The sequence below is a fragment of the Streptomyces sp. NBC_01275 genome, assembly GCF_026340655.1.
Lineage (GTDB): Bacteria > Actinomycetota > Actinomycetes > Streptomycetales > Streptomycetaceae > Streptomyces.
The window spans coordinates 7,841,706-7,899,376 of the sequence record NZ_JAPEOZ010000001.1 but is presented as its reverse complement, the minus strand read 5'-3'; the positions used below and the strand labels follow the sequence as shown (position 1 = coordinate 7,899,376).

The 57,671-nt window shown below is 66.7% G+C and carries 38 protein-coding genes and 3 pseudogenes (1 of these 41 only partly in view); 24 read left to right on the top strand and 17 right to left on the bottom strand.

What is annotated here, in order from left to right:
* Window positions 1–47: 47 nt before the first annotated feature.
* Window positions 48–1,418 carry a DUF317 domain-containing protein gene (locus OG562_RS34575; RefSeq protein WP_266405110.1) on the top strand — a complete coding sequence of 457 codons (1,371 nt, stop codon included), beginning with the start codon at window positions 48–50 and terminating at the stop codon, window positions 1,416–1,418.
* 154 nt (window positions 1,419–1,572) lie between these two features.
* On the opposite strand, the gene OG562_RS34570 is transcribed toward OG562_RS34575, so the two are convergent.
* Together OG562_RS34570 and OG562_RS34565 are read right to left on the bottom strand one after the other, a co-directional pair.
* Window positions 1,573–2,469: a DUF5655 domain-containing protein gene (locus OG562_RS34570; protein ID WP_266405107.1), complete on the bottom strand. Its 897-nt coding sequence runs from the start codon at window positions 2,467–2,469 to the stop codon at window positions 1,573–1,575.
* Between the two features lie 425 nt (window positions 2,470–2,894).
* On the bottom strand, window positions 2,895–3,395 hold the full coding sequence (locus OG562_RS34565) for an NUDIX domain-containing protein (protein ID WP_266405105.1): 501 nt from the start codon (window positions 3,393–3,395) through the stop codon (window positions 2,895–2,897).
* Between the two features lie 655 nt (window positions 3,396–4,050).
* Between OG562_RS34565 and OG562_RS34560 the strand changes: the two genes are divergently transcribed.
* The 5 genes from OG562_RS34560 to OG562_RS34540 are packed head-to-tail and all read left to right on the top strand — an operon-like array spanning window position 4,051 to window position 11,961.
* Window positions 4,051–5,607 carry a hypothetical protein gene (locus tag OG562_RS34560; protein WP_266405103.1) on the top strand — a complete coding sequence of 519 codons (1,557 nt, stop codon included), beginning with the start codon at window positions 4,051–4,053 and terminating at the stop codon, window positions 5,605–5,607.
* Entirely contained in the window at window positions 5,604–6,419 is an 816-nt protein-coding gene (locus OG562_RS34555; protein WP_266405101.1) for a hypothetical protein, read from the top strand. The genes OG562_RS34560 and OG562_RS34555 overlap by 4 nt, the downstream gene beginning before the upstream one ends.
* A 25-nt stretch (window positions 6,420–6,444) precedes the next feature.
* Window positions 6,445–9,468 carry a hypothetical protein gene (locus tag OG562_RS34550; protein ID WP_266405097.1) on the top strand — a complete coding sequence of 1,008 codons (3,024 nt, stop codon included), beginning with the start codon at window positions 6,445–6,447 and terminating at the stop codon, window positions 9,466–9,468.
* 58 nt (window positions 9,469–9,526) lie between these two features.
* The gene (locus OG562_RS34545) at window positions 9,527–10,903 is read left to right on the top strand and encodes a hypothetical protein (RefSeq protein WP_266405094.1); all 1,377 of its coding nucleotides are present in this window, start codon (window positions 9,527–9,529) and stop codon (window positions 10,901–10,903) included.
* A 23-nt stretch (window positions 10,904–10,926) separates the two neighbouring features.
* Window positions 10,927–11,961: a Wadjet anti-phage system protein JetD domain-containing protein gene (locus OG562_RS34540; RefSeq protein ID WP_266405091.1), complete on the top strand. Its 1,035-nt coding sequence runs from the start codon at window positions 10,927–10,929 to the stop codon at window positions 11,959–11,961.
* A gap of 102 nt (window positions 11,962–12,063) precedes the next feature.
* On the opposite strand, the gene OG562_RS34535 is transcribed toward OG562_RS34540, so the two are convergent.
* Together OG562_RS34535 and OG562_RS34530 are read right to left on the bottom strand one after the other, a co-directional pair.
* A complete protein-coding gene (locus OG562_RS34535) occupies window positions 12,064–12,669 on the bottom strand; it encodes a hypothetical protein (protein ID WP_266405088.1) in 606 nt (201 codons plus the stop codon).
* Window positions 12,666–13,772 (bottom strand): ImmA/IrrE family metallo-endopeptidase, encoded by a 1,107-nt coding sequence (locus OG562_RS34530; protein WP_266405086.1) that lies wholly within the window; start codon window positions 13,770–13,772, stop codon window positions 12,666–12,668. The genes OG562_RS34535 and OG562_RS34530 overlap by 4 nt, the downstream gene beginning before the upstream one ends.
* Window positions 13,773–14,113: 341 nt before the next feature.
* On the opposite strand from OG562_RS34530, the gene drmD reads away from it, so the two are divergent.
* The 6 genes from drmD to OG562_RS34500 all read left to right on the top strand — a co-directional run bounded on the left by drmD (window position 14,114) and on the right by OG562_RS34500 (window position 29,016).
* A complete protein-coding gene (drmD, locus tag OG562_RS34525) occupies window positions 14,114–17,347 on the top strand; it encodes a DISARM system SNF2-like helicase DrmD (RefSeq protein ID WP_266405084.1) in 3,234 nt (1,077 codons plus the stop codon).
* Window positions 17,344–21,372 (top strand): DNA methyltransferase, encoded by a 4,029-nt coding sequence (locus tag OG562_RS34520; protein WP_266405082.1) that lies wholly within the window; start codon window positions 17,344–17,346, stop codon window positions 21,370–21,372. Before drmD ends, OG562_RS34520 begins: the two co-directional genes overlap by 4 nt.
* Window positions 21,369–25,118 carry a DISARM system helicase DrmA gene (drmA, locus tag OG562_RS34515; RefSeq protein ID WP_266405080.1) on the top strand — a complete coding sequence of 1,250 codons (3,750 nt, stop codon included), beginning with the start codon at window positions 21,369–21,371 and terminating at the stop codon, window positions 25,116–25,118. The genes OG562_RS34520 and drmA overlap by 4 nt, the downstream gene beginning before the upstream one ends.
* Entirely contained in the window at window positions 25,115–27,148 is a 2,034-nt protein-coding gene (gene drmB, locus OG562_RS34510) for a DUF1998 domain-containing protein (RefSeq protein WP_266405077.1), read from the top strand. The genes drmA and drmB overlap by 4 nt, the downstream gene beginning before the upstream one ends.
* The gene (drmC, locus tag OG562_RS34505) at window positions 27,141–27,875 is read left to right on the top strand and encodes a DISARM system phospholipase D-like protein DrmC (RefSeq protein WP_266405074.1); all 735 of its coding nucleotides are present in this window, start codon (window positions 27,141–27,143) and stop codon (window positions 27,873–27,875) included. The genes drmB and drmC overlap by 8 nt, the downstream gene beginning before the upstream one ends.
* A gap of 886 nt (window positions 27,876–28,761) precedes the next feature.
* Window positions 28,762–29,016 carry a helix-turn-helix domain-containing protein gene (locus OG562_RS34500; RefSeq protein WP_107105032.1) on the top strand — a complete coding sequence of 85 codons (255 nt, stop codon included), beginning with the start codon at window positions 28,762–28,764 and terminating at the stop codon, window positions 29,014–29,016.
* A 139-nt stretch (window positions 29,017–29,155) separates the two neighbouring features.
* Here OG562_RS34500 and OG562_RS34495 read toward each other — a convergent pair whose 3' ends face one another.
* The 8 genes and pseudogenes from OG562_RS34495 to OG562_RS34460 form a co-directional block, all read right to left on the bottom strand.
* Entirely contained in the window at window positions 29,156–29,773 is a 618-nt protein-coding gene (locus OG562_RS34495; RefSeq protein ID WP_266405071.1) for a hypothetical protein, read from the bottom strand.
* Window positions 29,774–30,362: 589 nt separating this feature from the next.
* The gene (locus tag OG562_RS34490) at window positions 30,363–31,373 is read right to left on the bottom strand and encodes a hypothetical protein (protein ID WP_266405068.1); all 1,011 of its coding nucleotides are present in this window, start codon (window positions 31,371–31,373) and stop codon (window positions 30,363–30,365) included.
* 95 nt (window positions 31,374–31,468) lie between these two features.
* A pseudogene (locus OG562_RS34485) lies at window positions 31,469–32,020 on the bottom strand (transposase).
* Window positions 32,021–32,047: 27 nt separating this feature from the next.
* Complete coding sequence (locus tag OG562_RS34480; RefSeq protein ID WP_266405065.1) at window positions 32,048–33,502, bottom strand: hypothetical protein; 1,455 nt, start codon at window positions 33,500–33,502, stop codon at window positions 32,048–32,050.
* Window positions 33,499–34,989 carry a DUF4365 domain-containing protein gene (locus tag OG562_RS34475; protein WP_266405062.1) on the bottom strand — a complete coding sequence of 497 codons (1,491 nt, stop codon included), beginning with the start codon at window positions 34,987–34,989 and terminating at the stop codon, window positions 33,499–33,501. Before OG562_RS34475 ends, OG562_RS34480 begins: the two co-directional genes overlap by 4 nt.
* 241 nt (window positions 34,990–35,230) lie before the next feature.
* Entirely contained in the window at window positions 35,231–35,701 is a 471-nt protein-coding gene (locus tag OG562_RS34470; RefSeq protein WP_266405059.1) for a hypothetical protein, read from the bottom strand.
* A 367-nt stretch (window positions 35,702–36,068) separates the two neighbouring features.
* Window positions 36,069–36,593, bottom strand: a complete 525-nt coding sequence (locus OG562_RS34465; protein ID WP_266405056.1) for a peptidylprolyl isomerase — start codon at window positions 36,591–36,593, stop codon at window positions 36,069–36,071.
* 509 nt (window positions 36,594–37,102) lie between these two features.
* Window positions 37,103–38,275 (bottom strand): hypothetical protein, encoded by a 1,173-nt coding sequence (locus OG562_RS34460; protein ID WP_266405053.1) that lies wholly within the window; start codon window positions 38,273–38,275, stop codon window positions 37,103–37,105.
* 452 nt (window positions 38,276–38,727) lie between these two features.
* Here OG562_RS34460 and OG562_RS34455 point away from each other — a divergent pair, with 452 nt between their 5' ends.
* From OG562_RS34455 to OG562_RS34440, 4 genes are all read left to right on the top strand, one after another.
* Window positions 38,728–40,995 carry an ATP-dependent endonuclease gene (locus tag OG562_RS34455; protein WP_266405050.1) on the top strand — a complete coding sequence of 756 codons (2,268 nt, stop codon included), beginning with the start codon at window positions 38,728–38,730 and terminating at the stop codon, window positions 40,993–40,995.
* Window positions 40,988–42,469 carry a UvrD-helicase domain-containing protein gene (locus OG562_RS34450; RefSeq protein ID WP_266405048.1) on the top strand — a complete coding sequence of 494 codons (1,482 nt, stop codon included), beginning with the start codon at window positions 40,988–40,990 and terminating at the stop codon, window positions 42,467–42,469. Before OG562_RS34455 ends, OG562_RS34450 begins: the two co-directional genes overlap by 8 nt.
* Window positions 42,470–42,664 carry a hypothetical protein gene (locus tag OG562_RS34445; RefSeq protein WP_266405045.1) on the top strand — a complete coding sequence of 65 codons (195 nt, stop codon included), beginning with the start codon at window positions 42,470–42,472 and terminating at the stop codon, window positions 42,662–42,664.
* 331 nt (window positions 42,665–42,995) lie between these two features.
* Window positions 42,996–48,374: a sacsin N-terminal ATP-binding-like domain-containing protein gene (locus OG562_RS34440; RefSeq protein WP_266405042.1), complete on the top strand. Its 5,379-nt coding sequence runs from the start codon at window positions 42,996–42,998 to the stop codon at window positions 48,372–48,374.
* 250 nt (window positions 48,375–48,624) lie between these two features.
* Here the strand turns inward: OG562_RS34440 and OG562_RS34435 are convergent.
* Both OG562_RS34435 and OG562_RS34430 read right to left on the bottom strand, forming a co-directional pair.
* Window positions 48,625–48,747: pseudogene (locus OG562_RS34435) on the bottom strand (3-oxoadipate enol-lactone hydrolase); the annotation flags it as partial.
* The gene (locus tag OG562_RS34430; protein WP_266405039.1) at window positions 48,726–49,892 is read right to left on the bottom strand and encodes a site-specific integrase; all 1,167 of its coding nucleotides are present in this window, start codon (window positions 49,890–49,892) and stop codon (window positions 48,726–48,728) included. The pseudogene OG562_RS34435 and the gene OG562_RS34430, both read right to left, overlap by 22 nt.
* Window positions 49,893–50,659: 767 nt before the next feature.
* Here OG562_RS34430 and OG562_RS34425 point away from each other — a divergent pair.
* From OG562_RS34425 to OG562_RS34415, 3 genes are all read left to right on the top strand, one after another.
* A complete protein-coding gene (locus OG562_RS34425; RefSeq protein WP_266405038.1) occupies window positions 50,660–51,337 on the top strand; it encodes an SDR family oxidoreductase in 678 nt (225 codons plus the stop codon).
* A 237-nt stretch (window positions 51,338–51,574) separates the two neighbouring features.
* Window positions 51,575–52,462, top strand: a complete 888-nt coding sequence (locus OG562_RS34420; RefSeq protein ID WP_266405037.1) for a hypothetical protein — start codon at window positions 51,575–51,577, stop codon at window positions 52,460–52,462.
* Window positions 52,459–52,740 carry a nuclear transport factor 2 family protein gene (locus OG562_RS34415; protein ID WP_266405035.1) on the top strand — a complete coding sequence of 94 codons (282 nt, stop codon included), beginning with the start codon at window positions 52,459–52,461 and terminating at the stop codon, window positions 52,738–52,740. Before OG562_RS34420 ends, OG562_RS34415 begins: the two co-directional genes overlap by 4 nt.
* A 464-nt stretch (window positions 52,741–53,204) precedes the next feature.
* Here OG562_RS34415 and OG562_RS34410 read toward each other — a convergent pair whose 3' ends face one another.
* Window positions 53,205–53,900 carry a TetR/AcrR family transcriptional regulator gene (locus OG562_RS34410; RefSeq protein ID WP_266405032.1) on the bottom strand — a complete coding sequence of 232 codons (696 nt, stop codon included), beginning with the start codon at window positions 53,898–53,900 and terminating at the stop codon, window positions 53,205–53,207.
* A 41-nt stretch (window positions 53,901–53,941) separates the two neighbouring features.
* Here OG562_RS34410 and OG562_RS34405 point away from each other — a divergent pair, with 41 nt between their 5' ends.
* Entirely contained in the window at window positions 53,942–54,091 is a 150-nt protein-coding gene (locus OG562_RS34405; protein WP_266405029.1) for a hypothetical protein, read from the top strand.
* A gap of 464 nt (window positions 54,092–54,555) precedes the next feature.
* Window positions 54,556–54,705 carry a hypothetical protein gene (locus OG562_RS34400; RefSeq protein ID WP_006379254.1) on the top strand — a complete coding sequence of 50 codons (150 nt, stop codon included), beginning with the start codon at window positions 54,556–54,558 and terminating at the stop codon, window positions 54,703–54,705.
* Window positions 54,706–54,725: 20 nt separating this feature from the next.
* Here OG562_RS34400 and OG562_RS34395 read toward each other — a convergent pair whose 3' ends face one another.
* Window positions 54,726–55,418 (bottom strand): TetR/AcrR family transcriptional regulator, encoded by a 693-nt coding sequence (locus tag OG562_RS34395; protein WP_266405027.1) that lies wholly within the window; start codon window positions 55,416–55,418, stop codon window positions 54,726–54,728.
* Window positions 55,419–55,567: 149 nt separating this feature from the next.
* Between OG562_RS34395 and OG562_RS34390 the strand changes: the two genes are divergently transcribed.
* From OG562_RS34390 to OG562_RS34380, 3 genes are read left to right on the top strand one after another with little or no spacing between them, the layout of a single operon-like run.
* The gene (locus OG562_RS34390; RefSeq protein WP_266405025.1) at window positions 55,568–56,239 is read left to right on the top strand and encodes an SDR family oxidoreductase; all 672 of its coding nucleotides are present in this window, start codon (window positions 55,568–55,570) and stop codon (window positions 56,237–56,239) included.
* A 44-nt stretch (window positions 56,240–56,283) separates the two neighbouring features.
* On the top strand, window positions 56,284–56,739 hold the full coding sequence (locus tag OG562_RS34385) for a hypothetical protein (RefSeq protein ID WP_242433066.1): 456 nt from the start codon (window positions 56,284–56,286) through the stop codon (window positions 56,737–56,739).
* A gap of 14 nt (window positions 56,740–56,753) precedes the next feature.
* Entirely contained in the window at window positions 56,754–57,005 is a 252-nt protein-coding gene (locus OG562_RS34380; RefSeq protein WP_057577254.1) for a hypothetical protein, read from the top strand.
* A gap of 61 nt (window positions 57,006–57,066) precedes the next feature.
* On the opposite strand, the pseudogene OG562_RS34375 reads toward OG562_RS34380, so the two are convergent.
* A pseudogene (locus tag OG562_RS34375) lies at window positions 57,067–57,671 on the bottom strand (IS5 family transposase); it runs 393 nt beyond the window's last position.

The following is a 57,671-nucleotide window of genomic DNA, read 5'->3' as shown; positions in this document are numbered from 1 at the left end:
GCCGGACCCGAAGGCCCGGCCACCGGCAGAAGAGACGACACCCCAACGTGACTCCCACCATCGACGCCCACGTTCGCCTCGACACCCACCCCACCCATCCAAGCGCCGTGACTGCCGTCCTGACCGGCACCCGGGCCCACGTTGCCCACCTGAGCCTGGAGGCAGCCGACTGGACCGTCGTCGCCGACAACCTCCTGGTCCTGGTCCGCATCGACCACGAGGAGCCCTACTGGGCCAAGGACGCAGCCAAGCACCTGTCCGCCGACGGCATCACCGTGGAGGTCACCCCTCGGCTCCAGGAGGCCATGGACGAGGAATGGACCTGGGCGAACTATCCGATGCCGTGGTGCACCCGCAGCGAAATCCGCGAGGTCTCCAATCAGGCGCAGAAGATCCACGACGACATCCGCCACGGCCAGCTCCTCATCCACGCCCACGCCCACGACGGCCACACCACCGTCGCGGTCGGCACCTACCTCCACCGCAACGGCAAGTCCGTCTACCTCCACGGCGAGGACCACCTGCGCCAGGTCACCGACACCTTCGACTCACCCGCTGGGGCCCTGCTCGCCTTCGAGAAGGTCCACGGCGCCGAGATGCGCCCCGGCCCGGCACCCCTGACCGACACCGAACGCGCCGCTGCCGAGGCCCGCGCCCCGCTCTCCCTCACCGCAGTCAAGGCCGAACCGGCCCGTCCGGAGCCGGAGACCGTCCCGGCCTACCTGGCCGATGCCGGTGACCACGACGCGCTCCTCGACGCGTTCATCGACTCCCACAGCGAATGGGAGAAGTGGCGGACTTGGTCGGACGAGACGACCCACGCCATCCACGAGTCCCAGACCCTGCGCATCGAGCGCGTCCACGAAACGCCCGCTCACGAAACAGCGTGGACCGTGGCCGCCTACGAGACACCCGTATCCGACCGCATGTGGGTCCTCACCGCGACCGGCGCCACCCCCGCCCCGATGTTGGAGGAGCTGCTGAATCACCTCGCCGAAGGCGACGGCTGGGACGCGGCCATCAGCGCCCCGGTGGACGAGAAGATGGTCACCGTGGCCATGCAGCCCCTCTCCGACGCCGGATGGAAGCACACCGTGGACGGGCGATGGATCCGCTGGAAGTCCCCCACCGGGGACGCGGGCGTCCAGTTCGACGCCTTCACCGCCCAGCACCCGAGCCACAACCTGGCCACCTGGACCGTCTGGGCCGGTCCTGGCCCTGACCGGCCCACCTGGGCCGTCACCGCGTCCCCACACACCCCGAGTTCGCTGCTGGCCGATCTCTCCGAGGCCCTCGCCCACAAAACCGGCACTCGCCACCCACAGACCGGAACCCCCGAACGCAGAACGAGCCTCGTCACCAGCCCGCCGGTCCCCCCTGCGGTCGCGGCCACCCCCGCTGCCAGCCGTACACGCTGATCGTCAGCACGCAAGAGCGGGACAACATAGCGCGGGATCGCCGGTTAGCCCAACCGGCGATCCCCTACATCATTGGTAGTCCACCGCCACGCCCTACTCGCACGTCGAAAAGGGCCACCCCACGGCCACAGAGCAGCCATAGGCCGGCAGACGATCACGCCGCCGCGTAGCTGGCCCGGAACAGATCCTGCGCCCGCTCCACGTCTCGCGGCGTACGCAGCTGCACCTCCAGATCACCCGTCCCGTGGTGACCGAGACCGGACACGTCACGGGTGAAACCCGGAACGAGGTCGACGTCCTGCGGATCGACCTTCAGGTAGACCAGCAGCTTGCTGCGCTGCGGCGGGCAGAGGCAGGCGAAGTTCCGCAGCCGCTGATAGGCCCGGTAGGTCTTGCGCTCGACGCGGTTCACACCGTCCCCGAGCCCGAGCAGTACCTCGTCGACAGCGTTCGCCAGCTCCACCATCGACGCGCCCTGGACGTCGGCCGCCGCCCGGGCAACCGCCTGGCGGCGCGGCCGGCGTGCTACCTGCATGCCGCCGCTCACGGACGCCACGGTCTCAAGGCCGAGCAGGTCGCTGCCGAAGAGTCGGTAGCGGACCAGGTCGATCGACCGCCGGTGCTCGCGAACGGCATGCGCGTCGTAGCGCGTGAAGTCGCCGGCGATACAGATCAGGCGCGGTCCGCTCCACAGGACCTGGGACGCGGCCGTCACCCCGAGCCGGTCGCGGACCAGCTGCTCGAATTCGGCGCGATGGTCCATCAGCCATGCCAGGTAAAACAGGCCCTGGTTGATGACGCCGGCATCGACGCCGCGCTTGTACTCGACGATGACCGGCGATCCGTTCTCGTCCAGACCGAGCGAATCGATGCGGCCCCCGTGAACCGGCCCCGTGCGGTATTCGCTCGCCAGGAACCGGACACCCAGCAACGTCTCCATGTGTGCCTCGACGAGACCTTGCACATCTGCCTCGGCCTCAGCAAGACGCGGCGTGACCTCGGTCATTCCGCTATTCGTCGTGTCCGTGCGGAACAGCTTCAGGCCCGACACCTTCCCCTCCTCGACTCGGAGATCACCAACGCCGATGAGGTGCGGAATTGTTTCCGCGAGAGGCTGCGGGGGAGTGAAGAAAATACGAGACCCTGCGTGCCGCCCAGCCGGAGAGCGGTGGCCTCTCTCGGTCACCGGGAACCTACGGCTCCCCCATGCGTCCCCCACCCCCCAGGGGACAGCATTAGGAAGCTCTGGGGCTTGGCGCCACGAGGGCTGGCCGCGGCAACGCTACGGGGCCATTCCGTCGCCGTACCATCCTTGGCGGAACGAGTGTGGAGCGAGCGCAGGCCGGACCTGGAGAGCAGGTCCGGCAGGCTGATGGCGCTGTTCTTCTGCGCAGAGGTCGCAGGGCCACACGTGCACCCAGGGGATCCCCGGCTGGAGGCGGCCGGGAAGGAAGCCGCGCGGCTCATTGCTGAGCTTCACAACTTTGGACGACGGCCCCGCGGCAGCTGCCCGGACTGACCGTCATCAGCCCTCTGCCAGCCGTCCAACGAGAGGATCGGGCCCCCGTCCAAGTACCGCTTGACCGCGACCAGGGTGGTGTGTGTAAAGGGTTGCGGAAGGTCGTCCGGAGGCACCCAGGCGATGGTGTCGTGCTTGTGCGGCTCCGTATTGCGGGGAGTACCACTCCACTGGTCGGTGTGGAAGACCAGGGCCATGAACATCCCTGGGGCTTCCGCTCCCCAGCAGCCATGGACGACGTGGACGAGGCGCAGGTCCGTCTCGGCGACGACGACGCCCGTCTCCTCCTTCAGTTCTCGTACCGCAGTCGCGGTAATCGGTTCCCGGGGTTCGCCCTTCCCGCTGGGGACGTCCCATTCGCCAGGCGCGAAATCCAAGTGGCTGCTCCGCCGCAGGATGAGGAGTCTGCCGTTGTCAGGATCCGTGACGAGAACAGCAGCGATGAGCCGCGTCGTCATCGGTTCACTCTTCCACCGGGCCGCCGACTGATCGGACTCAGACAATCGCCTTCCTCCAAACGATCTCAAAGCGTGGGAGCGATACACCCAGCTCATAAGCTCGGCCAGTCTGCACCAGAAGCCGAACGATGCGCCTCAATATTTCGCGGCGTTAACGCCCGGTGGTCGCTCTTCATGACCAGCCCTCGCCCTGGTCATGGGCCCTTGACTCGAATGCTGCCCCCTTTCGCCGGGATGCCCAGCCTTCCCACGCATAGACCGCCCCGGCCGATCCGCAAGAAACGCCTCACCGGACAGGACCCTGCGCCCACTTCCTCACCATCCAATCGCTACCGAACCTTCGGAGCGATCGGCCCCGGGATGAGGCACGGCCCCGTCACAACACCATCGGACGCCAAGGACCTCCACCTCAGCAGGAGATCAGGGAAACGTCTTTGAGCCATAACTTTCGCGCCAGCCGCTCTAATCTGCGCCCATCCGCCGCCATGGCGGCCACACGAACTGGGAACGGTCACCTGAGAGCGGCACGCCAGCCATCGCAGGCTGCCCCTCACCGCATCCATAAATAGCGCACCAGTTCGGATTCTGAGTGATTGTCAGTGCCGTGTCCTAGCTTGAAATCACAACGCGAGACCGGGAATTGGGGGAAGACCTGGTGATCTTTGAAGAGCCGTCCGCAATCTACGAAAGCATCACGTCGCGGATGCGAGCCCTAGCGGTGGTCTATCCGGTGCTGGCCTTGGATGCCAGCAAGGCCAAGAAGGAGCGCGGGTGGGACCCGTACCGCATGGCTGAACTGGCCTTGGCCGCGATTGACTTCGTAACGCTGCGCACCGACATGCGGACAGCCGTGCGGCAGGAGACGGTCGTGGAACACGTGGCCGAGTTCGCCGCACTGCAGCAGCCAGGCCGGACTGGGGAGGAGTACCGGGCAGTCGCCCGCTGGGTGACCGAGCGGCTGATCAACACCGAAGAACGCGACCGCGCTTTCCGTCACGACGTCGGGTACGTGACAGACAGCAAGTTCGAGACGCGCGAGGCATCTTTCCAGATCCTCAAGGAAGTCCCTGATCACGTGGGGCAGGCAGCTCTCATCGCCACGGACGCGGCGATCACCGTGCTGGTGCATGCGATCGACGTCGATATTGCCTCGGAACAGATCGCCGCCGAAGCCAAGTTGGAAGCTCTGCTCAAGCGTTCACGGATCAGCGAGGCGTGGCAGGCCGCGCACAACGCACGGATCCAGAGCGTCCGGTACGCCAAGGACATCCATGGGCGCATCGAAGCCATGAAGCGCAATGTGCGGGCTGTGGACTGGGACACGGAAGTCAGGGACACGGTCGATGAGGCTTTGGAGCACGTGCGCAGCCGGTCCGCGGCCGAGACGAAGCACAAGGAGCGGGTCAACCAACTACTGGAAGCCACCGCCGATGAACGCAAGCGCAGACAGCTGCAAGACCTGGAGGCGCTCATCCACGAGTGCTGGCAACGTCACGCGGTACTGATTGACATGCTGATGACGGTCGGTCCGGAGTTCCGGCGCCAACAGGACCGTCAGGTGTTCGTGGCTCCGACGATTCACACCCGCGTACATCTACATGAGCAGCTCCTTCAGCCGGTGCTGGAACTCTCACTTAACGCGTGCTTGGGCCCCTTGGAGGCGTTCACTCGTGCCGTCATGGGGCCCGTGCGTCCTCGTGTGATGTACCTGCCCGACTTTCTGGAAGGGCTCACCAGGGTCGCCGAGGAGGCCGGCGGGGAGCTGGTGCCGGTTCAGAACGAGTACGACTGGTCGGAGATCGACGCCCGTCCCGCTTTCAGCGAAGAGCAACACTACGCGGTGGACGCGCTGCTGGCTGCCATCACGGACCAGGGCGTGCGGCTCTCGACCCTGCTGGCGGCCACACGCCAACCAGGCCCGGGCACAGGACCGGAATCAGGCACCGACGAGTTGCTCACGCTTCGCACCCAGCAGCTATTCCGGCTCATTCCGGTGCGCCAACTCGTCGATGGTGAAACTGCCGTGGTGGCCGTCGACGACGGCACAGTCCTGGATGACGTCCTCTTTGGCGGCAGCGACTTCCTCCTGGTCCGCACCGGGGGCATCGGTCCCTCGCAGGAGTCACAGACGAACGCGCCACTGCCCACTTTCCCAGCACCGCGCCGCCCGCAAGGCCCTGACGCCCACCAGCTTGATCAGGAGAGTGCATGAACCGTCACGAGGATGCTGCCGAGGCTGCCCGGATGGTCGCCTTCGCCATGGCCCGCCGCAAAGCGCCCGCTCGCTCTGGCGACTACGCCCGACTCGTCCAACGCTTCGACACTGAGCCGGACTTCGCGCAGGTAGTGCGCAAGGTCGCCCAGGGATTCGACCTGACGGTGCTGGAAGTTCATCCCATGACCGGGTTGGTCCTGGGCACCACGCCCGAGACCGACTTCGGGGTGTCCGTCTCCGACCTCGTCCCGCAGACCGCCGATCGCCCCCTGTACCTGCTGGCCCAGCTGACCATCGCCGCCATGGTCTTCCCCCGTCCCGAAGACCTCGACGATGACGAGCATGTCGGCCGGATCTCAGTCAAGCAGGTCGATGAAGAGGTCCGGGTCCTGGCGTCGACCATCGAACGCCGCCTTGCACAGAGTGACGCAGATGTTGATCCACCCTCCGATCAGCCGGGGCTGGAAGGACTGTGGCGGGCCTACCTGCGCCGGAACGCCACGGGAAAGACGCAGACCGACAGGGCCCCACGAGCCTCGACGAGAGCACTGGTGAAAAAGGCGTTCGCGCATTTGGAGAGCCACGGCTTCGTACGCAAGGTCAGCGACGAAGACGCCGGCACATATGTCACCAACGTCAAGTACCGACTGCAGATCCGCGACCAGGCCGCGCGGGACATGCTGGAGGAACTCGCAGCACTGGGAGTCGCAGCGCTCCCCACGGACGGCACACCCAACCACGACCAGCCATCACCGGACGACCCCCCGTCGCCGACCGAGAACACGCCGGTAACCGACCTGTTCAGCTGACCGCCCTACTGCAAGGACCTCTTTCATGTATGAGCTCAATCGCATCCTGCTGCGAAACTTCGGGCCGCGAGATGCCCGCTACGAAGACGTACCCCTGGACTTCTCCGGCGCCGGCGCCGAAGTGGAGACCGCCTCGCTGATCCCCGACGCCGGACATGTCGCCCAGCGCCCGGCACCCGCCAGCCTGGTGATGCTGCAGAACGGCGGCGGCAAAGGCGTCTTACTGACCGGCATCACCTGCACCACCATCCCCTACCGTCACAGCGATCTGGAGACACTACGCAACTTCACCGTTTCGATGGCCCAGCCGTCGCACGTGGTACTCGAATGGGCCGACGCCCGCACCGGACGCCTGCTGGTCACCGCACAGGTCCTGGCCCCCGAACACGACGGCAAACTGCACCGCTGCTTCTACAGCTTCCACCCTTCCGCAGCCCTGGACGCCGACCGGCTTCCCTTCCACCGTCAAGGGCACTGGACTCCGTACGAGGACTACTGCACCGAACTGCGCGACTGGGAAAAACGAGTGGAAGCGCTCGAACTGCACATCGTCGAAGGCCAGGAGAAGTGGGAGAAACACCAGCGCGGCCTCGGCCTGCAGCCCGAACTCTTTGACGTGCAGCGCAGGATGAACGCCAAGGAGAGCGACGCCGCCGCAGCCTTCACCACCAACACCGCCGACGCCTTCGTCGAATGGCTGCTGCGCAAGGCCACAGACGATGACCGGTACACCGAACTGGGCACGGCCTTCCACGGTTATGCCGCTGCACATGACGAACGCGCCCTCTGGGAAAGGGAGCGGCAGTTCGCGGTGGAGATGCAGCACGCATGCGAGGACGTCGCCGGCCTCCACGACACGCTCAACCGGCATGCCGGTGCAGCCAAGAACGCCGAAAAGGACCTCGTTCACCTCACCTCCGCGATCCGGGCACGTCACACCGCCCTCACCGCCACCGAGGCCGAGAGAAACACCACCCTCAAGGACACGCATCGCGCGCTGGAAGCCGCGAAGCGCACCAGCGAACTCGCCCACTCCCGCGTCCAGCACGTACAGGCGTGTTCCCACACCCTCGAACTGGACGACATCACCGCTCAAGAGCAGGAAACCCAGAAGAACAGGCAACAGGCGCAAGATGAGAGGACGGCGTGGGCGAGCGTCCCGATCGCGCTGCGTCACACACAGGCACTGGACAACAACAACCGTGCCCAGCGGGCCCTCGTCCAGGCCGAACTAACCGCCGCCCCCTTCGTCCAAGCCCTCGACGCCGCAGCGGCAGCTCTGCGCGCGGGCTATACCCGGGCCGAGAAAGAGGCCCGCGACACGATCCGCTCGCACAAAGACACCACAGTCGAGACGCAGAAACAGATCGAACAATGGCGTACCCGCAGCAACAAGCTACTCACCGCGGCAGGCGCTGCCCAGGAGGAAACCCGCACCCTACAGAAGCAGACCGACGCCTTCGCATTACGCCTTAACGCCGCCCGGGAACATGATCTCCTTGCCCCGCAAGAAAGCGCCGCCGATGCCGCCGCCCGCACCCAGGATCACGCACACCACAGCATGCAGCTGCTGCGTGAAGCCGACCAGGTCCGCAAGAGCGTCCGAACCGAACGGGACCGCGCCCACACCGCACTGGCGGAGCAACAAGCACTGGCCTGGTCCGCGCGTGCGGCCGCGACGGCAGCGGACGAGGAGAGCAGCCAACTGCGAGCTCAGGCTGTAGCCATCCGCAGCAACCCGCTGTGTGCCGAGCTATTGGAAGCCAACAGCGACGAGCTTGGCGCCGGCGACGCATTGCGCTGGCTGGGTGACCATGCGGGCGCCCTGCACCAGCTCGCCGAGCGTCGCACCGGCGGCCTCGAGACCGCACTGACACGCAAGCACATCGACCTGCAGAACGATCAGGATCTCCTCTCCCTCCTCGACACCAGCGAGGGCCTGCTGCCTGCCGCCGAAGAGGTACGCGACCTGTGCGGCCAACTGTCGGACCACGGGATCCACGCGGTGCCCGGCTGGCAGTGGATGCGCGACAACGTCCCGACCACGGAGCGCCAGCAGGTCATCAGTACACACCCCGACCTGGTCGGCGGGATCATCGTGGGCGGTCTCGACGGCTTGGACACAGCCCAGAGCATTGTGGAGCGCCTTCGCCCCCTGCCCTCCGCGGCCGTCACCGTCGGCACCGGAGAACGGATGCTGAGCACCCATGCAGCGTCCGACGGCGGACGATTCGTGGTCGAACCTACCCCCGCCCTCCACGACGAAGAAGCCGCCGCACACGAGCGCGCTGCGGTCGACGCCCGCATCACCGAGGTCACCCGCGAGTTGAACTTGCTCGGACAGCGCATCACCGCTGTACGAGACCTTCTGCGCCAGATCGCGAACTGGCGTGATGCCTGCGGTATGCGGACTGTGTCCGACCTGCTTGGCCAGCTGGAACTGCTGGAGACCTCTGCTGAAGAGGCCGAGACCGCACTGGCCGCAGCCACCACCGCAGCAGGTGAGCAGGAGACTGCGCTGGAGGTCGCGGAGGACGAATGCGAACGCCGTACCGAAGGTCTTAAGGCAGCGCAGAGGATCGCCGAGGATCTGGCTCGCCTGGCGGAGGAGGAGACCGCTGCCGACCAAGCACGGGCCCGGATCAAGACCCTTGCCGGCGAGAGGGTCGCCCGCACCAACGAACTCGAGTTACTGGCGGGCCAGATCGACCAGGCGGGTGAGGAGATCCTGTATCTCGCGCGCGCCATCGAATCAGCTGAGCAGGCCGCAGACCGATACGCCCGGGCGCGCGAAGAGATCACCAGCACGTCCCAAGCGCAACAGGCACACGACGCCTCCAACGCAACCCTGTTGCCCCTCCCCTCTCTCCAACATCGCTATCTGCAAGCGCAGGACGAGCTGAGGGGCGTTGAGGTCGGCGAGGACCAGCAAGTGCGCGCCACGGCCGCGCAGAAGGCTCTGCTCGCGAGCCAGGAAGAATGGAACAAAGTCCCCGAACAGGTACGAGGTCTGGCCATGGGCCCACAGTCGCGATGGACGGGCCGGTGACCCCGTTCAACGCGACGCCATTCTGCGCGCCCTCACCGCCAAGATCGACTCCTGCGACGTGGCCCTTCAGCGACTGCGGGATCAGTCGAGCCGTCTTGCGGAACGCTCCAAGCATCTCACCTCGGCAGTCTCGCTGAACGACGAAGACGCCGCAGCCTGGACGCCGACCACCGTTACTGAGGCCCGCGAGCTGGAGGCCCGGGCCACGGGCGAACTCGACACGGCTCAGGACAAGGAACGTCTTGCCGCCGCAGCCTTCAACACCGCCCGCCGCGATCAGGCCAGTTCCACCAAGGAGCTTGCGGCATTCGACCGTATCCTCCCGGTGCTGGAAACCGCTGTCCATGGCCTAACCGTTCCTCCGGACCGGGAGCCCTACGACGGCACTGCGGAAGCAGCCGCATTCGCCGCTCGACAGGTGACAGCCGCACACACCACGTGCCGGGACGCAGCCCGCCAGACAGAGCGAAGCCTGGAAGGAAGCGTCAGCCGGCTCAAAGAAGTACCCGCCGATGTCCGATTCGAAGGACTCGACATCCCGCTGCGTACGCAGATCTCCGCCCTGGACAGCCGCCACATCCCAGCAATGGCTGCCACCTGGACCGATGCACTGGCCTCTCGCATCGCAGCCCTGAACTCAGATCTCGAAGGCATGGCCAAGGCCCGCGAGGCCCTCGCCTCACAACTCAGCGGCCACGTCACCGACCTTTTGCAGCGCCTCGACCAGGCCAGTCGCTTCTCCGCCTTCCCTGAGGGGGACGCTCCCTGGTCCGGACAGAAGTTCCTCAACATCCGCTACAAGAAACCGGATCTCACTGCCCTAGCCGCCCAGATGCACGAATCCGTCGATGCACTGGCCGGCAATCAACGCACTCGCAAGCTCAAGGGCATCGACGTCGTCATGCGCTGCCTCGTAGCAGCCGTCCCCCGCGGATTCACCGCCGAGGTCATGAAGCCCAACGCCTCCCAACGCCTGGACCGCGTCCCCGTCGAGGAAATGAGCCGCGTCTTCTCCGGTGGCCAGGAACTGACCGGGGCCATCCTCCTGTACTGCGCACTCGCCGCACTCCGTACTTCACCCGGACCTCGCAGCCGCACCCGCAACGGCGGACTGCTCCTGCTCGACAACCCCATCGGCCGGGCCAACGCCGGGTACCTCGTCGACATCCAGATGGAGATGGCCGCCGCCCTCGGAATCCAGCTGATCTACACCACCGGACTGAGTGACGAGGACGTCATCTCGCGGTTCCCCATGCGCATCCAGCTCCGCAACGACGCCGAGGCCCGAAGCGGCCTCTCCCTCATCCGGCTCGACGAACAGGTACGCAACGCTCTCATCCCCGCCCCCCGTATCACTCCAGACCAAGACGTCCCCGAACCCGTCGGTGTCCTCACCTCTGCCCGGCTGTACAGGAAGCAGGGCGACGCTAAATGACCTCCCCCACGGGACAACTCCAAGTGCCGCTCTCCCCCGCAGCAGCACAACTCAGCGCCGCGCTCCAGGCCCGCACCGACCGCGTCACGGTCGGCCGAGCCACCCTCATCGAGGCATTCCGCGACGCTCTACCGGGCGCCGCCAGCGGCGAGAACGCACGCAGCACGCTCGCCACACTCCTGTACGAAATCGCCGAACACGGCATCATCGCCCTGCCCACCTCCCCCACCAAATGGGACGCCGGCCGCCCAGCCCTTCCGGAACAGCTCCGGCTCCCCACCGCGCCGCCAGCGAAATCCGCCACCCCACGCCAGCATGCGTCATGGCGGCCAGAGCTCAACTGGGCCTACGATGCCCGGTTGACCGTGTCCCAGACCGAGGACCTCCTCGCCTGCAACCGCTGGTTCCGGGATACCCACGACCAACCAGCCCGCCGCGCTCCCCTCCCCCTACGCGAGCGCTCACACGAGATCTTCCGCCACGAAAAGCGCCTCGACACCCTGATCACCGGAGCACTCTTCGCCCCCGGCAGACTGACCCTCGAACAGCTCTCCACCTACCGCGAACCGCCACCGCTGGCCCACCGCAGGCTCGGCGACGGCGACACCATGCTCGTAGTGGAAAACAGCGACACCTACGCCACCTTGCACAACCTGCTCAAGGCCGCCCCCGGCCCCATCGGATACATCGCCTTCGGCTCCGGAAGAGCCTTCGAAGCATCCGTAGAAAACATCGCTGAGCTCCCTGGCATCCACCGCATCGTCTACTACGGCGACCTCGACGCCGAAGGCATCGCCATCCCAGCCAGAGCCTCAATCAACGGCGTCCAGCACGGACTGCCACCTATCGAACCGGCGACGGGGCTGTACCGCCTGTTGCTCGCCCGCGAACCCAACGCCGGCGACATCATCGCCAACGACCGGGCCCACAGCCTGACGGCATGGCTCCCCGAGGAACTCCGGCAGGCAGCGCACGCCCTGCTGGCCAAAGGGCAACGCATAGCGCAGGAAGCAACCAACCGGAACGAACTCAGCGTCGATCCAGACTGGCGATGGTGAGCCTCTTCTTCGGCAATTGTTCGCGGTGACTCTCGCTGGTGGGGCTTCGCATGGGCCTGCCTCCTTGCGCAGGGGCCGTCCTACGGACTGGGGAGGTAGTTTTTACGTGGTGTGCGCGGTAGCTTCGTCGTCGCTCTGACCAGGTAAAAGTTCAGCGAGCGACCATGGGAGGACGGTGAGGTCGGCGACAGACTGGGGAAGCCGTGGATAGCGGTTCAGCTGGCGCATCTTCTGCATTAGGGCAAAGCCGTCCTCCGCCGCGACGAATCCCGCTTTCACGGCAAGCTGCATCACGTCTAGCGTCTCCGCGGTCATGATGCCCTGCCCAATCGCATAGTCCAGAGCGGATTTATCGTCCGATATCCACCATGCACCGGAGAACTGGGGCCAGCGTTGGATGATGTGGCAGGTCTCGGCCTCGCCGAGGTGCTGCAGGTACCGGTCGGCTTGTCCGCCGAACACGGCTGTGCGAAGGTGCCCGACGTTCTCAACGTCATCCGGAGCCGTTACTCGGATTGCTTCGCCGAGCCAGCCCTGCTGTCTCAGGTCGTGAAGAGCGGGCAGCTGTTCGGCCGATTTGCGGGCCTCCCGCGACACAGCCGCGGTCCACTTGCCGCGGCCGGCCAGGACCGCGCGAAGCAGATCGAGGCGTTCAACGGCGGCGAAGTTGCACAGGACGGTGTTGTCCGGGAACAGGAAGTCGCTCATGCTGTACCGCCGTTGTCCTGTCCGGACGCTAACTGGTCTCTGAGCTCGTCGACATCAACGCCGAGTAGCGACGCGTACGGACGCAAGGTCGCCTTGCCGGCCTCGTAGGCAGCGCGCGTGTCGCGTACAAGAAGTCCGGGGAGCCTTTTCTCCTGCGAGGCCGCGACTTGCCGGTCGAGTTCTTCCACGCGGTCAGCGACGACTGCGGCCTCGCGCACGGTCATGCGCTTGTAGTAGTCGCAGGCGCCGGTGTCGATCACACGAAGCGTGAGCAGTCTGTAGGCCAGGGTCGCAGGGCTGACCATGAAGTCGCAGCAGAGCGCGGCAAAGCTTTCCCGGGTCAATTTCACTGCACCGACTGCTTCGCGCAGCGTTTGCTCGGGCAAGAGGAAGACGGAAGCGAAGGCGTTGGCTCGCTGCTCGCTCGGGTCCATCTTCTGGGCCCGTTCGAAGATATCGCGATCGAGGTGGACGTCCTGGTCGTCGTCGGCGAGAAGGTGCCCGAGTTCGTGCGCGAGAGTGAAGCGCTGACGTGCCGGGTTAGATGTCGTAGTCAGGAGGATGAGCTTGGCACCTTGGCCCGTGGCAGCGAGGCCGTCAAAACCGTCGCCCAGCGGCTCGACAGCCACATCGGCCCCGAAGACCGCCTCGATCAGTTCCGGCAGGCCGCCCGGGACTGCCAATCGTCCCTGCAGCTCCACCGCCCTCCGAGCTGATTTCGCCAGCGCCTCTCCCTGGGCAGCGTAGGTACTGCCAGCAGGCGCTGCCGGGGAGACGGGCCGCCAGGGCTGCGTATAGCCGAGCTTGTCCAGGTCGGTGCGTCGGGCAACGTAGTCCCGAGCGGCTGCCAGTGCCTCGGCCGCCTTTCCAGTTGTCGTTCTCGCTGCCACGGCCAGTGGGGGCTCGGCTCCCGTGAGCAGCCAGTCCATGGAGACGTGGAATTCATCGGCAATGACCGCGAGATCAACAGTTGAGAAGGGGCTTGTGCCGCTGAGGCACTCACGGAACTGCTCGGCGTCGAGGTCAGCCTGGTCGGCGAAGTCGTAGAGGCTCAAGCCCGACTGCTCGATCAGGCTTCTCACGCGATCGGAGATGCTGGACACCCGTGGACAGTAGTCCGCCATCTGACCAGTTCTCAAGGCGCATGGCAGACGATCCCCAGGTGTCGAACCCGTACTGCTCTCCAGCCGGAGACACCAGCTTCAACTGGAGGATCGCATCGCCATTGACCCGAGATCGAGCGGAATCCGGTCTCAGGAGCCCGTGGCTGCCAACGCCTCCCGGGTCAGTCTGTGAGGGCACTCCTGTACCCGGCTGACCAGCGATGTCAGCGGGTTCGCGCGACTTGAAGCAGGCCGCACCCAAGGTCGTAGATACTGGTGCTTTCGTGATCCTCCAGTGCCTCGTGGCGGCGCGAAGCGCAACGGGGATCTTAAGTCCGGCAATGACGGCATCGGTGAAGGAGTCTGCCCAGGTGGCGACCGCTACGGAGCATCCGCAGGGATCAGCGAGCACTACCCCGAGCGCAGCGGCCGTTCCGCCACTCCCAGAGCCGGGTCAGGTCGTCAAGGTCCGAGGCTCCACCTGGGCTGTGTCTGCAATCCGCAAGCAAGGTCTCCCGCGCAGCCCTGCCGACGAGGGCGTGCCGGGCCTAACCCATGTCGTCAGCCTCCAGTCGCTCGACGAGGACCGGCTCGGCCAAGAGCTGACCGTGGTCTGGGAGCTGGAGATCGGGCACACCGTCGCCCCGAACCAGGGCCTTCCCGAGACCGTGCGCGCCGAAGCATTCGACGACCCGAACACGCTCGCCGCGTTCGTGGACGCGGTCCGCTGGGGCGCGGTCACGTCGGCGGACGCGGACTCTTACCAAGCTCCCTTCCGCAGCGGCGCGAATGTAGAGGCGTACCAGCTGGAGCCATTGCGCCGAGCTCTGCAGTCATCGCGTACGAACCTGCTCCTCGCCGACGACGTCGGCCTGGGCAAGACCATCGAGGCCGGTCTGGTCGTGCAGGAGCTACTGCTGCGCCACCGCGCCCGATCCGTGATCATCGTCTGCCCTCCGAGCCTCTCGCTGAAGTGGCAGGACGAGATGCGCGAGAAGTTCGGCCTCGACTTCGTCATCGTCAACAGCGAGCTGATGGCGAAGGTACGCCGCAGCCATGGCCTGAACGCCAACCCCTTCCGACTCTTCCCACGTGTGATCGTGAGCATGGCGTGGCTGCCGTCGCTGAGAGCGCAGCGTCTGCTGCGCGACGTGCTGGCCGACGTGCGTAGCTCAGGAACGGCTCGGCGGTACGCATTCGACGCGTTGGTAGTCGACGAGGCGCACCATGTGGCACCGGCCAGCCCAACGACGGCGCCGGGCCAGCGCGGATACGCAGTGGACAGCCATCGGACGACGGCCACAAAGAAGCTGGCGGAGGCGTGCGAGCACCGGCTGTTTCTGAGCGCCACGCCGCACAACGGCTACTCGGAGTCGTTCACCGCCCTCCTGGAAATGATCGACGGGCGACGGTTCACCCGCGGCGCAAGCATCGACGAGAAGGCGCTGAGGGAGGTGATGGTGCGGTGGCTGAAGAGCGATCTCCCGGAGAAGGGGTTCAAGGCGCGGAAGCTCGGAACCCTTCCGTTCACGCCGTCGGAAGAAGAGCAGCGACAGTTCGAGCGTCTGGAACGACTGCTGACAGAAAGCACCCGGGCAAACGGGAAGGGATCGGGCGGCGACATCGTCGCGATGCTGCTGAAGAAGCGCTTCCTGTCCAGCCCCTGGTCCTTCGCCCGCACGCTTGAGCTGTACGAGGGTGCGGACGGCGGCGACCGCCAGCTGCAGATGGACGACGAGGACGAGTACTACACGGAGGTTCTGGGCAGCGGCCAGTCGGACGAGGAGGAAGGCTCAGCCGAGCACCCCGAGTTCACCGCGCTACGCCACTCGAAAGCGTCAGACCCCCTGGTCGCGGCCACACGCAGCGAGATCGCCTCACTCATCGAGTGGGGGCGCGGCTATGAGCACAAGCCAGACTCCCGGCTGGAGAAACTGCTTTCCTTCCTGAGCGCCGTCTGCCGCCCCGACGGCCGCCACTGGACCAACGAACGCGTCGTGGTATTCACCGAGTACGCGGCCACCCTCGACTGGATCGCCGGCATCCTCCGGCAGCGCGGCTACAACGACGTACTGGAAGTCATCCAGGGCTCAACCCCTACCGAGGAGCGGGAGAAGATCCGCGCCCGGTTCACCGAAAGCCCCGACAAGCACCCGGTACGCGTCCTACTTGCCACCGACTCCGCAGGCGAGGGCATCGACCTGCAGACCCACTGCCACCGCCTGGTGAACTTCGACATCCCCTTCAACCCGTCCCGCCTGGAACAGCGCATCGGCCGAATCGACCGGTACGGGCAGACGCAGAACCCTGAAATCTTCCACTTCGTGCCCGTCTCCAGCTCCACGACGTACGAAGCGGACATGAAGTTCATGGGGATCATCGCCACGAAGGTCGGACAAGCCACCGAGGACCTCGGCAAGGTCAACCAAGTCATCGACGCAGAGGTGCAGGAGCACTTCAGCCCCACCCGTACGACACGTAAGCCACGGCTGACGGCGCCGGACGACGGCAACGAGGTAATCACGCGGGTGCTGGCCGGCGGTATCGAGCTGAACCGCAAGCTGACCCAGCTGTCAGCCACGTACGGCGAGTCCAAAGCCGCCATGCACCTCACACCCGCCAATGCGCGCCGGGTAGTAGATACCGCACTCGCCCTCACCTCCCAGCCCCCGCTCATCGAGATCGGCGACGACCACACCGAGGCGCAGGTCTTCGAAATCCCCAACCTCGGCCGTACCTGGCAGTGGGCACTGCGCGGCCTGGACACCCGACTTGAACCGGGCGTGCTGCGTCCTATCACCTTCGACGACCAAGCAGCACAACAGCGCACCGACCTTGTCCACATTCACCTCGGGCACGCCCTCATGCAGCGGGCCACCCGCACCCTGCGCTCCGCGCTGTTCAGCACGGACTCCCCGGTCCACCGCGTCACCGCCGTCATCACCCCCGACCTCCCCCAGTCGTGTGTCGCGGCCGTCTCGCGGCTCGTCCTGGTCGGGCGCGGCGGGCTACGACTCCATGAAGAGGTCTTCCTCACCGGTGTCCGTCTACGCGGCCAGGCACTCGCGGAGTCCAAGGTCGAGCAGGTACTCGATGAAACGCTCGACTCCGAGAAGCTGCTCCTCGCGGACGAGGAGGTACGGGCCCACCTTGCCGAGCAGTGGAACGACGACGGCGCGCGGTTGCGCAGCCGCCTGCTGACCGCGATGGAACGCAAAAGCGCCAGCCGGCAGGAGAAGGTCACGGAGGCGCTCACCCAGCGACGGGACTCCGACATCGCACGTGCCCGTGAGATCTTCGGCGCGTTCCGGATCAACCTGCGTGAGTCTCGTGACCGTCTGGAGCAGGCCATCCGCGCCGAGGAGGAGCTGCTGTTCACCGACGACCAGCAGAAGCAGCGCCGCCGCGACCTGCACCACATGAACGAACGCCTGGAGAGCCTGGGCGACGAGGAAGAGCGCGAGATCGCGTCCATCCGGGAGCGCTACAGCGACATCAGGCCCTACGTGTCGGCCGCCGCGGTCGTGTTCGCCCTGACCCCCGAAGACGCGAAGAACGGAATGGTTAAGGCATGAGCCGCATGCACGCGCCGACCACCGCCGACCTGCATCGAGCCTGGCTCGAACTCGTCGACGCAGACGGCCCATTTGTCGCCATCCCCGCCCTGGAACGCGTCTGGACTGAGGGCATCCCTCAGCCCGACGGCCGAGCGCTTTACGCCATCAAGGACGCCAAGCCCGCCTTCGAGAAGGCGTGGGCGAACTGGGACGAGCACCGCGACGACGAAGCCGCCCTCAACTTCTACCGCGAAGCCCGCGACACCTGGGTCGACCTCGTCCTGCGCCAGGGACTGCGCTGGGGTACCTCCTATACCGTTCCCGGCCCGACCACGGCCGAGGTCCTCTCGCCCGACTACACCGTCACCGTGCGCGCCAATGGCGCACTCATCCACGGCGACACCACAGGGGCGCTCGTCCTCGTCACCGACCCTGCGGACTCCCTGCGCGACCCCCTCACCGACGGCTGGTTGGCCAGCCCCATCGACCGTATGGAAGAGCTGCTGCGCGCCTCCGAGGTCCCCATCGGCGTCGTCACCGACGGCCGCTGGTGGGCGATCGTCAGTGCCCGCTCGCAGACAATGGTCGCCTCCGGCATCGTCGACGCCCAGACCTGGATCGAAGAGCCCGAGACCCGCAACGCCTTCATTGAACTCCTTCAGCGCCGCCGCCTGATCGGCGGCAAGCCGCAGGATCGGCTGACCGAACTATTCCGGGAATCCGTCACCGCTGCCGAGAAAATCACCGAAGCTCTCGGTACCCAGGTTCGCCGCGCCGTGGAACTCATCGTCCAAGCTCTGTCCGAGGGCGCCTTGGACGCGCAGCGACGCGGCGAGGCCGATCCACTGCCCGCCGAGCGCGGTGAAGTCTATGAAGGCGCCGTCACCGTCATGATGCGCGTCGTTTTCCTTCTCTTCGCCGAAGAGCGCGGACTGCTGCCGCAAAGCCGCCTCTTCGCGATGGGCTACGGCATCAGCGACGAGCTCGATGCCCTCGATGCCCGGGAGAAGGAGGAGGGTGAACAGGCCATCGACGCCACCTTCCTGACCTGGCACCGTCTGTTGGCCACCTCTCAGGCCCTCTACCGAGGTGCGTCCTTCGAAGACCTGCGTCTGCCCGAGTACGGCGGATCCCTCTTCGACCCCGCCCGCTTCCCCTTCCTCACTGTCTGCGACTCCCAGGACACCCTGGCCATCACGGTCAGCGACCGCGTCATGCTCGAAGTCCTGCGCGCTGTCCAGATCGCCCAACTGCCTGGCGGGGCCCGCCGGATCTCCTTCCGCGATATCGACGTCGAACAGATCGGCTACATCTACGAGGGGCTCCTCGGCTACTCCTGCGAACCCGCCGAAGAGATCGTCGTCGGCCTTGCCGGCAGCGCTGGCTCAGAACCCGAGATCCCCCTCGCCACCCTCGAAGAACTCGCCGAAGCCAAGCGCACCGAGGCCGCGCTGGCCGATGCGATCCTCGCCTGGATCAAGCAGAACCAGCCGGCGGCAAAGCCGTCCAGCAAGGCCGCCCTCACCAAGGCGCTGAAGGCGAGCGAGACCCTCGACGACACCGAGATCGCTCTGCGCGACGTCACCGACGACCCCGAACTCCGCGAACGGCTACGCCCATTCATCGGCATCATCCGCCGCGACCTGCGAGGTCGCCCCCTCGTCGTCGAACCCGGCGGCGTCCTGACGGTGGAGACCCCCTCGCGGGCCTCTGCGGGCGCGCACTACACACCGCGCTCGCTAGCCGAGGAAGTCGTCCGGTACGCACTCGAACCCCTCGTTTACGCACCCGGACCGCACCAGACCGCGAACCAGGATGCATGGCGGCCGCTCGACTCCGACCAAATCCTCGACCTGCGCATCGCCGACATCGCCTGCGGATCAGGCGCCTTCCTCGTCGCCGCCGCCCGCTACCTCGCCGACCGCCTCGTCGAAGCCTGGCAGCGCGAAGGCGTAGCGTACGGAAGGACACCACACGACCTACACGTCCACGCCATAAGGAGCGTCGTAGCAACTTGCCTGTACGGCGCCGACATCAACGGCATGGCCGTCGAGATGTGCAAGCTGTCCCTGTGGTTGGTCTCCCTCGATCCGAAACTGCCCTTCTCTTTCGTCGACGACAAGGTGCTGCACGGCAACGCCCTCCTCGGCCTGACCGACGTTCGGCAGCTGCGCGACCTCCACATTCACCCTGACGCGGTCCGCGATCAGATCAGCCTCTTCGACATCGACATCGACGGCACCCTTGGCCGCGCTGCCCGCCTGCGCCGCCAGCTCGCCACCGAGGTCAACGACAGCGACCCGCAGCGCTCCGCAGCCACAAAGCGGCGGCAATGGCGCGAATACCAGAGGATCACTGAACGGCTCGCTGATGTGGCCGACGCCGTGATCGCTGCCGGTCTGCAGTGGGGAGGCAAGCCGGGCAAGCAGATGCGAGAGGCATACGAAAACCTGCGTATCGCCGTCGAACTCGCCTACCCCGTCGGAGGCGGGGAGCCAAATCGGACCATGCTCGACGGCATCTTGGAAGCGGGGCTCACTCCGACAGTCCCTACGGACTACGTGCGGTGGAAGCCCCTGCACTGGATTCTCGCGGTCCCGGACGTTATGGAGCGTGGAGGGTTCGACGCCATCGTTGGTAACCCGCCATTTCTCGGCGAGTACAAGGTACCTAAGGCGATGGGCTCGAACGTCCGATCCTGGCTTGTCGAGGCTCTCGCCTTCGGAAGGAAAGGCAAAGCTGACCTTGTTGCATATTTCTTCCTTCGGGCAATGTCGCTAGCCAAGGATCGAGGTACTCTTGGCCTCATCGCTACAAGTTCCGTCGGGGAAGGTCAAACGCGTGAAGTCGGCCTGGATCAAATGATCGGCAAGGGATTCACGATCGCTCGCGCCATCCAGAGCAAGCCGTGGCCTACAACCAATGCCGACCTTGAATATGCCGCAGTCTGGGGTATTCGCGGCGAGATCCCAGAGGCGGTGCCACGGATTGTTGACTCTGTCGAAGCGAAGCGAATCTCAACAGTCCTCGAACCTATGGGGCGCGTGGACGATTATCGCGTACGATTGGCAGTCAATCGTGGTATCGCATTCAAGGGATGCGAACCGTACGGCGGAGGATTCATCGTTTCCCCGGAGCAGGCTCTGGAATGGATCGATGCTGATGCAATAAATTCGCGCGTTCTGAAGCCGTTTCTAGGCGGAGATGACCTCAATTCCCGACCTGATGGTAAGCCCTCCCGGTGGGCAATTGATTTCTATGGCCTCTCTGAAGAGGAGGCCCAGTCCTACACTCTGCCCTATTCTCACGTGCTTGAGCACGTGAAGCCTGACCGCGCCAAGAAGGCCAAGGCGGTGCGAGAGGCACCCTGGTGGCTGTTTCACCGACCTCGCCCCGCATTGCGTGCGGCCATCACCTCACTGACGGAAATGCTGGCGATTACGCGGCACAGCAAGACCGCACTACCTATGCGCATCCCAACTTCCTGGATGCCTAGCGATGCGACGATCGCTTTTGCCACGGATTCCTTCAGGGACCAAGCTGTACTGTCGTCGAGCCTTCATCAGGTATGGGCTATAAAATTCGGCTCAGGGATGCGCAATGATCCCCGCTATACTCCGTCTTCCGTGTTCGAAACTTTCCCCTTTCCGGAAGGGAATGAGCGACTGGCCGAAGCGGGCAGAGTACTCGAGCATGAGCGACGGGAGATCATGACTCGCCGCAACCTAGGTCTGACGGATCTGTATAGCCTGGTCAACGATCGCAGCACTAGCGATTCGGCTGATTCTGATGTGGCAAGGATGCGGGAGATCCATATTGAACTCGACCGGTCCGTTGTAGATGCGTACGGCTGGGACGACGTCCCGCTTGATCATGGTTTCCACACTTACCGGCAGATGGAGCGTTGGATGGTAAGTCCCGTCGCCCGTGTGGAGATCCTGGACCGGTTGCTGGAGGAGAATCATCGTCGTGCCGCCTCTCAGGGAAGTGTTGCACTACCGGACGGCGACAGTGACGGTGATGAGGAAGAAGGCGACGAGTGACCAGCGAACCCGCAGGACAGCCGCATCAGCCGTCAACCTCGCAGGACCAGGCGTACCTCCTCGCCCTCGACCCCGACGACCGCTCCTGGACGGCCCGCGAGAATTTGGTCGACATCCTGGAGCGTGAACTCCTCGGCCCGGCCAATGGCCCCGACGAGATCCTCGATGGCGTCCCCGACTCGGCGTACCTGATCGGCCGGATCGCGCCCGTTCGGCTCACCGCCGGCCGCGACGACCCCGGCGAGGCGGGCTCCGACGAGGCCGCGAGCGACGTAGGCGATGCAGTGGACGCCGCCGAGAGCCGGGGCGTGCCGCTGACCGCCGTCGACGACAGTAGTGCCAGCTCGGATGAGGACGAGGTCGAGGACCAGCCGCAGAAGCGCGGGCTGATGATCCCAGCGTCGATGGGGCTGCGGTGTCAGATCCCCGACGATCTGGACGAGTTCACGGTGACCGCCTCGTGGGGAACGTACGAGCCGGTGAAGGAGAAGCGCGGGGAGGGCGCGGCAGGGAACGAGGGCGACGCGCCCGCTCCTGCCTTCCGTCGTTTCCAGCGCACCCCGCATGCCATCGCCAAGACGATCAAGATCGCCAATCTGAAGCCGTCCCGTACAACCGAGATCCCGCTCAAGGACAAGGTCGTACTACGGGTGGATCGTTACGACGATGCCGAGCGAGGTTGTCGGCTGATCGAGGTGGCGCTCTGCAACGACCGGGAGACCCCCCGCAAGATCCCCGTCGAGGCGTGGCTGTACCAGACCAAACTGTCGGTGTCGGCCGACGGTGCGCAGGTATTCCTGCCCGTCAATGACGTACTCCTCGATACGCGTGAGGAGTTGGACGATGAGCTGCGTCGGCTGCGGCTTCAGTACCGCAACCGGCTGGAGTTCGCTCACGGTCGGACCTGTTCGGTGGACTGGAAGGCCAACGAGGGTGCGCGCAGGGCGAGCGAGGTCTGGACTACGTGGCTGCCGGTGAGTGAGACGCCGCAGACGGCCGCCGAGGAGATCGGCGCGGCCCTGCTGGACATGCGCAAACTCCAGGAGGCGTCGACCGACGAGCTACGCACGGGCCTTGAGCCGATCGTCACGGGCTACACCGCCTGGTTGGATGGTGAGGAGCAACGAGCCCAGGCCCTCCCGAAGCATCTACGGTCCGAAGGTCTGGAAGCCGTAGGCGATGCTCGCCGGGTGCAGCAGCAGCTTGAATCTGGTCTGAAATATCTTCTCGGGGACGCAGAGGCGTTGCGGTGCTTCCGGTTCATGAACCGGGTGATGGCCGATCAGCGTGTGCAGTCGCAGGTGGCGGAGCGGCGGGCGAGCGCACCCCAGGAGAGCATCGACGAGGCTCGCGAGGCTATCGTCGCGGAGAAGGGGGCCTTGGCGCATTCGTGGCGTACCTTCCAGCTCGCCTTTGTGCTCATGCAATTGCCGTTGCTGTCCGATCCGGCGGCCGAGAAGCGGTCGGGGGATCTGGCCAAGGCGCAGCTGCTGTTCTTCCCGACTGGTGGTGGCAAGACGGAGGCATATCTTGGTCTGGCCGCGTACACATTCGCGATCCGGCGCCGCCAAGGCGTCGTGGATGCCTTTGAAGGGCCATTGGACGGACGGTCCGGGGTGGCCGTTCTCATGCGGTACACGCTGCGGCTGCTCACCGCCCAGCAGTTCCAGCGTGCCACCACTCTGGTGTGCGCGGCTGAGATGGCGCGGCGTGAGGATCCGGCGACATGGGGAGACGAGCCGTTCCGGATCGGGCTGTGGGTCGGTACCGATGTGAGCCCGAAGCGGTACGACGAGGCCGCCGAGCAGTTGCAGAAGGCCCACGGGGGCCGCGGGTATCGGCTGACGGTGCTGCAGATCCAGCGCTGCCCATGGTGCGGGACCCGGGTCGAGGCGCGGGATGTGCGAACGGAGCCCGCTCTGCGTCGGGTGTACGTCTACTGCGGTGACGAACTGGCCGAGTGCCCGTTCTCCGACGGCGGCGAGGTCCCCGACGGGCTGCCGGTCCTCACGGTCGACGAGGAGATCTACCGGCTCGCGCCGGCGTTCGTCATCGCCACCGTGGACAAGTTCGCCCGCCTGGCGCGGGAGGGCGAGGCGGCCTCGCTCTTCGGGCATGTCTCGCGACGTTGCGAGCGGCACGGTTTCGTCCATCCTGACTATCAGCAGTGCGACATCAAGGACGGCAGCAAGCACCCCAAGAAGGACGGCCACCCGGCCGCTCCCGTGCACCCGGCCACCCGGCTGCGGCCCCCGGATCTGGTCATCCAGGACGAGCTCCACCTGATCACGGGAGCCCTTGGCACCACGGTGGGCCTGTTCGAGGTGGCCATCGACGTGATGACCGACTGGCGTACGAAGGACGGGCGCCCGGTTCGTCCACTCCTTGTCGCCTCCACCGCCACCGCACGCAACGCGGCCGACCAGGTACGTGCGCTGTACGGGCGGGACGTCACTATCTTCCCGCCGCAAGTCCTGGATGCCGGGAACACTTTCTTCTCCAAGGAGATCCCGGTCTCCGAGGACAAGCCGGGTCGCCGGTACCTCGGGATCAGTACGACCGGGGTGCGCCTGACCACGGCGGAGATCCGGGTTGCCGAGGTCCTCATGGCCGGCGGGCAACTGCTTCTTGACCGCTCTGGCAGCGTGGCCGATCCGTACATGAGCCTGGTCGGCTACTTCAGTGCCACCCGTGAATTGGCGGGCATGGCACGGTATATGAGCGACGACATCCAGACCGCGCTCGCCAAGGGCCGCCCTTGGTCGAAACTGCCCCGCCGCACCGGCACCAACTACGGGTCGCTGCACGTCGCCGAGCTGACGTCACGTGTGGCCAGCGCCGACATCACCGCGACCCTCGACCAGATGGCTGTGTCGTTCGATCCAGGCTTCGACTCCACCGCGGGCAAGCGAAACCGGCGCGCGTTGCGGGAGGCAAAGAAGCCTGAGCCCACGCGCGAGGTGAACCCGTACGACGTGGTACTGGCCACGTCCATGCTGCAGGTGGGCGTCGACGTGACCCGGCTTGGTCTGATGCTCGTAGTCGGGCAGCCGAAAAACACCGCCGAGTACATCCAGGCGTCCTCCCGCGTCGGCCGGGCCGCAGATCGGCCGGGCCTGGTCCTCGCGCTGGGAAACTGGGCACGGCCCAGGGACCTCGCCCACTTCGAGCAGTTCCGCCACTATCACGAGACGTTCTATGCCCAGGTCGAGGCACTGTCCGTGACCCCGTTCTCGGTGACCTCACTGGAACGCGGCCTGGACGGTGTGCTGGTCAGCGCTGCCAGGGTTTTGCAGGCCGCAAAGGCCGGCCCCGGCCAAGGGCTGTCCCCGGAAGACGGCGCGGCCCGTATCGAGGCCGAGCAGCACTTCGCCGGTGAGCTCATCGACGCCCTCGTGCGCCGGATTGCACGGGCCGGTGACGAGGACGCGGCCAACCGCGCCCGCCTGCGCTTGGAGAACCGGCTCGACCAGTGGGGCAAGCGGCGCAAACACCTCGTAGAGCTGCGTAAGTCACTGGTGTACGAGAAGGTTCTGGACGACAGCCGGCACGATGCCCTGATGATGAGCGCGGAGAACGCGAAGGCGGGCCTTGACACACGGGACGCGCCGCCGTTCATCGTGGCGAACTCGATGCGTGAGGTTCAGCCGGAGATCAACTTGTTGGTGAGCCCCATCAAGGAACGACTGGTGTACCGAGCACCTGACTATGCCCCGAAGTGGCAGATGCCGGAGGACAATTCATGAGTGACGAGACGCGGTTCGTCTACGACGTCACTCACGCCGTCGACCCACTGGGCGATCTGGAGCAGGAGGCGGAGAAGGCCACCAAGCACAACCGCGCCAAGGTCGGCTCAGCCCGTCCCTCCTCCCTGCTTTACACCTACGGTCCCGGCGCGATCATGGACCTGCCACAGTTCACGATCATGCCCACTGGCTTGGACGAGTGGGACCGCATCTGGCAGCGGCGTGACTCCGCGCCTCCTCAGATCCACGCTCCACGGCTGCGTGACGTGGTCCGGATGATGCTGCGCTCCCCCGACGTGCAGCTGCGGCCGTATCCCTGGCAGCCGAAGAAGCACAGCCGGTCCGCCGAGGGCAACGACCTCGGCGTCCCGTCCCGGGTCTTCCCGCAGTGGCTACGGTGCACTGGCTGCGACATGCTCGGGTTGCTCGCCCAGTTCGACTACCGCAATACGCATCCCTTCCGCACCGACCTGGCTGTCTTCGAGCATGCCAAGTGCACGGGGCGCGCGGGTGGCCGCACCCGCAAGCCGATGCGGCGCACCGCCATCCCGGCCCGTTATCTGCTGGCCTGCGTCGACGGGCACCTGGACGAGTTCCCGTACGACCTGTGGGTGCATCGCGGGCAGCCATGCAGCAAGGCAGAACTGCCCGCCCTGAAGATGGTCGACCGGACGGCCGGGAAGGGTGCCTCGGCCGTCATCCAGTGCGCATCCTGCGACTTGCGGCGCCCGATGAACGAGGCACAGGGCGAGGCCGGCAAGGCGAAACTGCCGAAGTGTCGCGGACGTCACCCGCACCTGGACGCCTTCGAGCCCAGGGGGTGCGGCAACGACACCCGGCTGATGCTCGTCGGGGCCTCCAACCTGTGGTTCCCGGCCACCCAGTCGATCATCGTCATGCCGGAGTCCCAGGAAGAAAAAGCCAGTGACCTGGCCGACCGGGTCCGCACCGCGCTCGGCGACAAGCTCGCCAAGTACCGCGCCAGCCTCGACCTGATCAGGGACCTGCTGGGGATGGACGGCGGCGTAGACGTAACCGGCCTGTCTGACCACGACCTGGAACAAGTCCTTCAGGCCGCCTCCGCACCCACCGACACTCCGGAGGAGCAGGAAGAGAAGCTCCGCGACTGGGATCCGGTCGACCTTCTCGTACCTGAATGGCGTTACTTGCTGCGCGACATCGTCGGCACCCGCGTCGAGGACCCCAAGAGCGGCCTCACCCTCGCCACCCGCGAGCGAGGCGAGACCCTGCAGCCGGAGATCACCCGCGTCCTCGCGGTCGAACGTCTCCGCAAGGTGAATGCCTTGGTCGGCTTCACCCGTATTGATGACATGGACCGCGTCGGCGATCTCCCGCGCCGCCTGGCCCCACTGACCCGTACACCACGACCGGCCTGGACCGTAGCAACCGAGGACCGGGGCGAAGGCATCTTCCTCCAGCTCGACGAGAACGCAGTCGCCGCATGGGAAAAACGCGTCCTCGACACCGACATGTGGAAGTTCCACCGCGAGGCACACGTCAGAAACTTCCGACGCCGCTTCTCCGACACCGCCGACCAGGTCGACCCCGACACCCGCCTGAAGCCCCCGCGCTACTGGCTCGTCCACACATTCGCCCACATCTTGATCCGCGAACTTGCCCTCACCTGCGGCTACTCGGCGGCGAGTCTCAGCGAACGCCTCTACGCCTGGCCCGCCGCGGAGGGCCGAGACCCGTCGGCCGGCCTTCTGATCTGCACAACGGCGTCCGACAGCGACGGCACCCTCGGCGGCCTCGTCCAGCTCAGCGAGCCTTCCCGCCTCCAAAGGGTCGTCGACAGCGCGCTACGCAAGGCCGCCCGCTGCTCCTCCGACCCCATCTGCTCGAAGCGCACCCCGCAGGACCCTGAGGACTTCCTCCACGGTGCCGCCTGCCATTGCTGTGTCATGGCCTCGGAGACCTCCTGCGAACGCGCCAACCGTTTCCTCGACCGCCGCTTCCTCCTCGACCTGCCCGGCAGCAACCTCGGGTTCTTCCAGGTCCATGAGTGAGGCGGAGGCGCCACGACGCCTTGGCCAACTCCTCACCGGGACCGAGGCCAAAGGCATAGCGGACCGGCTCGCCGACGGTGACACCCTCACCGCGGCGCTCAAGGTCGTCGCGGTCGGCCAGCGGGCAGAGGTCCGACGCCTTCTGGAGGCGGTTGCCAGCGGCACCGGGCCAAGGCGCCAACAGGTCCTGGCCCTGCGCGCAATCGAGGGGGCACGGGCTCTGCCGACTACTTTGTCACCGCTCTGGACCATGCCCGGACACCTCGTCCAGAGCGGGCCGCTCACCACCTCGGTGACCCGCCTCGTGGACAGCGCACGCCACGCAATCACGTGCTCGACCTTCAACTTCCAACGGAGTTCAGCGCTTTGGAAGTCGTTACGAGAAGCCGCACAGCACGACGACATCGCCGTCCGCGTCTATATGGACGCCCGGGCCGCGGACGGCGTCGGACAGCGACGGTCCCCGACGACTGCAGAAGTCGCTGCGCACCTAGCGCCGGCCGAGGTCTGGCGAACCAAGCAGTTCGACGGCACATACGTCCGCAACCACGCCAAGTTCCTCGCCATCGATCACCATCTTCTCCTGGTGACCAGCGCGAACTTCTCCTGGAGCGCGGAGAACAACAACGTCGAGTTCGGCGTCCTCATCGACAACCCGAACCTCGCCGAAGCCGTCGAGCGCGAGCTGCGCGAGGCGGAGGGCGCCCTGTACGAACGGATTTCCTGACGTCTCGCAGAGCAGCCTTCCGGAGCCTCTCTGTGAGAACCAGGCGTCGCCAATCCGCCCGATCTGCATCGCCAACAAGCTGCTGGCCCATCAGAACAGGCTAACCACACAGACGATGTCTGGTACCCCGACTACTCCTGGCGCACCATGCGCCACGACGGCATGCCCTGCTACGGATCCACCCGGTCCCTCTCAGGCTGGACCCGAGTAATGCAGTTCCCGAGGCCGAGCAGCGCCTCGCCGGCCACCTCGGCCAGCTCCGCCATCGCGCCGTCCTGCCGTCGGGCCGGCACCCGGCCTCACCGCGCGCCGGTGAGGCCGGGTGTCGGTGCCGTTGCCCCGACGGAGTGGCGGAAGGCCGGGGCAGTTACGGCGCCGAGCTCCACCGGTGTTTCCCGGGAGAGGGCAGCAAGAAACGGGCCCGGGCTGCAGCAGTCGGTCCACACGAGTGGACGCATATGGGCCCAGACAGCTTCGAAGCGAAGCAACATAGCCCAGGATCGCCGGTTAGCCAAACCGGCGCTCCTGCGGATCATTGATGGTCCACCGCCACTACCTGCCCCTACGTCGAAAGGGACCGCCAAGACGGCTGTCAATTCCAAGCGTCGCGCGTCTGTCAGCGCTCTGCGCTGCCGCAGAGCTCCTGCGAACAGGTGCCGTGAGCACTCAAGGTCCCGTAAGGCGCGTAGCAGCATCCCGAGTACACCCGGGCATGGAGTCGACCTTGCACCGGGGGGGCTTGCTCATCGGCATCAGCCGCAGCCCCGCAATGCAGGTGACCTCACTTACGTCACTTGTTGTTTAGTCAATTTCCGGGTCGGCACCGTGATCCGCAAGCACCGTCTTAACAATCGGAGAATCCGAATTGCACGGACAGACCAACGAGGTGCAAGGCACCCGCTACAGCCCAACGCACATCCGCGCCACCTGGGACGGAACGGGGAGCGTGCAAGACGCCTCCAGAGCGTTGGGGTTCTCTCGGGCGAAAGGCTACGACCTGGTGCGTCGCGGGGAGTTCCCGTGCCGCGTGCTACGGATCGGCCGTACAACACGTGTCGTCACCGCATCCTTGCTCCGCGTCCTGGAAAGCGGAGAGCCGGAGTACAACGGTGCCCTCGCCGGACACTGCACGCCGTCGTAGCCCGCCGTGCGCAGACGCCCCGCCGGAGTTTTCCGGCGGGCTTCGTCGTCTCAAAGGCGGCAGCAGTGCGCCCGGCCGGCAGATGAGCCGGCCGGGCGCTTCGCTTCTGCCATTGAACGGCGGGGGCCGCCGCGCCGTCTCACTCAGAGGCGAGACACGCAGCCGGTACCCCGCGTTCAACAAGCAGTGTCCTGAGCGACGAGACCGGATCCGGTGCAGCGGCGATGGCAGTGACCTCCGTATCGCTGATCCGGACGGTCGGGAGCCAGCCGTGCACGGGCGGCAGCAGATCCGCCAGTGCGTCCCGGAAGGCGCGTTGCCGATGGCGCCCGCCCTCGCCAGGGAACAACGGCGGCTTTGACTTGCCGAAGCCGCCGCCGGGTTCACGCCCGGTCAAAGCCTGCGAGCGGGCCAACCATCGAGCGGCGTCGAAGCCGAGCTTCACGCCTGCCGGGTAGTACTCCAGAGTCAGAGCGCGGGCAGCGGTGAAGTGCTGCTTCTCGTCAACCTCCAGGATCTGCTGCTGCCCGTTCTCGTAGGTCAGCAGGACGTCCAGGCTCCGCCGCTCGCGAGAAGGGGCCTGCTCCGGCAGGACCAGCCCAGTGAGCGCTCCGTAGATGGCCGCGACCGTCTCCCACATGCCGACGCACTCGGTCCGCCCTGGCCGCCGCAACCAGGTCGGGCAGCTCTCTGGTTCAAGCTCCGCCTTGACTACGTCGGGCAGTAGGCGGGTTATGCCGTTCTGCAACTCCTTCACACTGACACCCTCTCACCTGATAAACCACCCGAGTATCGGCCCCGTCCCTGACACCGACTCGCTCGCGTTGGCCCTGCCTCCGGCCTTCCAGCACGGCAGTGCAGCGCCGCCCACATACGTCCACCAGCTTCCGCGCGCGTGGTCGATTGCCGATCGCGGGTCCAGCCCAGCCAGCGGGCTGGCGAGTTCTGCACGTCATCGAGCAGGGCAGCATCGTCATCTCCACTATCGAAGGGCAGGCGATTTTCGGGATGTTGTCCGTGCTCGCCGGGCCCCAGCGCGAGCTGATCGTGACGAACACCAACGACGGGCTCGCCTCCGCGAGGGCCCGCGGCCGGTCCGGGAGCCCGGGCCCAAGCTCACTCCCGACCAGGCCAAGCTCGCCCAGCAGCTCTACGACGCCCGGGAGAAGACCGTCCAGCAGATCGCATACCTGTTGGGAGCGCCCTGGTCCTCGGCCTACGGACACCTCGACAGGAGACTGTGCCCCGCCAGCCGAAATCGCAGATCCCGCTCGCTGAGTCCCTGACGGCTACCTTGCGTTTGGGAGCAGAGGGGAGTTCGGGGCCTGTTTTTCTGGTCTCCCCTGTTAGTTGGTGCTGGCGTTGTGCAGGTGTTCACCGAAGAATCCCACGACGATCAGGCCGCTTTGATCCGTGTCATCGAGGTAGTGCAAGCGCGGTGCAGGTGGCGCTCCGTCGCCGATGCGGATGTGTTCCAGCATTGCCGCGTATCCCGACGGGTCGATGTCCTCGGGGACCCGGAGTCTCCTGTCAGCCTTGCCGCGAGGGCTGCTGCTGGCGAACTTCCCCTCGTTCAGAATCACCTTGACTGGTGAGAGCAACGGGGATGGGCGGCTGCCGCAGTACGCCCTCAGGTTGGCGAAGTCAGGGCCCGCCCCGCGGCCGCGCGCCCTGGTCAGATTCTTATCCTCGGCGTACGTCTGGATCATCGCGAGGGCGTCTGCAAGGCGATTCCTCCAGAGCGACGCCTTTTGATGGTGCTCCAGCCGTTCGGCCTCGTCAGGGTCAGCGGTGATCACGAGCAGCGTGCAATAATGCTTCGCTTGTTCGAGGACGCCGCAAAGGGTGGGTGCATCCAACCTCAGCTGGAGGGCCTCCGCGTCTCCCACCACAATGCCGTCCTCCTGCCGGGGTCGCAGGCGTGCGATGGCAGTGTCACGGGCGCGCAGGGCTGTGTCTCGCTCCTCCTCTGCAGCTCTGAGCAGCTCGGCGAGGCTGCCCCGCTCCTTCTCCGCCGCCCTGAGCTGAGCTTCCAACTCAGCGACCTCGGGTTCCTTCGGCAGGTGCTGCACTTCCTGCACCAAGTCAGGGATCATCGATTCGAGTTTCGCTTTGAGGTCATCATGCTGGTCGATCACTTTGGCGTAGGACCTTGCCCTAGTCTCGGCCTCGCGGCGCGCGTCCCTTTCCATTTCAGCAAGGTGCTGGTACTTCGCGGTCTCCTTCCTGTATTCCTCCACGAGTGCCTTGGACAGGTTCTTAACGTTCTCGTCGAGCAACGCCAGCTCAGCATGGGCCTTGATGTTGCAGTGCTGCTCTGCTGCGGGGCCAAACGGGCTCCGCGCTATCGGGTTCATGCATCCCCCTCAACGTCCGTGTGGGGTCGATCGTATGGGCGGAGCGTGACGGCCCTGACCAGTACCGGCGAGTTACTTGCCCCCTGGTGTCTGAGTCACTGAACTCTTCGGAGTGTTGTCGGCTGATGCGTGAGCTTGAGTCCAGTGCCGGCAAGACACCCGCCGCTCAGGTCTGGGCGGAGCTGAATATGACGCAGACCCCAGCGGAGGGTGCGTTCGAGATGGTCGTCGTCGGTGAAGGCGGTGTTGGCCAGCGGACCGCGCCTTAACAGCGACCAGACACCTACACCGGTTTCAGATCTGGTGCGTAGGAGGGTAATTGGGCAATAGCGAACCAGTCGAGTTTGTTCGCGTACTCGCGCATCCCGGCGGACCGACGGGTGTTGAGGTCGTCCCAGATCAGGACGATAGGGGCTTTGAGCTAGATGTGGGGCGCAGGACCAGGTCGCGGTAGTCGGCCCAAGCGAGGCTGTTGCGTACTGCACCCCGGTGCTTGCGGTGCTGGCGCAGCCGGTAGATCAACCGGGAGGAGTCGCCCGGCCGGTAGCAGCACATGGCGGCGATCGACCAGCGCGCCAGGACCGGCCGCGCACCCGCACCACGGGCGTGCGACGCGCCGGAACGGATCGGCGTGCGGGCCCGGCCAGCGGAAAGCGAATCGCCCGGTCGGCTGACTACATGTAGTGGGCGTAGCGGGTGGCGACAGCCTGGTCGGGCGGGCAGAAGCGCAGGACGGATTTGACCTGGTTGGCCGTGCGCAGGGTGACGGGGAGGCGCCCGTCGAGGCGGGTCTGGTTCCAGTTCATCTTGGTCAGGGCGAGGACTTCGGCGGCCAGTTCGCGGGGGTTGCGGGTGGGGGTCACGGGCCTGATGCCGATCGGGCGCGGAATGTACATGCCGGGGTAGGTTCGGTAGAACTCGATGCTGCCGGTGGCGTACAGCGCGAGTTCGCGTTCGCCGAGGGTGACGAGGGTGCCGCGCAGGGGCGGTGCGTCTCCGGGACGGAAGGCTGCGGCTCCTTCGCTGCTGGTGATCCAGCTCATCTCCAGCGTGTCGATGAACCGTTCGTCCGCGGCATCTTGGAAGCCGCCTGCCTCGTCGTCGGTGAAGGCCGAGGTCTTGTGCAGCACGATGCGCGCGGGTGCGGTGTGGTGCTCGCGCCGGTAGGCGTCCAGGGCGTGGACCAGGAGGGCGTGCGCGTCGGCGCGGGCCAGGTGGGGCTGGCGGTCGGTGCGGCTGATCCTCGCCGGCCCTCCGCGCACGATCACGCCGTCCCCGCGTTCGTTGAATACCTGCGCGACGGAGGTGCTCAGAGAGCTCCCGTCGTCGCTGCGGTAGAAGGCGACACCGACGTAGCAGGTCGTGAGGTCAGCGGGACTGCGCAGGAGGCGCCACGGGACTCCACCGGCCTTGTAGTAGAGGGCGACGTGCAGGTTCCAGGCCCGGCTGGCCTCGTCCTGGCGACTGTGACCCTCGGGAGGCCGGGTGGCTTCGTCCCAGGTGCTGCGTCGGATGATCTGGATGGGCTGGCGCAGGTGCAGCAGCCGGGCTTTGAGCAGGTCGTGGAAGTTGGCGAACTGGGCCGGGGGCGGCTCGTCGAGCGCGTCCCGGGCTGGAAGCTCGTCGGCCTCCTTCGGGCCGCGGGCTGATCGGCCGGCGGTGTCGATGAGCTGCTCGGGTCTGGCGACCAGGAGGACGTCGACACGGTTCTCGTCAGCCAGGGTCCTGATCTCTTCCGCGTAAATGCTCACGGCCTTGGTCAGGGCTGCCGGCTGGCCGGCGGTCTCGATGGCGCGCAGGTCGCGGCTGCTGATCGCCCGCGTGTTGCGGTCGCTGAAGACAAGGGTGGTGTGCAGACCGCGGTCGGTGTCGCAGCCGGGGAATTCCGGGAAGAGATGCGGGTACTTCTCGTCCTTGGCCGCGATGGGTTCCCGGCAGCGCTCCAGCCATCGGCGCAGCCCGTCGAGTTGGTCCGCAGGACCGACCAGGCCGACGCGGATCGCCCTGGGCGCGTCGGCCGCGCCGAGATCGGCGGGGCCGTAGTTCGTGATCCCGAACCGTGGATCGATGTGCCGGGCCGCTCCGCCGAATTCCAGTTCTGGTTCGTCAAGGATCACCGAGCTGATCACCGGCCTCGCCTCGCACCGCTCGCCCGTCCCTGACGGGGCGTCCGCAGCCCTGCAGACCTGGCTTTGCTTCCAGGGCTTCTTCGCCGAGGAGCGCCCTCGTCGCTCTCGCCGTCCTTGAGCAGGCTGAGGAGATCCTGGGTGTCCGCATCCGCGACAGCCAGTACAGCGTCCAGACTTTCCTGGCCTCCAGCGGACGTGTCCTGGTCGTCCTCCGGTGCGGCCCCGGACGGCGCCGGCCCCCACAACAGGTCGTCGATACCGCGCTCGACCGTCATGGTGGCCAGCTCGCCGAACTGGACGGGCCGTGCTTCCGTAAACAAGTCGGCTTCCTGGCGCAGGTAGTTGGCCCACATGCGGGTCCAGCCTCGGACCGCCGGATGCCGGTCGAGACGTTTGATCCCCGCCAGGAGCCGGTCGGCGAAAGGGTATTCGGTGTACCCGTCGGTGGTGAAGCAGTAGTCCGGTTCCAGCTGGCAATACCAGACACCGTCCAGGCGCCGGAATCTCGTGCGCAGTGCAGCGTGGTGGTAGTAGCCGACGCGCTGTGGGTCGGACTTCGAGGTGTGCGGACCGAACACGGTCCGGCCGCGTGATCCGGGTCCCTTGCCCGCCTTGCGAGGCCCCAGGTGCGAGGTCGCGCGAAAGTGCATGTGCTTGCGGTCCTTGTGCCACCGCAGTTCCGGATAGGAGCCCTGAACGGTCCGGGAGAGCAGGTCAGCGAAGCGGTGCTGGGTGTCGAGGTCGTCGCTGTCCGCCCACTCTCTGGTCTCGTGCCGCTCGGGATCTCCGTCGCAGAGCACCCGCAAAGGCGAGTCCCGCAGGTCGTGGAACGACAGGACCAGGTTGTCCCGCAGGATCCAACCGGACTCACGCCGGCCCTGCGTCTCCAGTGCGCCACCGGCCGCGCGGTAGTCAGTGAAGGCCGTCGGGGCCAGATGCACGGTCGGCGGCATCTCGATGACGGGCAGCAGGTTCGTGGTCAGCACTTCGGTGATCGACGCGGGCCGCAGGTACAGGCCCGTCGTCCGCGGCATCGCCAAGCGCAGCAGTGCCTGGGCGGCGTCCCGGTCGAAGCGCTGGGTGTGCTTGTCGATGTCCACGCGACGGGCAGCACGGCTGACCGCGTCCGGGAACGCCGCCTTGACCTCCACCCACCACGCCTCATGACTCTCGGGGTGGGAAAAGACCAGGATGACCGGCGAGTTGCCGGACAGCCAGTGATCAAGATCGCGCTGGTCGCAGAGGTAGTGGAAGCCGTCGTCCGTCTCGCCAGAGAAGCGTCGGTCCTGCGCTTTGCTCTGGACCAGCAGGGTCAGGTTCAGCACGGCACGGCTGTCGGGGTCGACCAGATCGATGTGTCCGTCGATGCCGTGATCGACGCGCCGGGGATGGAAGAGGTGGCCCATCTCCAGGCAGCGTCGCTCGATCAGGGCGATGCCCTTCTCACCGATGAACGTCTGGCGCGTCACAGTCTTGCGATCAGCCATCGCCCCACCCTCCTTACTGGACACGGCCCGTCGACAAGTAGCCGACTGAGGTGCTCATTCAGGGTATGCGGCACCACTGACAGTCAGGCCCGACCGCATCCAGCGCTCGCTGACGATCAGCCGTGACAATGCCTGTGCCGACACCATTTTCGAGACCGTCACCAACGACGAAAGCGAATGAGCGGCACCTGTCACGCCCTTGCCACGCTGAAGCGGAGCGAAGAACGTGGCCCGGCTCGCGTTACGGGCTCACGAATACGGCTGCTTGCCCTGTGCTTCCCGGCCCGTCAGCGACTTGCTCAATGAGCCGTCGCCGGTCCTTCGGCCCGGAGGCGTAGGCATCCATGCCTGCGGCGGCCAAGGGATGAAGGGGATCTGTCTCGAGATCGCCGTGCAGGCGCAGCAGTACATGGTCGTCACCGACCAGGCAGTCGGTGTACGGAAGGGTGTGCGACGGCAGGCGGGCGAAATCATCGCAAGCCGCCCGGACGTCCACCCTGCCGAGGCCAAGCCAGACGTGCAGCGTGCCGTGCTGAACCGTCAGCTCGACGTCGATGCGGGTATCGGCCGCCTCGGCGGCTTCGCCGCCCCACTTCAGAGTCTCGTCCAGCGCGCCGAGGTGGATGGGGAGCGGGCGGAAGACCTCCTGACGCATGTCGTCGCGGACCGTGACGCCGGTGGCCGGGGCCTGATCGCGCCACCAGTCCTGCACGACGTCGCGAACGGAGGCGGCTTGCGGCCCGCTGCTCAGCGCTCGCCGTACGGCGTCCGCCGCGTTTGCCGAACCACGCTCGCGCCGCAGCGGGCGCCACCGTGCCAGCCACGTGAACCAGTCCTCTGCGGCGTAGGGCCCGCACCATACTCCGCTCCCAGAAGTCGCTCCACGAAGATCCTAGGAGGGCAAGTGGTCATCGGCTCGAACGGCGGTGGCCTGGCCTAAATGTGAACCGCCTCCCAGCTGACCCGGTCACCTTCTACGACTGCATCGGCGACGTCACCTGGGCGGACGTCGGCAACAGCTCCTTCACATCACCGTGAGACCAGGCACGCTGAACCCGCGGTGACCGCAATGCAGTTCATCAGGGCCGGCAGGACGGCCGGACGCTGAGCAGCTCGGTCCGCAGCACGGGCGTGCCGTCGACAAGCGCCGGGTCCTGCGTAGTTGGCTCGATACCACCAGCAGCGATCTTGTCGAGCGTCTTCAGGCCGGCGTCACCGACCGTGCCAAACACCGTGTAGTCCGGTCGCAGCGCGGAATCGCCGTAGACGACGAAGAACTGCGAACCGTTCGTGTTCGGCCCGGCGTTGGCCATCGCCAGCAAACCGCGCCCGTAAAGGCGACGGACGCCGGTCGGATCGCTCGGTGCCGGCGGCAGGTCCACCGGCAGCTCGTCCTTGTACGCGTACCCCGGCCCACCCTCGCCAGTGCCGGTCGGGTCGCCACACTGCAGGACCTTCAGCGTCGGATACGCCGTCAGCCGATGGCACACCGTACGGTCGTAGAACCGGTGCCGCGACAGGTGCACGAAGCTCTGGACCGTGCACGGCGCCTTCGCCCGGTCCAGACTCAGCGGGAGCGGGCCCTGGCTGGTCCGGACAGCCATACCGACCGTGCCGTGACCGGGGGTGTGCCGCGGGTCGGGCGGGAGGGGAACCCGCCGCGCCGCCGGCTCGTCCGGGGTCTGGGTGTACTGGCAAGGACCGTGCGTGGTTCGCGGCGGGGCCGCGTGAGCGGAGGCGGTGGTGCTGCCCCCGGACACGACCAACGCTGCTGCCGCCAATGCGGTCATGAGAGCTCGGTTCATCCTGCACACCCTCCAAAAGATCGCCAGATTTCGGAGCGGTCGCAGCCTAAAGCTCGGCCCGGCGGGCGAAAACCCGCCCGTAAGCCAAATCCACCTCCCAGCCTTCGGCCCGGGCCGCAGGCCACTTCGTTCGGATGCGGCACAGCGTCGGCTGGCCGATCAGGGCGTCCACCCGGTGCACGACGGATGCTCCCGGAACCCGGTCGAGCGGCCTCCCCGGTCCACGCAGAGGCCCTCAACGAACGCTGCCGTGTGCATGAGGTGATCTCACCGGGGTGCCGCTGTCGAGGCGGACGGTGCCGCTGCCGTCATCTCGGGTCACTCCGGGGGAAGGCGTCGCCGGTCGGCCAGCGTTCCGGCAGACCGAGAGCAGTGTGGACGGAGCGATTCGCGGGCTGGCGCTCGACCTGGATCCCAGCCAGTTGCGCGGTTGCCCAGGTAGGGAAGACGGGGACAGGAAGCGAGGCGGGATCCGGGCTTTGCCAGAGAACGGGAGTGTTCTTCGTCCAGGTCCAGGGGGCTGGGTTGTTCACGACGAGCACGCCGCTGACACGGCTGTGGGCATGGTCGTAGGTGGCAGTCCAGTAGCCATCGGGCTTTCGGCTGAAGGTCGATCCGCTGTCGTAGGCGTACTCGACCGTACTCCCGTACAGCGCTCTCTCAATGTCCTCATCTTCGGGGAAGTCGGCTGCATGGCCTACCGCCACGATGAATGGCAGCTCCAGGTCACCATACTTCCCACCCTTGCGTGTGACGGCGTCGAGCACTCGCTCCGACCCGTCCTCGACCGCCCATGCCGAAGGGTAGACGCCGATTGTCCTGCTGGATGGATTGCCACGTTTGCCTGGGCTGCGGGGGATCGCTTGAAACGTGAGGCACCAGCCAGCCTCTTGCCAAGTGTGACTGGGAAGCGGCACCTTGCGCTCATGGTCGGCGATCACCTGGTCGGGGTCCAAGCTTGCAAGCCATCGCGTCAGCCCGGACTTCAGCCGTCTCTGCGGCGGCGTTGCCGTACCGGCGCTATGGAGTTCGCACGATACGAAGAAGTTCGGACTCGGCAAGCGATCGATGGCATCGCTCAACTGCGGTGGGAGCAAGTAAGACCCAGCGTCGCGCTTCTGAGCCTTCCAGATCGCCTCGACGACGAACTGCTCGTTGCCGCGCGTAACCAGGAAGTCGGGTTTATAGCCACCTGTTCCCGTTTGCCGCTCAACCTCCACGCTGCAACCGGAACCGAGCAACATCTCGTGCAGGTACAACTCCCACAGCGCAGAGTAGACGTTCGTGTCGGAATTTCGGTCCCGCAGCCGGCTGAGCAGGCCGGGTTGAGCCTGGTCAGGGAAGCACGACCACCATTCGTTGATCACATCCCGAACCTGGTCCCAGAACGGACCGGCGACCCTCTCGAAGAACTCGGCCTGTGGCTCGGCCGCCCGCTTCGGCGCCGCATCCGTCCGATTCCGGCTCGCGTATACACCCATGACAGACGATCGTAGGTCGCTCCGCGGGCCATTCTCATTCCATTTCCACTGCGTCCCGACGACCGCAGGGCTCAACCAAGTCAGCCGTTCTCACCCCTTCCGGACCCCTGTTGAAGTGGCCGAACCGAGGAAGTGCCCACAGGCCGGACTCCCAAGCCGAGGCCGACACGCGCGGCGCCATCGGCCCCGCGGGCAGAACCCCCACCGAGACAAGCCGACGGGGGCAACATCTGTCACGACAGCCCCTGTGACGGCATCCCAGTTCAGATCGGCAGCTCTCAGTATCGGGTGATGCAAAAGTTGGCGCATCATCAGTGGCTGATCGACACAAGCGGCACGTAACGCTGGAAACCAAGCGCGCAGCGGGCAATTGGTTCGGAAATCCGCCCTGGGTGGCACAGCGTTCCAGAGGGGAACAGCGCAGCGCACCGCTGAGCGATGATGTTGACAGAGTGACGGAGTCGATCGGGGGGCCTGCCATGTATCTGAGTCGCGTCAAGGTGAGCGGTCTGCGCGCGAGCGCAGAGATGCCAATGAGCTGCGACCTTCCGGGCAGGTTCAGTGTGATGATCGGGCCGAACGGCGCGGGCAAGACCACACTCACAGACGCGCTCTACCTCGCGCACCCAGGGAACCGGTTTCCGGTGCTCCCGAGGCCGACTTCAGCCGCGCTGGCATCCCCTGATGCCGGCGTCGAGCGCAGCATCGACATCACGTACAACCTGGCCGACGACCTCCAAGCCGAGGGGCGCCTCGGCCGCGAGATGCACACCACAGGGCACAGGCGGCCCGGTGGAGAAGCTGAATCCTGGAGTGTCTCCCTGCACCGACAACTGGGGACAGTCACCTCGCGCCTGACAAGCAGCCACGGCCTCGCCCGGAGGATCGACCAGTTCAAGCTCATCTATCTTCCCGCCTGGCGTCATCCACTGGACGAACTGGCGCGCCGCGAGGTGCGCATATTGGTGGAGCTGCTACGCGCACGGCAGCAGGAACTCCATGGCAGCCGCAACCTGGTGGCTCTACGGGCCCGTGCCTCCCGACTATTGGAGGATCTAGCCAAGGACAGCCTGATCGAAGCCGTTGAGGCCCGCATCGGCGAGCAGCTGGGCAGACTGTCGGCTGGCGTGAGCCCACAATGGCCCTACGTGCGCGGCCAGGTCATCGACGACACCTATCTCGCCCGCGTGCTGGAGATCATGCTCGCCGTGATCGAAGGCCGTTCCGCAGCCCGTCCTCTGGAAGTTTCTGGCCTTGGGTACGTCAACCTGCTTCATATTGCAGTGACGTTGGCTGCGATACCTGATTCAACAGAGGTCCCCCTCGCCTCCGCGGACCCACCGGAGAGCAGCGATCACGAATCCCAGTCCGAGGAGGAGCAGGCGCGGCAAGCGTTCGAGAACTTGGCTCAAGCGCATGCTGAGGCGGCCTCCGAGGAAGACTCCTTCTTCTCCACGGCTCCGTTTCACGCAACGGTCATCATCGAGGAGCCTGAAGCCCATCTCCACCCTCAGCTGCAGCACTCGTTGGTCCGTTACCTGCGCAGAACCGTCAAGGCGCGCCCCGAGCTACAGGTGATCCTCACCAGTCACGCGACTGACATCATCACAGCGTGCGACCCCACGGAGCTCGTCGTCGTGCGTCGCACCGACCATGGAAGTGTGAGCCGCTGCGTCAAGGACGTGGTCCCGTCCCAGCATCGCGATGCCACGCTCCGCATGGCCAGACTGCACCTCGACGCGAGTCGTTCATCGGCTCTCTTCGCCGAACGCCTGCTCCTAGTTGAAGGAGTTACCGAGGGCGCGGTGGTGCGCGAGTTCGGCCGGGCCTGGGCAGGCGACGACGAAGCGAAGCAAGCCTTCATTGATGCCCTGAGCATCGTCCCGATGGGCACCAAAGTCGGCCAGTGGGCCGCCCATCTCCTGGCGACACCGGGCAAGGAGCTGTGCACGAAGCTGGCCATCCTCCGTGACAGCGACAGCGACTTTCCCTTCGACAGCGGTCGCGACATGCCCAAGTGGGCTGCAGAGCACGATAGGTCCGTAGTCCAGGTTTTCATCAGTCATCCCACCCTCGAGCCGGCGATCACTCCGGGCAACGAGGACCTTGTCGCGGAAGCCCAACAAGCGGTCGACCCAAACCATCCATTGGCTGAAGTCACCGTCGACAGCGTCCGGTCCTACTTCGCCAGCCGAAGAGCAGGAAAGAACGGCGAGGAAGCAGTCAAGGAAGGCCGGGGTGCACGGCGTAAGGCCGAGTTCGCCCTCGCTCTCGCCGCGGTGCTCCGGGAAGCCAACGACACCGACGGCGAGGCGGCCGACGGCCTTTCCCTCGTGACGGTCCCCGAGCACCTCGAGGACCTCTTCGACTTCCTGTATCCGGCCGCTGCCCCAGACACCACCGGCGATCTGCCATCCGAAGATGCCGCCATGGAGCCGCCCGGGTGGCTCGCTCCCGACAACATCTGGGACAAGTTGCCAGACGACATCGAATGGGATGGCGATCTCGACGACCCGGCGTACTGGCCAGAAGACGAGCCCATCGACGCAGAGCACGAGTTCGAGGCCGCGGCAGGCGAAGCGCAGGAAACCCAGAACTGGGACGATCTTCTGCGCTCACGTCCAATCCGGCAGAACCAGACGACAGGTCGCCAGCCAGGAGGCTGGCCCACACACGTGCGGATACCCGGGCCCTGGCCACACGGACAGCACAATGCCTAGATCCAGCACAGGGCTTCACGCACTGACACGACAGCAGCTCACCGCAAGTGGCAGCCCGCACAGCCGCGTCTACGTCGAAGCGGCACCCGGCTCCGGAAAGACCACCGTGTCGGCCCTGCGATTCGGCCTGCACCGCTTTGCCGCCCCCACCGACGCACGCGCGGTCGTAGCGGTCAGCTTCACCAGGTCAGCCACCGAGGAACTACGAACGCGCGTCGCCCGGCAGTGGGGGTCGGCATCACTGCGCTGGCCGCACCGCATCGTGACCCTGGACACCCTTCTGCGCGACCTACTCTTCCACCTGCTCAATGAAGGCGTTCTGCACTGGCCAGGAGGACACACGGAAATTGACGTGTTGGACTCATGGCGGACAGCCCTCCCGACAAAACCCAGCCGCATAAAGCCCGTTCTACGGGTCGACGGCGGCCACGTCGTCATAAAAACCGTCAACGAGCCCCAGACCTCGAGCCACCCATCAGCCATGCACTTCAAGGAAGCGGTCTCCGCTGGCGCATGTACCCATGACAACGTACGGGAGGTTCTTCAAGAGGCCCTCACAGCTGGTCCCGCACGCCGAGCACTGATCTCGTACTTCGAGACCTCGGTGCGCTCGTTGACGGTTGATGAGGTGTTCGACGCCAACGATCTGGACCGGGACATCTTCTCACTCGCTGCGTCAGCGTCCAGCTCTCTCACCTTGGTCGGCGATCCGTGGCAGGCCCTCTACCAGTTCAGAGGCGCCCGTCCCGCTGCTATGGCGGCATACATAAGGGAGAACGGCTTCTCCACGCACTACCTGGACGACTCCTTTCGGTGGGGAACCGACAGACAGGCATGGCTTACGCGGCGCCTGCGACGACGCGTGCCCGTCACGCTGCCGGCCGGTTCTGCCCGCGATGCCGACATGGTCCTCGCACTCAAGTGGAAGGCACTATGGGAGTGCGATCCGCGCGTCCTGCCCCTCGCCATCAAGCCCGGTGTCGGTCAGGTTCAAGAGGCGATCTGCACCCTGCTCCTCAATGAGATCGCACAGAATGCGCTGGGCACACAGGCAGTATTTCTGCACGATGCTCTGGTCACGCTCGGGCTGGACAAGGAGGCGCTAGCGACAACGATCCGCCCCTGCCTGCAGGCCGCGGTGGCTGACCTCAAGGACGGTCACCAACCGGCCTTGGTGTGGCAGAGACTGACTGTCAGTCTCGCGGACCTCATTCCGAGGATCGCTACGACACAGCTCGCGCGCAAGCCGCTCCGCGCACTGGAGCGTCTACAACTTCGGCTCACAGACGACCAGTTGAGACCTGGCCTTACCTGTCACCAGTCCAAAGGGCGAGAGTGGAACACGGTAGCCGTCAAGCTGAGCCCGGCAGACGCCTCGGCCCTGGCGCACGGCCTCGACCCTGCACGGGAGGACCATCGTGCCCTGTACGTGGCGCTCACGCGTGCCCGCCTCAACACCTATGCCATGAGCTGAATGTGGCAGGTCGTGTGCACCAAGGCCGGCCGTCGCGGGCGTGCCCCCACGGGGAAGAAGGAGTTGCTCCTCGACGACCAAGCGGCCACGAAGTTGCGCCAAGGCGCCTCCGGCCAGTCCCACCACGTCCTCTACGCGCGGGGATCCTACCGGGCACTCGGCGACATCGGACATGACAACACGGCCCCGCGCTGACAGTCAGGGCACAGCAGCTCCTCGGGGCGAGCGTGCACGAAGGCCGTGCAAGCGTCAGGGAACTAGGCAACCAACGACGGCGGCATCTGCCCGCCCTCCCCCAGGAAGTAAGCCCTCGAGTCGCCTGGCGGATCGTGCGCGCCACTCGCGGCAAACGGGTTCGGGCCGCGCCGGTCGCGCAGTCGTACGAACGCTTGTCAGTAGCCGCCGCTAGCCTCGTCGTACGCGTTGGATCGCGCGGGGAGCAGGAGGGCCAAGGGTTGTGGGGATGTCATGGCGGGACCTCATCCTGAGGCAGAGTCTCGTTGAGGCACGGGGCTATCTCACAGATGTGGAGAGCGGGCGGTCCACCGCCCGTGAACTCAAGGCGCTCGTCGACGAGATGATCACGCCTGGGTATGAGGGCCGCGTCTTGATCGAGCTACTGCAGAACGCGCACGACGCACATCCGGCGAAGCGGCGCGACGGCCAGATCGAGTTCCTGTTGTGCGAGGACGAGGGCGATCACGGCGTCCTTCATGTGGCCAACAGAGGGCGGTCGTTCAGCGACGAGGACTTCAAGGGGGTCTGCACGGTCGGCCTGTCACCCAAGCGTCCTGACGAAGGCATCGGGCACAAAGGCATCGGCTTCAAGAGCGTCCTCCAGCTCACCGTTGCTCCCGAGGTATACAGCGTGTCCCGGCAAAACGCGCGCACCTTTGACGGTTTTTGCTTCCGCTTCGCCCAACCCGCCGACTTCGACTGGATCGCCGAACAAGTGGCGCCGGACAATCCGTCGGCGGCACAGCAACTGCGCGATGGAGTCAGCTCCTTGAAGCTGCCGGTTCCAGTGGACGACGTTCCGGAGAGCGTCCGGTCGTTCCGGCGCCGGGGCTTCGTGACCGTCATCCGACTGCCGCTGCGCTCGGCGCAGGCGCGCGCCGAGGTCGAGCGTCAGCTCGCCGAACTCACTGCTCCTCAGGCGCCCTTCGAGCTGTTCCTGCACCGCGTAGCCAAGGTGACCATGGCGCGCCGTGGCGGCACCGACAAGAGGCGGACCCGCCCGGAGACGTACGAGAGGAAGGTCCGCACCCTCATCTCGGCGGAGGGGCTGCGTGTGCAGGAGGTGGTGCTGCGGCGTCGTATGCGTCTCGTTGTGGTGCACACCCAGGTGGACGAGGCCACGGCCCGCGAAGCGATCGAGCGAGCCGTCGACGCGCGGGTGATGAGCAAAGTCTGGTCCACATGGCGGGGCCCGGCGGAGGTCAGCGTGGCCGTTCCGGCGGGCGACCCTTTGGACGCCGGGCGGCTGTACGCGTTCTTGCCGATGGCGGACGAGGCGCCCTGTCCGGTGCCCGGGTTTGTTAACGCGCCGTTCTTCACCACCTTCGAGCGCCGGTCGTTCTCCGAAACTGTGCCGTGGAACGCGCTGCTGCTCGACGCGGTGGCCCGCGCCTGCGCGCTGGCGGCGCTGTTGCCCGCAGGCACACGGAGGCGGATTCCGTCGGCTGCGCTCGTCGACCTGTTCTGCTGGAGCCCGGCGCAGGTGCACCGGCTGCAGTCCGCGATACGGATGCTGGGCCAGTCGCTCGAAAAGGTCGCGTTCCTGCCGGTGCTTCATCCGGCCGGAGACCACACCTCGCTCGCTGGCGCCTTCGCATGGCAGAAGCCCGGGAAGGCAAGGGTGTTCACTCCGCAGGCGCTGGCCACGGCGGGCGTCAAGGACCTCATCGATCCGGGGCTCCACTCAACGCGGCTGCGGCGTCTGGAGGATCTCGGCCGACGGTTCGGGCTGCGCTTCGGTCCGCGTCCCGACGGGCTCGCGGACTGGGCGGAGCGGCTCGCTCTGGCGTTGCACGCCGACCGTGTGGGGCTGGACACCTGGGCGGATTTCTATGCCGACCTGTCCCTCTGCCTCACGGACGGCGGCCGTGCGCTGCGCGGCAAGCAGATCATCCTCGGCACCGGCGGGGAGTTGCTGCCAGCCGGGGGCACGGGGGTGTTCGTACCGCGGCCGGTGGAGTCGGCAGCCGCACGTATGACTGCTCCCCCGGCCACGGATACGGCCGGCGCCACCGCGGCGCCGGTGCCCGAGCGGCTCGCGGAGCACCTCCGCTTCGCGCACGGCGGCCTGCTCTGGTCCGGGAAGCGGGCCACGCGTCGCACGCAAGGGTTGCGCTGGCTGGAGCAGCAGGAGCTGGTGCGCCCGTATGCGCCCCAGGCGGTCCTCGACGTGGTGGCCGAGGCCATGGGCAGGGAGCGGGGGGACGACGGTGCGCTGCGCGTGTATCTGAAGTACGCGTGTACCGTGTGGGCGGCAAGCCTCGCGGAGTCGGGAGGGGGCGGCCTGCGTGTGAGCGGACTGCTAGGGCCCGCGCGGGACGGCTGGATCACGCTGGGCACCGCGATGTTCGGCCCAGGCTGGCCAGGCACTCAGCGACACGTTGACGACACTTTGGTGCGCTTCCTCGCCAGGGAATCGGCCGGGTCGGACGAATTGGCGCGACTCGCGGGGCAGGTCATCGAGCCACCGGAGGAGATCCTCGAGCCAGGCGACGAGACCAGCGTCGATGTCGGCACGCTGCAGCGGTTCCTGGAGCGACAGGGCGTCAGCCACGGGCTGCGGCCTCGCCAACATGCGGTGAACATGACGTCCGACTCCCTGAAAGGCAGCATCCTCAACTCTCCCTACAGCTTCTCCGGGTTCCCCAGCGTCCCGCTGACGCGACAGGAGCTGCGTAACTGGCGTCGGACAGCAGTCCGTTGGACGAACCATCAGCGTGGGCTCTACAGCACGGTGTCCTACCGCCCGCAACAGCCGCTGTGCACGCTGCCCGGCCAGAGCGACTACGAGTCGTTCGACGACGACAGCCGCAAGCTGTACGCGGAGCTGATTCTGCACGGGCTCGGCTCCTGGCCCGACACTGTCCTGGAGACGACCTACACCGGCGGTTCCGATCGAAACGGCACGCGCTGGCCGACGCCGCTGGCGGGGTTCCTCGCCCAAGCGCCCTGGATCCCGCAGCAAGATCCTCGTCCCGCGGACGGGCAGACCGCCACGTCCCGGTTCGCGGATGCGAGCAGTGCATGGTGGTGGTCGGGCGAGGGTGCGGCGCCCGAATACCTCGCCACGGCGCCCGCCTCCCTGCGCGCGCGGGCCACGGATCGGGTCCGCGTGCGCCTTGCCCTGCTGGGCGTGCGCAGTTGGGACGATCCGGAATCCGCGCTCGCCCGGCTCGATCACCTGGCCGAGCTGGTGTTGTCAACGCCGAGCCTGCGGCACGGGCGGCTCGGCCATCTGGTCCGCAAGGCGAACGAGAAGGCGTGGGGCGACCTACTGCCTGCGCACGGGCCGGGGCCCACGGGCTTCGGGGAGATGACCGACCTTGTGGTCTCGTGTGAGGACGCGCTCGCAGCGGTCGGAGGGCGGACGGAACGGGAACAGATGGCGGAGCAGAACGAAGCAGCACCGGAGGAGGGTCCTGCCCCAGAAGAGGACCACAAGGCAGAGACCATCTACGTCGCCGACGATCAGGGTGCCATCGAGCGCAGGCTACTCGATGCCGTCGCTGTCCCCGTGCTGCCGATCGGTGCCGGCGCCCTCGCGGACCGCGTCAACTCCTATCTGCGTCGCCGAACTTCCTTCCCCACCCGCCGGACCAGTGCAGCCGTCGTGGAGGTCCTAGCGGACGGACTGCCCTTGAACGATGCCTCCGGTGGCCTACTGACGGAGGTTGCGGGGCCCTGGCTGGCCACGCTGGTGGCGGGGCTCGTCGAGTTCGATGCCGAGCGGGCCCTGCGGCTCACGGATGTCTCACCCGCTCTGATCATGCGGCGGATCGGCGCCTGTCGGCTCGTGCGGGCCACGCGCACAGTGCAGTACGTCGACGGTCACGTCGTGCCCAGCGAGACGGCGGAGCGGTCGCTGTTTCAGGGGACACCAGAACGGGGGCTCGTCGTGACAGTCCACCCCGACGGTGATCAGGCTCCGGAGTGGGAGATCCTGCAGCACGCAGCCCCCGCAGTGGCCGCCCTCGTCGGAGCTCCGGTACTTGGAGAACGTCTTCAACTGGCCCTCTTCAAGCTAGCGCAGCGATGCGCCAAGCCGGGAGACGTCGCCGACGTGGACCTCGCAGACGTCCTGCGCGTCCCCGTGGGCAAGCTGGAGGCCGTGCTCTCCGACCGGTCCTCTGTACGCTCCGGCAGCGCTCGCCTCGTCCCGCTCCTGGCCTGTGTGGATCCCGCACACGCTGAGGATCTACAACGCCAGCAGGAGACATTCCACGATCGCGCGCAGCTCCACGACTGGCTGGCCTCACGAGTGAACCCCAAAACCACCCGGACGCTAATGCGCCTCATAGATGACGACGACTGGCAGCGCAGACTCACCGCACTCGGCGTCAAGTTGGCCGACGCCAATCGTGCGTGGCGGGACCTCGACCTACCGTCCGTGCACAACAGGGCAGGTCACACACGCCAGTTCGCGCACTGGCTGCAGCACAACCGGGCCGACCTCGTCGATCGTGTACGCGATACGTTCGTTCCCGCGTATCGAGCCGGATCGCCGCTTGAGTCATACGTCGGGCTACGCGAGCTACCCGGTCTTGAGGCAGCACCGGAGTGGCTCGACCTCTATTGGGACGTGCCAACCGATGTCTTGCGTACGCACGCGGAAGCATGGGCCCGTGCTCACCTGCCCGCCCCGTCCCCCGCGCAGAGCAAGCGGGCGACCAAGGATGGCGCCTCTACGCGGCCGGTCGCCGAGCTCCGTGACGTGTGCATGGGAGTCCTGCACGACCAGCTTCCGCGGCTGCGCACTCTCATAGACACCTGGGTACGCCTCCATGGAGGCGGCGGACAGGCGCACGGACTCCCCTCCGTCGAGGAGGTCGCGCGGGCTATGGACGCGCAGGGGCTCCTCGATTTCGAGCGGCTGCGCAAGCAGCGGCTGACGCGCTGGTTGAGCGACCACGGCTACTGGCCTGACGGCATGCCCCTCACCCACCGCTCCGCCGACTTGGCCTTGGACCAATCCCGGGCGGCCGGACAAAGCGTGCCGGCGGGTCCCGGAACAGGTGCGTGGCCGCTCGCCGCAGGCCCTCATGTGGTGCTCAGCGGAAAGCGCCTGCCCATCGGCCGGGACGACCTGCGCACGCTGGCCTGCGAGGTGGCAAGCGATGTAACCGAGGACCAACTTGCCGTCTCGCCGACGCCGTTGGCATCGCTGCCGCCTACAATCCCCCGGGCCCGGAGGGAGCGCGGCGAAAGCAGTGAGGGCTACACGGTGGCTCCTGTGGATCCCGCGACGAAACTGGCCATCGGCCTCGCCGGGGAAAAGGTCGTCGGCGCGTGGCTGCACCGCCACTATGAAGTGCCTGAGCAGGAGTCGTGGCGCTCCGGACTGCGTTCGCACGTCTATCCAGATGGCATCGGGGACGACCGGCTCGGCTATGACTTCCGGATCACCACCCCGGAGCGGACCCTGTACTTCGAGGTCAAAGCGTCCACCGGCGCCGACGGCGAAATTCAGTTGGGCGAGTCCGAGGTCGACCGGGCACGCGCCCTCAAGCCTGACGAGACGTACTTCATCGTGTACGTCTCCCATGTGCTGGACGGCGCCCGCCGCCACATCACACCATTGCCCAACCCTTTCGGAGCACCCGGGCTCGCGGGGTACCGCCTGGTGGGCAACGCGCTGCGGCTGCGATTCACCTTGCCCACGATGCACTAAAGGCGGCACTGCACGACATCTTCGTTCAGGCCGCTTCGCGAACGGTGCGGCCTGAACGCGAGAGCAGGGGATCAGACCCCACCGCCGAGGAACGACGAGGCCCCTGCCAGCATCAGGCCGGCAGGGGCCTCAATGACCCTCGCGTGTCACATCGCTGTCACGAACAGCCTCGACGCACCTGAACCACACAGGCCACACCCACGTGAACGGCCTCATCCTGGACCACATGGACGCCAGAAGACGGCTTCTACCACCTGTGCCATGTAGCACCGAGGGAGCATCCCAAGACCAGGACCGGAGCCTGTTCTGGCCCGTCAAAGCGGTATTGCAAGGTTTCGACGTTCTTCTCACTCACCCGCTCACGCTCCCACATCTCACACTCTCTTCGTGAGCGGGGGCCGGGTCGCTCGCGAGACCTCCCCAGGTATCCGCTGCCGGACGAAGATCCTCCACATCCGGCTTCACATACCAGCGCTTCGTGGTCTTGACGTTGGTGTGCCCTGCCCACCGGGCCAGGAGGTGATCCGGCACCCCGTTGTTCGCGAGGTATGTGAAGCAACTCGCGCGAGCGTCGTACAAGCGGACCCGCCGCAGCCCGTGCTCGTCCATGACCTTGTACGCCCGCTCGCGCAGCTGCCGCCCGTTGAGTGCCCTGCCGAGTTCGTCCACGAGCACGTACCCGCTGTCCTCATACCTCTCCCCCGCCGCCAGCTTGTCGGCCACGTGCAGGGCCCTGAAGCACTTCAGGGCCTCCCGGACCAGATCGGGCAGGGGAAGCTGCCGTTCACCGGCGAGAGATTTCGTGTCCTTCTCCACCACGGTCTTGTTCCCCATCACCGTTCGCGTGTTGGCGACAGTCAGGGTTGCCTTGGGCAGGTCGACATCGGCCCAGCGCATGCCGCAGATCTCCGCCGGCCGCAGGCCCATCAGACAGAGAAGGAGAGGGCCGTAGAGGCGGTCGTCCTTCACCGCACGCACGAAGGCATGAACCTCCTCAAGGTTCCAGGGCTGGACCACCGCCTTGGCCCTGCGCTCCGCCTTTCGCACTTTCCGAGGGATCGTGACCTCGTGGGCGACGTTCGCGGCAACCAGGCGCCGGGCCACTGCCCGGTTCAGTGCCTCCTTCAGCCGCGCCAGGGACATCTCCACCGAGGTCACCCCGAGACCCGTGCCCGTCTTGCCACCACGAACGCGGCCATCCTCAAGCGCCCACCTCATCCACGCCTCGACGTGGTCCTCGGTCAGTTCCTGGAGCCGGAGGTGCCCGAGCTTCCCCCGGACACGGCCCAGGGTCATCGTGTAGCTGTAGATGGTCGTCTCTTCCAGGTCTTCGGCCTTCTTGGCGAGCCACTGATCGAGCCATTCGTTCACCGTGATCTTGTTGGGCTCGACGAACGCCCCCTCGTAACGGCGGTTCGTGATGCGGGCGTACTCGGCCTTCGCTTCCCTCAACGTGCCGAAGGTACGGGTCAACTGCTTGCGCTTCCCGGTAACGGGATCGGTCCCGACATCGACCACAAACCGATACCGAACCTGCCCCTTCGCATTCGGAGGAAGCTTCTTGAACGGGACGGACAGGATTACTCACTCTCCTCAAAAGCGTGACACCCTTTCACGAAGGCACAGACGCCGCTGCGCTCAGCGAAAGGCACCACGGTCAGCAGGGCAGCAGGCGACAGGACCGCTCGCTCCCTCAGGAGCCGGCGGCTCGGTCCACCTTGTCCGGTACGGCTCCCTCGCTGAGTCCGGCCGGATGCACACCTTCAATGGTCGCCATCATCGCCGGTTTGGCTAACCGGCGATCATGGTCTATGTTGCGCTCGCCGCCGACGGTCTCGGCCTCACCATCCCCGATGCGGCCTTGATCAGGAGCCCACCCCGAAGGACCGGACTACAGGGCGGCGAAGCACAAGCTGCACCGTCGTCTCGCCGTCCTGCAGGGAGTCCGCCCACTCCCCGCTCCAGGACCGCCAGTCGAATGCGGGTAACCGGCCCGCTTGAGGCGCCGCCTCAGCACCATCGGACCACAGAGCTCGCTCTGCGGGGCGCACCGTCTTTGAGGAACTGGCCGCGTAGTCCACATGGCGCCTCATAGGAACGCCGATCAGCTTCTCCGGTCCCCTGGCTCCAGGACTCACACCACGCGACGGGCAATCGGATCGCCCTATCCAGTTCCGTGGTACCGTGGTGGCAGCAAACCGGTAAGGGCTATCCGAATCAAGAAACGGATAAACCTATCCGGATCTATGCCTTCCCCCGCCATCTCGTCCTGAAAGGACTTTGCCGTGACCAGCATCGCCATCGTCGGAGCCGGCCCGCAGCTGGGTCTGGCCATCGCCCGCACCTTCGGCTCCCAGGGCTTCGATGTCGCTCTGATCTCCCGCAACCGCGAGAAGCTCGACGGGCTCGTCGGCACCCTGACCGGCGAGGACATCACCGCCGCCGCGTTCCCCGCAGACGTGCTCGACCGTGACGCGCTCACCCAGGTACTCAAGGACGCCGCCGAGAAGTTCGGCGGAATCGACGTCCTGGAGTACTCCCCGGTGGGGACCTTCGGATCCACTGCTCTGACCACCCCGGCCGAGACCGAACCGGCCCACATACAGCACGAGATCGAGTTCCAGCTGTATGGGGCGATCGCCGCCACCAAGGCGGTGCTGCCCGCGATGCGGGAGGCCGGGGCAGGCACCCTGCTCTACACCACCGGCGCCGGCTCCATCGATCCCGTGCCGCAGGTCGGCAACGTCAACGCCGCCGCCGCGGCCCTGCGCAACTGGGCGGTCAACCTGCACAAGGAACTGGACGGCACCGGCATCCAGGCCGCCCACGTCGGCATCGACGTGTCGATCGGCACGCCGGCCGTCCCCGGCTTCCCGACGGCCCAGCCCGAGGAGATCTCCCCCGTCTACTGGGACCTGCACACCACCAAGCGCGACCAGGCCGAGCTCGTCTTCAGCCTCTGACACGGACCGACCTTCGTGATCCGCTTTCCGGCGAACCTTGATCGCGCTGCGGTGTTCCGGGCCGCGGCGCGATCAAGGAGAAGGGTTCCGTCCCGACGGACATCGTCGGGCGCCCCGATCGCGCCCTCCGGCGTCATGAAGACCGCCAAGTCCCGTGAGTGGCTCGCTCCCTGACACTCGCGGCCTGCTGATGCCTGCCATCAGCTCATCCCCCACTGCTTCGAGGAGTAGACCGGCATGACCACGACCACCGATCCGTCCTACGTCGACCCGGCACTGATCAACGCCCGCGCGGTCCGTCTCGTCAACGCGTTCAAGGACGCTCTGGCCCGCATGCGCGACGAGGAGGGACTGACCTTCGACGACCTCCACGCGGCAACCGACCTGCTCCAGAAGGTCCAGGCGGCCACCGGCGCCCCGCTGGCGCTGGTCGCCATGCCACTGTTCAGCGAGGTCTTCCAAGGCGGCCGGGACGGATACACCCCCTCCGAGGAGGTCAACAGCCCCACGTACATCGCCGACTCTCCGCGCATCGACAACCCCGGCATCCTGCCGATGCGACCGGACGAACCCGGCACTCCGCTGGTCGTGTCCGGCCGCGTTCTGGACGGCAACCGTCGGCCGATCGAGGGCGCCAAAGTGGACATCTACCATGCGGCCAACAACGGCGACTACTCCGGGCTGTACGACGACGGAGTGCCCAGGTACAACCTGCGCGGCCACTTGTTCACAGACGCCGACGGCCGGTACGCCTTCACCACGATCACCCCGGTCGCCTACGCCGACTCCCACATCATGGAAGTCGACGGGGTCACCGATGCCGTCGCGGCCCTCGGGCGCAGCCTCTACCGTCCGGCCCACATCCACTACGAGGTCCACCACCCCGACCTGGTCACCCCCTGGCGGGGTGAGATCTACTTCAAGGGAGACCCGGTCATCCCCGTCGACTTCGTCGGCGGAACCCTGGCTCCTCCCGCGCTGCAGGCCGACACCGTCCTGCACGAGGACCCCAAGGACATGGCAGCCGCCGGCTTCCAGGGCCCCTACCGGTCGATGGAGTTCGACTTCGTCCTCAAGACCCGCACCAGCCCGGACACCATCACCCCGAACGGAACGACGGCATGACCAACGAGGACGCGACCGCCTGGGCGCTGGCCCGGCTCAACACTGCCTTCTACCACCACTACGACCGCCGCGAGTACGACGCGGTGCTTGAATTCTTCGCCCCCGACGCCCTCTACGAGCGGCTCGGACAGAAGATACGTGGCCATGCCGAGATCCTGGACCTGCTCAACGCCCGTCCAGGGCCCGAGGAGCTGACCGCCCGCCACATAATGGGGGCCACGCACTTCCACACCATCGGCGACACCACCGCTCAGGGAACCATCACCCTGCTCGGATAGGGCGGCCGCCCACCCACCGAATCCGGACCCGCCCCCTACACCCTGGCAACCGGCGGACACATCTTCGAACAGGCCGACCACTACCGCCTCGACGACGGGCGCTGGAAGATCACCCACCGCACACTCCACCAGATCCTCACCCCGATCTCCGACTGACGATCCACGGCACGAAGGCGAGCAGACGGCGATCACGACATGCTCAGCCACGCTCTGCTCACCTTCGTGAACATCGACGCGGTGGACCGTCCACGCCACGACTGCGACGTCCCCGTGGCCTGTCGGCAAGCAGCCACCCGGGCAGACCTGGTACGGCGAATGGTCCCACCCGACACCGATCCGGAACCTCACCCAGCACCGGGCCCTTGACCTGCGCCATGAGCACCCCAGTCCTGCCTTCTTGCGCCCCCTTTCCCCGACATGCCGCCATCGTGCCGCGCCCCGGCACGGGTGCTCCGGTCCTGAAGTCAGCCGCCCTTGCCCGGCGCCGGTGTGGCAGTGCCCTGGCCGGCGCGGAGCATGGCCCTGTAGAGCGCGTCGTGCCCGGGCGAGTCGGGCAGCGGGCCGCGGGCCGGGGCCTCAAGGGACTGGATGAACAGGGCGACAACGCGCCGCCAGGCGTCCGGGGCGGCGTCGCCGGTGGCGTTGACGACACCGGCGTTGGCCATGTGGATCAGCACCAGGTCCGAGGGGTCGAAGTCCTCGCGCAGGCGGCCGGTGGCCTTGGCGCGGTCGATGAGGACCAGCATGCCCTCGTACGCCCGGTTGCGGCGCTCCTCCAGGACCTTGGCGGTGGGGAAGGTCATGGTCAAGACGTCGGCGAAGCCGCTGTCGGCGGCCTGCATCGCGCAGGCGGTCTCGATGTACCCGACGAAGCCGTTCCACGGGTCGGGGTCCTCCAGGGCGACGGTGACCACGTCGACGTAGGCACCCATGCGGTCGGAGAAGACGGCGTCGACCAGTTCCTCCTTCGTGGGGAAGCGGCGGAACATCGTCGCGATCCCCACGCCCGCCTCGCGAGCCACGGAGGCCATGGAGGCGTTCAGGCCGTCGCGCGCGAACACCGTGCGGGCGGCGGCGATGATCCGCTCCCGGTTGCGCTCGGCGTCACTGCGCAGAGGCTGCGCGGCGGGACCGTCGGGGTGCTGGGCGCCAGGGGTCATACCAGCCAGTCTAGCAATCGGATTGACCTATCCATTTTCCGGTGCTGCGCTTGCCACAGCGAGCCGGAGGGCGCTACCTGAACCGCGAGAACCTCGAAGGTCTTCTCGACAAGCTCGCCTCCGAGGGCATCACCGCCGGCGCGCTCCCCGCGGCCGTCATCGACCGCGATGCGCTCTCCCGGGCACCCTGACACGCTTCCACGCAGTTCGGCGGGATCGACGTCCTTGAGTACTCCGGTGGGCGGGCTCGGCGGTGCCGCTCGCACGGCCCCTTCTCGGCACAGCACCAGCGGTAGGTGGAGGAAGCGATGCGCAGTTCCCGGAGTACGGGCTCGACCCCCAGATGCGGGTGCTCGTCGAGGAGAGCCGTCACCTGGACCGGGTCGGGTCGAGCTGTGCGGAGCGCAGTCGTCTTCTCCACGGGGCCTCCTCATGGCGCCTGCTCCGCAGAGCCCGGAGGATGACGCCCGGGCTGGTCGCGCAGCCCGGCCCGGTCCGCGCAGATCTCCCCCGTCTACTGGGACCTGCACGCCACCCACGACTAGGGCCTGTTCTGAGTTGAGGTCACGGGAGGGCTGGAAGGCTACGTAACCAGAGGATGGACCCGCGCAGGTGGAGTCCTGCGGTATAGCTCTCGGGTGTCTTGTCATAGCGAGTGGCCAGCCCTGAGGCGGCCTTCGAGGCGCACGCCGTGTCGCCGGTGCACGCGGAGGTCACCAAACGCCTCCGCGAACTCTGCGTCGCGGGGACGGAGGCGTACCGGCTCGGCCTGGTCGCCGGGAAGGGGCTCCCCGCGGCGTCTTGAGACAACGCGCGTCTCGACGGTCAGGCGCCGCAGGCCCCGTTTCCGCCGAGGCTGATCATGGCGCGGTACAGCTGCTCCTCGGTGAGCGGCGGCGCCGGTAGCGGGTGGGCGCGGTCGGTTCGGAAGCCGTCGAGCAGAAGGTAAAGGTGGCGGCGCCAGGCGTCCGGGGCGATGGCGTGGGTGGCCTCGGTGACGCGGCTGTGCGACCAGATGACGAAGGCAAGGTCCTCGGGGGTGAGGTCGGGGCGCAGGCTGCCCTGCTCCTGCGCACGCTCGACGATGTGTACACCGAGTTCGCGGATGCGGGTCTGGGCGCCCGCCAGGCAGGCGCCCTCCGGCAGCCGTATGGAGGCCAAGTCGTTGAACCCCCGGTCCTGTGACTGAAGTTCGCACATGGTCTCCAGGAAGTGGCACAGCCCCGCCCAGGCGTCATCCATGGTGACGGCCTTCTCGGCGGCCTCCCGCCAGACGGCCAGCTTCCCGGCGAAGGTTGCCTGCACCAGGTCCAGCCGGGTGGGGAAGTGCCGGTACAGCGTGCCGATGGCCACCCCGGCCCGCTTTGCCACCTGCTCCAGGGGTGCCTCCATGCCCTGCTCGGCGAAGCAGGAGCGGGCCGCGGTGAGCAGGGCCTCGCGATTGCGCTGCGCGTCGCGCCGCAGGGGGCGGACGGGGGCCGGGTTCCCGGCGGAGGCGGACGGACGGTCGATGGCCATGTCACTCAGGCTACCAACCGGAGGGATGCCTCATTTTCTCTGCTACGATCCAAGAACATGAGGCTGCCCTCGATTTTCAGTCCTGACCGCTGTCGTGGCGGGAGGTGCGCCTCATCCATTCAGGCCGTCCGACCACAGGAGCACCACCCATGCCCGTCATCGCCGTCATCGGGGCAGGCCCCGGCCTGGGCCTGTCCATCGCCCGCCGCTTCGGAAGGGAGGGTTTCCAGGTCGCCCTGGTCTCCCGGACCCAGGACAAGCTCGACGCGCTCGCCGCGCGGCTCGCCGAGGAGGGCATCGAGGCCGCGGGCTTCGCCGCGGACGTGACGCGTCCCGACTCGCTGCAGTCGGCGCTCGCCGCGGTCGCCGACCGGTTCGGGGCCGTCGACGTACTGGAGTACTCGCCCGCCGACCCCACGTTCGACGGCGCCGCCGCCGTCGACGCCACGGCGCAGGACCTCCACAAGCAGCTCGACTACTACCTGTACGGAGCGGTTGCCGCGGTCCGCCAGGTGCTGCCCGCCATGCTCGAACGCGGCAGTGGCACCCTGCTGTTCTCCACCGGCGCATCCTCGGTCCGGCCGCTCGGCGGCGCGTTCGGCAGCATCGGCGTCGCGGCGGCGGCCCTGCGCAACTACGCCATGGCCCTGGGCATCGACCTCGCCGAGCACGGGGTGCACGCCGCGCACGTGGCGATCGGGGTGTTCATCGGCAGCGGTCCCGGCACCGAGCCCGAGACCATCGCCGAGCACTACTGGGACGCGTACACCAAGCGCGACCAGGCCGAGATCGTCCACACCGTCCCCGGCGGCATCTGGTGAGCACCTCCGGCACGCCCGCGGCGAACACGGCCAGGCCACCCTTGGTGAAGTTCTTCCGAGCCGCCAACAAGGTCGTACGGCCGCTGCTCGCCTCCCGCTTCCACAAGCCGCTGAGCGGGCGCCTGATGCTGCTCACGTACAAGGGGCACAGGACGGGCCGCGAATTCACGGTCCCCATCGGCTACTTCGACTGGGATCCCGGCACGGTGCTCGCCTTGTCCTCCCAGCTCGGCTGGATCCCCAGCATGCGCGAAGGGTCCGCCGTCCGGCTGCGCATCCGGGGCCAGGACCACGGCGCCGTCCCGACGGTCGTCGAGGACCCTGAGAAAGTCGCCGCCCTGCTGGGTGAGTTCGGCCGGCGCAAAGGGCCCAAGGCCGCCAAGGGGCTGATGCTCGGCCTCCCAGGCGACCGGCAGCCCACCGACGACGAGCTGCGCACGGCCGCCGCCAAGACCCGCTTCGTCTGCTTCCGGATGGAGCCCGAGCGGCCGGGCCGGTAGCACTCGACCGGCTGATGCGGTCGACGGAGGCCCTTCCCGCCCGCAAGCACTCCGACTATGAGCGCCAGGAGCGGATCATCACCGAGGCCCTGGCCGAACGCTGGCCGGACCCTGAACGGCAGCAGGCACTCCGGCTGGTCGCCATGGCCGGAGTCGGCACACTGCCCCTGGCCATCGAGATCTGGAGCTGCCTGGAACGCCGTGGGCCGCTGGCCGACCATCTGGACGAGGCTTTCGCGGCAGTGCGATCCGAGTTGATCCGGTGACTCGCCGACTGCGCCGGACCCGCGGCTCGCACTCCCGCTAGGGCCAAGTTCTGAGTGGAGGTCACGGGAGGGCTGGAAGGCTACGTAACCAGAGGATGGACCCGCGCAGGTGGAGTCCTGCGGCGTAGCTCTCGGGTGTCTTGTCATAGCGGGTGGCCAGCCCCCGCCATTCCTTGAACTTGTTGATGGCGCGCTCGACTGTGTTGCGATCTTTGTACAGCGTGGCGTCATGGCTGACAGGGCGGCCGCCGGAGCGTCCCTTCTTCTTGCGGTTGGCGGCCTGGTCGGTCTTTTCCGGGATCACCGCCTTGATGTTGCGTCTGCGCAGGTGGGCGCGGTTGGCACGGGAGGAGTACGCCTTGTCGCCGGCCGCTGCGTCCGGCCGGGTCCTGGGGCGGCCGAGGGGACCGCGCACCTTGATCTTCTTGAGGACCGGGATGAAGCGCGGGCTGTCCGCGGCCTGCCCGGGGGTGAGGATGATGGACAGCGGGCGGCAGCGCCGCTCGACGGCGAGGTGGACCTTGCTGGTGAGCCCGCCCCGGGAGCGGCCCAGCTCGGCGGCCCGTAGTCGGGCCCTGCGGCGTCGGTGCACGGCGCGGCGCTGTTCCCGCTCGGGATCCTCCCTGTTCGCGGACCCCTCGCCTACGGCGTCGTTTTGCCCCTTTG

Coding starts and splice junctions, on each gene's coding strand:
- OG562_RS34380 (WP_057577254.1), top strand. CDS start 56,754: ATGCGGTCGACGGAGGCCCTTCCCGCCCGCAAGCACTCCGACTATGAG.
- drmB (WP_266405077.1), top strand. CDS start 25,115: ATGAGTGACGAGACGCGGTTCGTCTACGACGTCACTCACGCCGTCGAC.
- OG562_RS34410 (WP_266405032.1), bottom strand. CDS start 53,900: ATGACCCCTGGCGCCCAGCACCCCGACGGTCCCGCCGCGCAGCCTCTG.
- OG562_RS34460 (WP_266405053.1), bottom strand. CDS start 38,275: ATGGGTGTATACGCGAGCCGGAATCGGACGGATGCGGCGCCGAAGCGG.
- drmC (WP_266405074.1), top strand. CDS start 27,141: ATGAGTGAGGCGGAGGCGCCACGACGCCTTGGCCAACTCCTCACCGGG.
- OG562_RS34445 (WP_266405045.1), top strand. CDS start 42,470: ATGTGGCAGGTCGTGTGCACCAAGGCCGGCCGTCGCGGGCGTGCCCCC.
- OG562_RS34550 (WP_266405097.1), top strand. CDS start 6,445: ATGTATGAGCTCAATCGCATCCTGCTGCGAAACTTCGGGCCGCGAGAT.
- OG562_RS34465 (WP_266405056.1), bottom strand. CDS start 36,593: ATGGCTGTCCGGACCAGCCAGGGCCCGCTCCCGCTGAGTCTGGACCGG.
- OG562_RS34395 (WP_266405027.1), bottom strand. CDS start 55,418: ATGGCCATCGACCGTCCGTCCGCCTCCGCCGGGAACCCGGCCCCCGTC.
- OG562_RS34565 (WP_266405105.1), bottom strand. CDS start 3,395: ATGACGACGCGGCTCATCGCTGCTGTTCTCGTCACGGATCCTGACAAC.
- OG562_RS34520 (WP_266405082.1), top strand. CDS start 17,344: ATGAGCCGCATGCACGCGCCGACCACCGCCGACCTGCATCGAGCCTGG.
- OG562_RS34535 (WP_266405088.1), bottom strand. CDS start 12,669: ATGAGCGACTTCCTGTTCCCGGACAACACCGTCCTGTGCAACTTCGCC.
- OG562_RS34555 (WP_266405101.1), top strand. CDS start 5,604: ATGAACCGTCACGAGGATGCTGCCGAGGCTGCCCGGATGGTCGCCTTC.
- OG562_RS34420 (WP_266405037.1), top strand. CDS start 51,575: ATGACCACGACCACCGATCCGTCCTACGTCGACCCGGCACTGATCAAC.
- drmD (WP_266405084.1), top strand. CDS start 14,114: ATGACGGCATCGGTGAAGGAGTCTGCCCAGGTGGCGACCGCTACGGAG.
- OG562_RS34450 (WP_266405048.1), top strand. CDS start 40,988: ATGCCTAGATCCAGCACAGGGCTTCACGCACTGACACGACAGCAGCTC.
- OG562_RS34415 (WP_266405035.1), top strand. CDS start 52,459: ATGACCAACGAGGACGCGACCGCCTGGGCGCTGGCCCGGCTCAACACT.
- OG562_RS34490 (WP_266405068.1), bottom strand. CDS start 31,373: ATGAACCCGATAGCGCGGAGCCCGTTTGGCCCCGCAGCAGAGCAGCAC.
- OG562_RS34475 (WP_266405062.1), bottom strand. CDS start 34,989: ATGGCTGATCGCAAGACTGTGACGCGCCAGACGTTCATCGGTGAGAAG.
- OG562_RS34390 (WP_266405025.1), top strand. CDS start 55,568: ATGCCCGTCATCGCCGTCATCGGGGCAGGCCCCGGCCTGGGCCTGTCC.